This is a genomic window from Clostridioides sp. GD02377, from assembly GCF_045899875.1.
Lineage (GTDB): Bacteria > Bacillota > Clostridia > Peptostreptococcales > Peptostreptococcaceae > Clostridioides > Clostridioides difficile_A.
In genome coordinates this window covers 1-57,671 of the sequence record NZ_JBJODA010000009.1, presented here as the reverse complement: position 1 = coordinate 57,671, position 57,671 = coordinate 1, and the positions used below count along the sequence as shown (strand labels likewise).

Sequence of the window (57,671 nt, the reverse complement as noted above, 5' to 3'; positions counted from 1 at the left end):
AGGCACTTTTTCATCTTGGTCTTCCATAGAACTAAATACTACTGGTTCATTAAAAGTACAGACTGCTATAAATTGCTCTTTTATATATTCTGCATCTGTATGTGGTATGGCTACTCCATAGTCACCTAAATTTAAACCTGTTGGAAATACATTCTCTCTTCCTAATATTTTTTCTCCAAATTCTTCTTTTACAAAGCCTAGTTCAAAAACTTTATTATGTATTTCTTTAAAGAAATCTTCTTTTGTTTTACACTCCATTTTAAGGTTTATAACTTTATCACTTACAAAATTTATAAACTCCATATTTACACCTCCTAATTGCACTTGTCTTATATCTTGTTTTTCTTGCCTTTATATAAAGCATGCCGCGTGCCAAAAAGTGGCTTTTTTTGTGAAATAAAAGAAAATGTTTTCCCTAAAATGCTACTCTATTATAGGATTTTACCCAACTTTCATTGATAAATTTTTTTTAATTTTTATTTTAATTTTTACTTGTTAATCACTTAACTAACCATACTTTTTTATATTTTTTGTGGTTTTTTTTGTTACAGAAATGATTTTTTTGTTTTTTATTAATGGTTTTTTATGTTTAATAATCTTTTTATGTAATTATTTATTCTAAAAATAATTTATTTCTTCATCTATTCTATTTTTATATGAATGAATTTTCATATAATTGTCCAATAAAATTCATTTTTAGCATAAATAAATTCATATATTTTCTTTATTAATGTAATAAAATCAAGATGTCAACATGAAAACTTAATATGAAAAGGTGGTAAACTATGAAAAGAAAAAATTTATTTAAGATTGTATTTTTATGCAGTGTATTATTCGTTTTCGGAATTTTTGTAAATCGAGTCTTTGCAAATCAAAACAAATCAAAACCAACGCTAGATATCTCTATAAATGGTTATGATATAACACTTTCTAAAGAAGGTATTTTTAATAGTCAAAATGTAAAGCAGCTTAATTCTACTACCCAAAATAGCATAGCAGTAAAAAACAATGATAAAGCAAGCATTGTAAAAATAAACGACAAAGAAATCGATATATCTAAAAACTCTACTTTTGAATTGAAAGAAATAAGTAGTTCCTCAAAAATAAAAATATCTGTTATGTATAAAAATGAAAGTTCATACAGAAATTATTATATAAATTCTCTTTCAAAAAACTTTCCAAAGTATAATGTTACTGCAAATAGCCCTTATGATGGTGATTATTATCTTACTACGCACAACGAAGAACATAATTTTGTATTTAAATTAAACAATGATGGAAATATAATCTTTTATAAAGAGGTTGAATCAAATCCTTTTGACTTTAAAAAAATAACTACAGAGGATGGTAAAATTAGATATGGGTACTTACTACAAGATAAAGATTCAACAAAAAGAATAAATGCTGTTGGATATTCACCAACTTATCTTGTAATCTTAGATGAGAACTATAATGAAATAAATAAAATTACTATGGAAAAAAGTAAAAATATAGATGCTGGTACTGAATTAGAAAATCATGATTTTATATATATAAATGACAATCACTATATTGTTTCTAGTTATCAAAAAGTTAAAGCAACAAATATTCCATCAAGTTTAAGTAAAGGAAATTCACCTTATGTAGTAAATAGTGTATTACAAGAGATAAAAGATGGAAAGGTTGTATGGCAGTGGGAAAGTACTGACAATCAAAAACTATATTCAGAAAGCGTTGAAAACAATACTTTTAGCCAAAAAAGTGACTCAGCTTTAGATTATGTACATTTTAATTCTATGGCTATTGACCCAAATGATGGAAACTTAATTTGTTCATTTAGAAATCTAGATGAAGTTATAAAATTAGATAGAAAAACAGGAGAGATTCTTTGGACATTAGGAGGATTGGGAGATGAGTTTAACTTAACAGATAATCAAAAATTCTCAAGACAACATAATGCTAGAATTACAGAAGATGGATACATAACTCTATATGATAATGGCGTAAAAAATCAAGCTACAAGAGTTGTTAAAATAAAATTGGATGAAGAAAATAAAAAAGTTACCGAATATAATTCATATAGTATAGATGACTACTATAAATATATGGGGTCAGTTCAAGAAATAGATAGTGATAAAAATGTGTTTTTGATTGGTACTGGAGGAAAAGCTGGAGAAAGCCAGGATTTAGTAGCTATGGAAAAAGACTTTTCTAATGACAAAGTTTATTTTAAATTCTCCTTTAAAAGTGGTGAAAGTATGTATAGATGCTATAAAATTCAATAACAAATTTATCTAATATAAAAAGCAGGTGCCAACTCTTATGTTGTTGTAACACCTGCTTAAATATTAGAAAATCACTATAATACCATATTATTGGTATTTTCCTGTCTACAGTTTTTAATTTCTTATATTCACTAGATAATCCTATTTATTTGGTCTATACATAAACTATTATAATACATATTTTCTCTTTTAGTACTGTCCTTTATTAACCCATAATTATATGTATCTGTATAATTCTAAAATATTATAAATTAATATAAAAAAATTATTATTTGTCATATGTATTAAGTTAAGTTGTTAAGGATTTGCTATCACAAATCTTTGGTCTTCACTAGGAGAAACACCTTTTTGTTTTTCTATATATTCTGTTATTATATCCATAATTTTAATATTTGTCTTATCACACTTCTTAATATATTTGTCTGGAACGCTATAATCCATAACAGCAATTGAATATGATTTGTTTAAATCTATAGAATCTCCTTCTGCTGTTGTAATCTTTTTAATTCTTTTACCTGGTTTATCTGTTGGAGAATACTCCATTTTAAGCCCAGAAAAATAATAAAACCATCCACTATTGTTGTTATCCACAGTTATAGAATGTTCTAAAGTGTTAAGGAGGTCTTTACCAGTCATACTTATCTTCCATAGTGTTCCAGTCTCTCCATGCTTTAAATCAGGAAATATTCGTTGTATATCTGTTGTTGTAACATCACCTTTATAAAGCTTAGCACTAACTCCCTTACCATTATAGCGTCCATCTTTACCATTATCTAAAAACAATGCAATTTCACATCCACTTTTCGCACACATAGCATCTGTTATAAGGTTTCCTGTTTCAATCATAGAAAAATCTTTTTTAGCATTTCCAATTACTTTAGGACTTATAGCTTTTGAAGAAGATGTGTTCTGTTTATCAACCATTTTTATAACATCATTTTTATCTAATGTCCCATCTATCATTCCAGCAAGACCTTCACGCAATGAGTCTTGTGTATTTTTAAAAGTAGGAAAAACAGCATATCGTCCATGTTTTAAAGCTGGTAATAATGGTTCTATTTCAGGTTCACTTGGTAGTGGCATCCCTTTTAAACTTGAAAACATGCCACCAGCATCACTAGATAATGCTTCTTGCCCTTCAGGAGTACTAATATAATTCATCAACTGCATTACTAAGTCATATTTTTCTTTATTTTCTGATTCAGTTAAATGCTTATTAAGACCAATGTAACAAACCATATATAATCTAGCCCAATCTCCATCTTCACCAGGACTAAAAAACGGCATAAGTGCAAATTCATCAGTAGACCCAGTTTGTTCAAAAGCTGAACGTGCCAGTAAATTAGAGTCTTCTGTCATAGCACATTGACGAGTAAACAACATATTTTGACTATCTTGATAGTGTAGATTTAAGTCATTCTTCTTCAGTACCCCTTTTTGGATAAGTTCTTGAAAAACATCCAAAGAAGGTTTGAAATGATCACCAAAACTTCCACTTCCATTATTATAATTATCAAGCCATTTAGCATCTTCAGGTTTACTAAAGCTATTTGCATAGTTAAAACCAATAAATGGTGTATCTAAGACTTCTTTATTTCCAAGACTAAGTTGTAAGGAACGCATACCTGTCTTCTCAATTTTTTGACATAATTCAATGAATTCATTATAATTTTTAGGCACATCCCAACCATTTTCTTCAAATAACGTTTTATTATAGACAATAGCACGTATAGTTGCAGGTCCTGGTAAATAATAAAGCTTTCCATCTCTAGTAATAGGCTTAAGCATGGATGTATTATACTTACTGGTAAACGTCATACCAGATAAATCAATAAGTCGGTCATCCCAGTATTCCTCTCCTACATCTAGTGGCCAAGTCATAACTATATCAGTTAAATCATCATGCTCTAAACGTGCTTTATATTCCTCTGCTAAAGTAGTATTGGCTGTGTAGTTCCCAACTTGAACAATATCAATATTAGGAAATTTTTTTTCAACAACTTTTTCAAAGTTATTAATTGAAAAAGCATACTTAACCAAAATAGTAATAGGAGTTCGATTATCTTGGGTTACTTTTTGTGTTAGAATATCTTCTGTTTCATTTTTTGTACACCCACAAATTATAAAAGTTACAAAAATACTAAGTAAAATTAATACCAAAGATAGTTTGATTTTATAAAAGTGCCTTAAATATTTAAGCTTCAAACATCGTAACATATAGTATCACTCCTCATCATTTTTTGGTAACCCAAATAAAAGTTCTTCAAAATTTGAAATTGGCATTGGTTTTGCAAATACATATCCTTGAATATAGTCACAACCTATTTCTTTTAGCATTTTTACTTGATTATACTCTTCAACACCTTCTGCCACAGTAGTCATAGAAAGTGATTTTGCCATAACAATGATACTGCTTACTACAGACTTAGTACGACCATAGTTGTTTTTAGTATTTCTAAAAAATATCTTATCTAATTTTAATGTATCTACAGGTATATCCTGTATAAGATTTAGTGAAGAATATCCACTTCCAAAATCATCCATAGAACATCCAAATCCCATTGAATGAATTTCATCAATAATGGTAGATAAACGTTCAGTATCTTCATATACCATATTTTCTGTCAGCTCAATCTCAATATACTGTGAAGGCACACTATAACGTGAAAAAATTTCATAATACTTATCTAAAAACTTTTCATCTTTTAATTGAATCCTTGAACAGTTTACAGATATTTTTACTAAATCTTTACCTTCATTTAGCCATCTTTGCAAAGTCATACAAACATTTTCAAATACCCATAAATCTACATTTACAATAAATCCATTTTTCTCAAACAATGGGATAAATGCGTCTGGATAAATCATACCTTCTGATTTACTAATCCAACGAACTAATGCCTCTGCTCCCCCTATTTTCTCATTTTCAGTCATATATTTAGGTTGTAGATATACTTGGAATTCTCCTTCTTCTAAGGCACTTTCCATCATATCCTCTAACTGTTTTTCACGTACTAATTGTTGACGAACCTTTTCATTATAAATAGAATACTTTATCTTATTATTTTTAAAATCTTTTGTAGAATCACGCAATGCAAGTTTTGCGCGGTCAGCCATGTACGGAAATTCCATAGAAGTATCTGTAATTATAAAAACACCAAATTGTATGGAAAGAGAAGCCCACTCAAACCCATATTTTCCAGAATTTTTCATAATAGCATCATACCAATCTTCAAATCTTCTAGTAAGAGAAGAGTCCTCACTATATGATATGAGTATACAGAAGTTATCTGCAAACAATCTTCCCATACATTCATTAGGAGCTAAAAGAGAGGTTATACCATCATACACTCCTCGTAATATAGAATCTCCTGCTTTTCTTCCAAACTGGTCATTTAGCATTTTAAACTTTTCAATATTCATATATACAAGTGCATATTGTTCAGAAGATTGATTTAATAAGTCATCTGAGATATTATAAAATTTCTGTATTGTATTTCCTTTAGTCACAGTATCTACATAGGCAATCTGTTCTAAGTTCTTCTTATGTCGATAAAAAGATATTATCAAAGCTATTGTAAGAATTGCAAATGCTAATGTTATAAAACCACATAATAATAATGTAATCTTTAACAATAAGTTAGATTTTGCATTTACTACAGATACTGGCACAAAAGTTAACAAATACCAATTTTCCTGTCCAATAGGAATATATACCATATATTCGTGTGAACCATTTAATTTAAACCCGATTTGCCCACTAAGATTATTGTTTATATCATTTTTCATCTTGCTGAAGTCACTATTAGAATCTAACTGAGATTGGCTTATAGTGTTCAGTATATTATACCCTGTTTTTTCAGCAATAGGAGATGATGAACGAACTACCACTGTACCATCTTTATTGATAATATGTGAATATGCTTGATTGTTAAATGAAGTCATCGATAGCACTTTATCAAAGGCTTCAGGAGAATAACTTATCGCAAGTGCAACTATGTTTTTATTATCAATTGACACATTATCTAGTGGGACAGCAAAAACTATACATTCTTTATTATCTATCATTTGTGACACAGACATAGATTCTTTCTTATTTATGACAGCATCTTGAAGGTATGCATCACTGCTAAGAGAAACTGATTCGCCATCAGAATTATATGCAACTCCATTTTCATCAATCATCATAATATCTTGGCAATTCCAATATTTTTTTTGAGAATCCATTATAGGTTTCGCTTTCTGAAAAGAATCTATATTTGTATTTTTTATCATTAATGCTATTGTATCTAATATAGAGTAGCTGTCATCAATAATCTTACTCACATTACTACCTATTCTATTAGATATTTCTTGAAGATAGTTGCTACTTTCTTCTTGCACAGTGTTTCTCAATTTACAATAGTATTTAAAACATATTACACCCATAAAAAAACATACAACTATGAATACTATCGCTATTGTCCTAACCATTTGTGTGCTGTTTAACGTTTTTCTTTTTACACTCATATAATACCCCTTGAATAATAAATCTAAATATGTATTAATAATTAAAGACTTCCGAATTTAACTTAAACTTAGTAAGTAATTTATTGTATAATACAAGTTTAGATTAATAATTAAATACCTTCATTTATACAAAAATCGTTATCTTCTACTATACTACTTAAGAAAACAAGAATTTAATATATTCATTTCTAATCTCATAATAATCATTTTTTGAAAATAAAAGCTTAATAGTTATTTTTATTAATTTATAATTTATAAAAGATTGTTTAATATTCTATTAATGATTAAAAATAATTAGACATTAATTTCTTAATATAGTAATCTATCCTTATTATATCTTCTATATTTTAATTTTGGAATAGTTTAGATATTTTTTATATTTATATATAATAATATCTTGATTTTTTTAGAAATATATGTACCATATATTTCTAAACATACCCAAAAAACTTATAATTTACCTATATTTTATTAATATATTTATTTTTTAATAGATAATAACAATACCATAAAAATAAAATAACAACACTATTAATAAACATTATTTTATAAGAAGTTATCCATAAATAAAAAAAGGTTAATACTATAAAATCAAATAAATTGATTTTATAGTATTAACTTTAAGGTTGAACAATTAATTAAATAGAATAATCTCTTTTAAAACTCCTACTAAAATTAATTATTTTTATTTTGTATTTTTATATTAAGAACTAACTTAATATCTTTTTTATCTCATTTTTATCTTCAGTATTTAATAGAACTTCTAAAGTATGCTGGTCATTAATTTTTGAAAACAAGCTTCGTATCTCTTTTTTGTTATTTTCTTTAAGGGCTAATAATACTACTAAATCTACCATAAATTTATTATCCCATACAATAGGTTTATTTAACCGTGCTATGGCTATTGCAGGTTTTATAACGTTTTCTGGAAGTCCATGTGGTACAGCTACTTTTGAACCCATCACAACACTTCCCATAGCCTCTCTTTTATATACACTTAAGATATACTTTGAATCTACATAGCCACCTTCTTCAAGCTTTGAAACAAGTGTATCAATTATATACTCCTTTGAAATCCCTTCAAAATTGTATAAAATCAAATCTTCATGTATTAAGTTATTCAATTGATTGTCACTATTTAAAGCTGGCGGTTTATTATTTAAGTGTTCTAAGACTTTATTAATACCATTTTTACCAAGTACTTCATTATAAGAAATAAAAGGTACATTTTTGTAATCTATATCAATAGTTCCACAGATAGCAATGATATTGTATTCAGCTTCAATATCATTTAACTCTTCTTCTAAATTATTATTTAAAAAAGCAATTGGCTTTACTTCAATTGAAGTATCATATTCCTTAATTTGTTTTTCTATATGTTCCTTTAAGTTTAAAGCGGTACCCACACCACTCAAACACAATGTAATAATTACATTTTTCTTTCCATATTCATTTTTTCTATAACTAAACTTATTTGTATTTATCATGGCATAATTTTTATTTTTCTTTAAATCTGCTATTATACCATCTAAACTTTTCCCTTCAATAGTTGCAAGTTTTCCTGCCTCCATTGCCAATAATGTATCTACTCTATTTACAGTTTTACATCTAATTCCAAGTCTTTTTTCAACCTCATCACCAAGAATTACTAAAGAACCCATATCAATTAGAACTAGAATCCCTTTTCTAGCTTCTATCTTTTGAAGTTCTTCTAATACATGTTCTATACCTTCTGAGGGTGAATCTGTAAGTGCTATTTCTATACCTAATGTACACTCTATACCAAGAATATGATTTACGACATTAGACATTTCAATACCAACTTTACCATGTGTAACTATTACTACTTTTACTTTATCTTTTATACTTTCATCATTATAACAAAATTTATTTATATAATAAGCTAAATATCCAAGTTCATCTTCTGGAAATGTTACTTGTGTTAAGTCTTCTACTATACCCATTATATATCTAGATAACTCATATTCCATTGGCATTGATGCTTTTATTTTATCTAGACTTGGATTTATTATAGTTTTTCCATCTTTTATCCTTCCTATAGCATGTTCAATATGAATTGCTAGAGCTAAATATAGTCCCTGATTTACATGTTTAAACTGCTCTTTAATAAATATTATTACCTTATCCATTATCTCAAGTGTAGACTCTTTTAATTGTCCACCCCAGTCTATTCTGCTTCTTCTGTCAGACAAGTTTTTATTATTTTTAATAGCATTAAACTTTTTATCCAACTTTTCTATAAATGCATTTTTTAATTCTTCTTCAGAAAAACATTTACTCTCCAGAACCTTAAGTTCTTTTTCTGCATAATTGTATATCTCACTTATTTCATTATCTGATAAAATTCTATTTTTTCCACTAACCAATTCACTAATATCTATATATATATCTTCAACTGAGAACTCAGAATACTTTTCATTTTCACAATTACAATCATAATACCCACTTTTTATATAATCCCTTAAACTGTCTAAATCTATAATTACCTTATCACTAGAAAATATTGACTTACTAAAAGCCCTAGCACAGGTTACTTGTATATCACTCTTTAACTGACCTATATTTCCAGTACACTTATAATTCATTAGTGCACACATAACTTCTTTAGTTATTATAAAATTCTTATTTACTCTTTTTGCTTCTCTTTCAAAAAACTTTATTATTATCTCATATCTTTCAGACTTTGGTCTTTCACTCATATTAGGTAAATTTATTACCATTGGTATACGTCTTCTAAAAGTCTGAAGTAAATTAGAATTTGGATTTTCTGTTGTAGCACTTATTATGAGAACATTTGCCTTTCTAGTAGAACTACTTTCTCCTAATCTTCTAAATTCACCTCTATCTATTAATGAAAATAGTATCTCTTGCCCAGCAGCAGGCAATCTATGAATTTCATCTAAAAATAAAATTCCATTATCGGCCTTTTCTACAAGACCTTCTCTATTTGCATCTGCTCCTGTATATGCACCTTTTACTACTCCAAAAAGTTGAGCTATCAGTAAATTAGGATTTTCTGCATAATCTGCACAGTTAAATACTATAAATGGGCTATTTTCTTCTTTGATATTATTTTTCACAGCATATTTATACATACATGTGGCTAGTTCACTTTTTCCTACACCTGTTTCTCCATATATTATAGTGTGAAGACCATTAGGAGGATACATTATTGCTGACTTAGCTAAGTTTACCTTTTCTTTTAGGCTTCCCTTTATACCTATCAAGTCTTCAAATCCATCTTCTTCTACAACTTTACTTACCTTTACATACTTTCCTGATGATGCTAAGTCTTTGTCTTTAATACCACCCTTTGACTGATTTAAATTTTCTTCTTTTAATAATTTTGACACTGCACTTCTTGATATGTTATATCCATTATCTATTAATATCTCGGTTATTTTTCTTTCAGACATCTGAGGGTTTTCACTTACAATTTTTGATATATCTTTTATTAAGATTTTTTTTCTTCTTTCTCTTGAATCTAAAATATTATTTTTTTTTCTTACTGCTATAACTTCAGACCTAGCTACATCTAACATTTCAGCAAGTTCTTGGTCAGTATATGGATTTTTTTTGTCTTCTCTTTCTATTTCTCTTAATATTTTATCCATCTTTCGCCTCCTCACTTAAAAAATTAATCTATTTCAATATATTATACACCAAAATAAGACTAGGCAAAATAGCCTAGCCTTATTACTTAGAATTTCCATAATAACCTCTTTAATATACTTATAATCACACTTTGTAATTATAATTTTAAAGACGCACCTTCCCAATCCTTCATAAAGCTATCTATTCCTTTGTCTGTCAAAGGATGCTTAATCATTTGGTTTATAACTTTAAGAGGAACTGTTGCTATATCTGCTCCCATTCTCGCAGCTTGTAAAACATGTATTGGATTTCTAACACTAGCAACTATTATTTGAGCCTCAATACTATTTACACTAAATATATCAACGATTTCTTCAATTAAATCAAGACCATTTTGTGATATATCATCTAATCTTCCAACAAAAGGACTTACATATGTAGCACCAGCTCTAGCAGCTAAAAGAGCTTGTCCAGCAGAAAAAATAAGTGTAACATTAGTCTTTATACCTTTGCTTGATAGTACTTTTACTGCTTTTAAACCTTCTGCTGTCATAGGTATTTTTATAACTATATTTTTATGTATCTTAGATAACTTTTCTGCTTCTTCTATCATCCCTTTATGCTCTAAACTTATTACTTCTGCACTTATTGGTCCATCTACTATTTCGCTTATTTCTTTAACTACCTCTATAAAATCTCTACCTTCTTTAGCTATTAGTGATGGATTAGTAGTCACTCCACATATCACACCTAAATCATTTGCCTCTTTTATCTCTTCAATATTGGCTGTGTCTATAAAAAATCTCATTAAAAAATCCTCCATAATTACATAATTAAAATACGTGCTAAACACAAGTATATAATATCATAAATTACCTAAATTTTACAGTTCCATTATCTATAGATTCAACAACTGCCAAAGACTCCAGTCTTACATTATTAGCCTTTAAAAGCGACCCTCCAGCTTGGAAGCCTTTTTCAATAACTATTCCTACTCCAACTAGGCTTGCCTCTGCCTGCTCAATTAAATCTTTAAGTCCAAGAGCAGCTCTTCCATTTGCAAGGAAATCATCTACTATTAGTATCTTCTCACCTTTATTTATATACTTTTTAGAAACTTTAACTGAGTATTCCTTTGCCTTAGTAAATGAATATACATTAGTTTCATATACATCTTTATCCAAGTTTTTAGATTCTGATTTTTTTGCAAATACTACAGGTGCATTGTCAAAATACTGTGAAACAATTGATGCTATAGCTATTCCTGAAGCCTCTATTGTAAATATTTTATCTACCTTTTCTCCTTTAAATCTCTCTTTGAACTCTCTTCCTATTTCATTTAAAAAAGCTACATCAATTTGATGATTTAAAAAGCTATCAACCTTTAGTATATCATTTCCTGAAACACTGCCTTCTCTCAATATCTTCTCTTGTAAAGCCTTCATTGGACTCCCACCTAACCCTTTCTAAAATTAAAAATTATATTAACAAAAAATTATATTTGCTTTAATTTTGCTATGTATTATCAGTATCTTATATTAAAATACTAAAAAAGCTCCTGTCTATATCATAGACAGGAGCTTAAAATTCAAAGTAATTAACTTAATATATAATTTAAAATAAGTATAAACTATATCTTCTTCACTCCTGTAGTCAAGCTATTAATGGTAGCTTAGTAGAAACATTTGAACCATATTATCAAAAATATACAGGTAAATATATTAATTTATTCTTTTTAATTATATATTATAATTCTCTATTATTCAACAAATAATTCAAACTGTGTAGAATAATATCCTATAAATAATTTATAAGAATTCAATTTTTTCAAGCAAATTTACAAATTTTCCATAGATACATAGCTTTTTTCAATATTATCTAAAAGTTCATCATCATTTATATTAGCTATTTTAGCAATGGCTTTTTTTACTCCATCAGACTTTATCAATTCTTGTAATTCAACACTTTGAGCATCTTCACTATTATTATAATGAAGTGCTGCACCTATTCCAAGAATCAGATTGTCAACTGATAATCCATATGACTTTGCTGTCATTAAAGGTTTAATCAATCTATCTTTGTCACTTAATTTTCTAAGTGGCTCTCTTCCAACTCTAACTACATCATCATTAAGATATGGATTTTTGAATCTATTTAGAATCTTTTCAATATACTTATAGTGTGCTTTGGAATCAAAGTTATATTTTTTAATTAAACCTTCTCCACTTTCTACCATAGCGTTTTTAACTATATTACAAATGTATTCATCTTTTATACTTTCTTCTATAGTCTTATATCCTTTTAAATATCCTATATAAGCTGTTATAGCATGTCCTGTATTTAGTGTAAACAACTTACGTTCTATATAAGCCATAAGATTCTCAGCTAAATTCATTCCAACTATATTTGGTATATCTCCTTTAAATCCTTGTTTTTCAACATTCCATTCATAGAAATTCTCAACTGTTACATCAAGAGGATTTTTATTTTTGCCTGGAGGAACTATTCTATCAACTGAACAATTTGGAAAACCAACATACATTTCTAAATAGTCTACTTCTTCCTTATTTAAATACTTAAGAACTTCCTCTTTTAGTGAAGAACTTGCATATATTGCATTTTCACAAGCTATTATATTTAATTTACTTGTTAAGCCTTTTTCTTTTCTAGTTTTTATACCTTTTGCAATTGTAGAAGCTATTTTAGTTAAAACTAAAGGTCCGACTGCTGTAGTTATTATTTCAGCTTCTACAATTTCATCTATTATTTCTTCTTTTATAGATGAAACTGCACTTATATTATCAATTACTTCATCTATACATTCCACATCTCTTATGTGTATAGTATATTTTTTATCTTTATTTATCGAATTTAATATTTCTTCATTTACATCAGCAAATACTACATGATAACCTGATTTAACTAATAAACCTCCAATAAATCCTCTTCCAATATTTCCTGCTCCAAACTGAATTGCCTTTTTCATTTTAAGTTCCTCCTAAGATTAGTTGGCAAAAGCTTCCATAAAAGCTTGTTTGTCATTTGAATTTTTTAGTCTTTCTGTTAAATCATCATCCAAAACGATTGCTATATTAGATAATATCTCTAAATGTTCATCTCCAACACCAGCTATTCCTATTAATAAGTAAGCTTTTTCTCCATCAAAATCTATGCCATTAGGAAATTGTAATATAACTATTCCTGAAGATAAAATTTCTTTTTTAGCTTCATTTACACCATGTGGAATAGCAACACCCATTCCCATATATGTAGTCATTACTTTTTCTCTTTCTAACATAGCTGGTATATATTCTTCTTTTACATATCCATTTTCAACTAATTTTCTTCCTGCTAAAGTTATAGCTTCTTCCTTTGAAACACTATCTAATCCTAAAAATATATTATTCTCATTTAATACTTTACTCATAATATCAACCTTCCTTTTTTAATATTAATTTTATTTATCTATAAATGTTTTTAATCTGTTTGTATAAAAATTAAAAACTATATCTTTTACTTCTAATATCATTTCTTCTATAGAAAATTTATTTATTTTATTAGTAAAAACTATATTGTCGATTAGTGAACCACTTATTTCACTCATTATTTGTCTTTGATAGCTAGGTGAATTTTTAGGAAGCAACATAAAGACTACATTATCTATTTCTTCATTTGAATCTAGCATGATTTTGTTTTCTAACTTTATTATTGCTAACTTCATAATATCTATTCTTTCACTCATACAATGCAACAATAAAATTTTTGATTCTTCTATATATGGAATTGAGATTTTTAATCTTTCTTCTAATGCTTCTTTTATAGATATTATATCTTCACTAGACTTTGCAAATATCTTTGATGAATCTACAATAAGCTCACTTAAATCTTTACTTTTAAATTTTTCAAATTGAACTTCCTCTAAAAATTGAAGAATATCTTTTCCTATATTCATACTTTCTGCTATCTGCTCATAAACTTTATTCTTATTTTTAGTATTGGTTTTTACATTTAAATTAATTAGTTTATTTTGAGCTATAGATTTTATTTTTTCCTTGATTATCTGTTCATCCTCTAAACTCATAAATGGACCTACACATATATAATCTAAGTTTGTATTTAACTCAACTGTGGACACAATTAAGTCTACATCTTTTTCCCTTAAATACTCTTCATCTATGTTTATAGCTGAGATGGTTTCAAGTATGTTTAAGTTAGGAAACTTATTTTCAATCTTAGTTGATAAGAACCTTGAAGTACCTATTCCAGTTGGACATGCTACAACAATATTTATATTGGTATACATCATTAGGTTTTTTTCTATGGCTGATGCAAAATGCATTGCAATATATCCTATTTCAGATTCAGGTATTGAATTTACATTTAGCTTGTCTTTTATAATTTTAGAAATTTTTTCAACACCATTATAGGCATATGAATACTTAGTTTTTATTTCTTCTAAAAGAGGATTTCTTATTTCTAAGCCCATATTTAATCTATTTATAGAAGGACCTAAGTGATTAGCCAAGTCTTTAAACAATCTTTCATCATTTTTAAGACTTATTTTAAATTCATCTTCAGCTAAATCTATCATCTTGTTTGTAATATCCATTACTTCTATATCATCTAGGTTTAAAGCTTTATGATTTGAGGATGACCTTTGCTTTGCACCTCTGATATGCATAGTTATATATCCAACCTCATCTAATGGTATGTCCATATTAAAGTCTATTTCCATACCCTTTACAATTTCTTGAGCTAATCTAAATTCTTCTGTCATAGATAATTCTTTTAGAAACTCTTGGTCCATAGTTACATTTTCACCATTTTTTATTCTCTGTAAAGCCAATGAGATATGAACTACAAGACCTATATATGCACTATCAGCTAAATTTACATCTAAATCTGAAAGCTTCTTTGTTAATGCACTTTCAACTTTTCTTATTATGCACCTGTCCATTAAGTTTAAAAGTCTATTTTCACTTAAAATTTCTATTGCTTTATCCGTCTGTATGTTCTCACTTATATTTCTGACCATATCTAATATTTCTTTTTCATTGAATGAATCATATATAAGATTTACATATGCTTCTCTAAAGCTTTTTTCTTGACCTTTTAAGTACACACCAAGCCCTGGTTTTCTAACAAGCTCAATATCAAATCTTTCTAGCCATTTGCTTGCTGAAGCAAAATCATTATTAAGTACCCCTTCTGATACTTTTAATATTTTTGCAAAATAATAAGATTTTACTGGCTCGTTAGAAATCAGTAGCTTTGATAATATAATTAAATTTCTTTCTTCCTTACTATATTCTTTTTCTATTTTTTCTTCTTCTAATAACTCAATTATAAAGTTTTGATTTTCTATATTTTCTTCTAATATTAACCCAACTCCTGGTTTTTTTACAAAATTAAAATCATTTTCATCAAACCATTTTTCAATTCCAGACATATCTCTAAGCACAGTTCTTGAACTTAAATCTAACTCACCTGCAATCTCAGAGATAGTTATTGGAATATTTTTTTTTGAATTTTCTACTATCATTAGTATTATCTTTTTTTGTCTAGATGTAATCTTCTTTTTTTTCAAATTATCCACTCCTAATCAGTGGTACTTTTTATTTTTATTTAGACTCTAATCTTTTAAATAATGCATCTAAATTTGGGTCATTTAAAAAGTTGTTTATTGAAACTATCTCAACACTTGAATTATTCTTAGCCACTCTTTCAACTAGTGTATTATGAGTTACTACTATCTGTGTATCATCTGGAAGGTTATCAACAGATGAGTTTGTAATTTCTATACTTAAATCTAAGTTTTTTATTCTATTTTTAAATCTAGAAGCTCCCATTGCACTAGAACCCATTCCTGCATCACATGCAAATACAATCTTCTTAATTTCATTCACTTCAAGTTGTTTTTCATCAATGTTTTTATCAGAATTTTTACTTGCTGATTTCATGTCACTCATTTTTGCTTTAGCTTCTTCTAAAGTACCCTCTTCTTCACTTTGATTTGCTGAAGCTTTCTTAACAAATGGTGCTGCTACTAAGAATGATACAGCTGTTGCCACTGCAACCCCTGCTAATACTGGAAGTAATCCTCCCTTTGGTGCTAGTGCCATAAGTGCAAATATACTTCCTGGTGATGGTGCTGCTACAAGCCCAGCTCCTAATATTGAGAAAGTTAATATTCCTGCTGCTCCACCTGCCATTGTAGCTAATATTAGAACTGGATTCATTAATATATATGGGAAGTAGATTTCATGTATACCACCAAAGAAATGTATTATTACAGCTCCTGGCGCTGACTGTTTTACACTTCCTCTACTAAACATCCAGTATGCTAATAGAACTCCTAGACCTGGCCCAGGATTACTTTCTAATAAGAACATTATAGATTTACCTGCTTCTTTTGCTTCAGCTATACCTATAGGTCCTAATATACCATGATTTATTGCATTGTTTAAGAACAATACTTTTCCAGGTTCTATAAATGCTGAAACTAAAGGTAATAAACTTTTGCTAACTATAAATTGAACTCCAGATTCTATAAGAGCTGTACCTGCTACTATTGCTGGCCCTATTGCATAGAATCCTAATATTGCAAGAAGCATACCTATTATACCTATTGAAAAGTTATTTACTAACATTTCAAATCCTGTTGGGATTTTACCATCTACAAATTTATCGAATTTCTTGATTATCCATCCTGCAAATGGCCCCATTATCATAGCTCCGATAAACATTGGTATATCAGCTCCAACGATTACACCCATCGCTGCTGCTGCACCTATTACTCCACCTCTTTGTCCAGCGATTGCCTTACCACCAGTATAAGCTATCAATAATGGTAAAAGGTATTTTATCATTGGGTCACCTAGAGTACTTAACTTCTCATTAGGCATCCATCCTGTTGGTATAAATAATGCTGTTATAAGACCCCATGCTATAAAAGCTCCTATATTTGGCATTACCATACCACTTAAAAATTTTCCTATTCTCTGTATAGATGTCTTTATTGTCGATTGATTAGAACTGCTCATAATTTTACCTCCATTTGAATTATATTCTATATCGATATGATTCCCTTTTGTTATACTTTTATTATAGAGTTTATATTTTCTAGTAACAACTTTAAGAAATCGTTTCTATGTCACTTAAGATAATGACATTTGTCATTTTAGTTTTTGTTTAACTTTATTTATGTAGTATTTTAGAGTATCTAGTGTTGCAAATAATACTATTTTTATAAAATATTTAAATTTAATATAAAAACCAATAATAATTCAATTAAATAATTTTATTAGAGGTACTTTTGGATATACTAATATAGACTTATTTGACCTGTGCTTTTGAAATTTGTACGCTCTATATAAATATTCTCAACATAAAGTGTATAAGTACAATGTATAGCTAATTAGATATTAATTTCTAATTAGCTACTATACAACATTAAACATTATTTAATATACAATTTTACCCTATAAAGCAATATATATTAAACAAATTCAATTAAAATAGTTTAAATTTTTCAAAAATCTCAATATTTGACAAAATACTTTAATAAAATTAAAGAATAAGTTATAATTAATACTATCAATTATAAAAAGTATAAAAATATAAGGAGTGATTAAAAAATGGCGTTTTATTTTGATACACCATCACATACTTTCAGTGAATACCTTCTTGTTCCAGGTTTCTCTTCTACTGATTGTATACCTGCTAATGTAAGTTTAAAAACACCTGTTACTAAATTTAAAAAAGGCGAGGAAGCAGATATTTATATGAATATCCCTTTGACTTCTGCTATTATGCAATCTGTTTCTGATGACAAGATGGCTATTGCACTTGCTAAAGAAGGTGGTATTTCATTTATATACGGTTCTCAAAGTATTGAAAGTGAAGCTGCTATGGTAGCACGTGTTAAGTCTCACAAAGCTGGTTTTGTTGTAAGTGATTCAAATATTAAACCTGAGAATACACTAAAAGACATACTTGAATTAAAAGAAAAAACTGGACATTCTACAGTTGCTGTTACTGAAGACGGAACTTCAACTGGTAAATTATTAGGTATTGTCGCAAGTCGTGATTATCGTATAAGTCGTATGAATTTAGATACTAAAGTTAGTGAATTTATGACTCCTATGTCATCCATTGTTTATGCTAACAAAGATGTTACTTTAAAAGAAGCAAACAACATTATATGGGACCACAAACTTAATTCTCTTCCTGTACTTGATGACAATGGCAATCTTGTTTATATGGTATTCCGTAAAGATTACTCTTCTCATAAAGAAAACCCACTTGAACTTTTAGATTCTTCTAAAAGATATGTAGTTGGGGCTGGTATCAATACTAGAGACTTTGCTGAACGTGTTCCTGCTTTAGTTGAAGCTGGTGTTGATGTTTTATGTATAGATTCTTCAGAAGGTTTTTCTGAATGGCAGAAAATAACTCTTGATTTTATTCGTGAAAAATATGGTGATACAGTTAAGGTTGGAGCTGGAAATGTAGTTGATCGTGAAGGATTCCTTTACTTAGCTGAAGCTGGTGCTGACTTTGTTAAAGTTGGTATTGGTGGTGGTTCTATATGTATTACTCGTGAGCAAAAAGGTATAGGACGTGGACAAGCCACTTCTATAATTGAAGTTGCACAAGCTAGAGATGAGTACTTTGAAAAAACAGGTATTTATATTCCAATTTGCTCTGATGGTGGTATCGTTTATGACCATCATATAACTTTAGCTTTAGCTATGGGTGCAGATTTCATAATGCTTGGTAGATACTTCTCTCGTTTTGATGAGAGTCCAACTAACAAAGTTAACATAAATGGTAGTTACATGAAAGAATACTGGGGAGAAGGTTCTGCACGTGCTAGAAACTGGCAAAGATATGACCTTGGTGGAGATAAGAAACTTTCTTTTGAAGAAGGTGTTGACTCTTATGTACCTTATGCTGGTTCTTTAAAGGACAATGTAACTCTTTCTTTAAGTAAAGTTCGTTCTACTATGTGTAACTGTGGAGCTCTTAGCATACCTGAGCTTCAAAAGAATGCTAAACTTACACTTGTATCTTCTACTAGTATAGTTGAAGGTGGAGCTCATGATGTTATGTTAAAAGATAATAGAAATTTATAATATAAACAAAAGTGTAGTTGATTATAAAATCAGCTACACTTTTTTATTTTAATATAAGCTTTTATTTAACTGTAAATTCAAGAAGCTTACTTTTAAGTTCATTTTCTATTTTTGATAGTTCAACTTCTGCTTCTTGTCTCTTTATTCTACCATCATGTTGTATCTTAACTACTTCATCAATAGTTGATATTAAAGATTGATTAGTTTTCTTAATTGTATCTATATCTACAATTCCTCTTTCTGATTCTTTTGCTGTTTCTATTGTACCCATCTTTAGAGTTTCTGCATTTTTTAATAAAAGCTCATTTGTCATATTGCTAACTTCACGTTGAGCTTTCATGGCTTGATTTAAGTGAGAAATCCCAAGGGCAAGTACTATTTGATTTTTCCATAATGGAATTGTATTTACTATAGTTGATTGAATCTTCTCTGCCATTAAATTATTACTATTTTGAACTAGTCTTATCTGTGGAGCCATTTGAAGAGATACCATTCTAGTTAATTCTAAGTCGTGAATCTTCTTTTCAAATCTGTCACAAAGCGAAACCATATCATTCACAGATTGAGCATCTTCTGTTGAACCAGATAAACTAGCCTTTTCTCTTAATTTTGGCATTTCATATTCTTTCATATCTTTTAGCTTTTGTTTTCCTGCTATAATATACATAGTAAGTTCTTTTGAATAAGCTAAGTTCAGCTCATACATCTTATCAAGCATAGCTATATCTTTTAAGATTTTAACCTGATGTTTTTGAAGTTCTTTACTTACTTTGTCTACATTTACCTCTGCACTATCATACTTAGTTTTTAGATTTGAGATTTTATTATTTGCCTTTTTAAAGATTCCTAAAAAACCACCTTGTTCTTTTTCGTCTGCTGAAAATGCTTTTAAATCAGTAACTAGATTTGTAAGCATATCTCCAACTTCCCCTAAATCTCTAGTCTTAACACTCTTTAGAGCTGTTTCAGAAAACCCTGCTACCTTTTTTTGAGCACCAGCTCCATATTGTAAAATCATATTTGTATTTGTAATATCTATTTTTTCTGCAAATTCCTTCACCATCTTACGTTCAGATTCAGATAGCTTTTCTTCTTCTGGGTCTTTTTCATCCTTTTTCATTAATAGGTCAGAATTATTTATATCATTTGTATTTGATTCCTCTGCAAATGGGTCAAGTGTTAAAGTTGGCATAACTGGTATATCATCTAAATTATTCATTATATCTTTCTCTCCTCTTCCTTTATAAAGTACTTATTAACTTATATACTGCATATTCCATACTCTATAACTACTTAATTGTTCAAAAATAACAGAATATTTTTTATATTGAAGTTAAAATTTACCACTTGTTAATCCTTCTTGAACTAACATGTTTTCTAAAACAGTAATATCTGTAGATATATCGATTGCTTCATCTTCAAATAGATAATCTAATTGATTTTCAAAAGCTATTACAATTGTACTCATTGTATTTTCAATACTTTCCATAGTTGTTGTTATATTTTCTCTATCTATACCTTGTTCTTCCAATGTATGATATGAATTCAATAACTTCAAAGTAGTTGGAAGATAATAGTCCATAAATTTTTGTATTTGAGTAAGTTTTGATGGGTCATGTTTTACAACATCAAATATTTTACTTGTAACATCTTCTACTTGTACAATTTTATTGCACATTGATTCCGATTTAATATTTTTATTAGCTTCTTTTATTTGTGTTAAATAATTCATTCCAGTATTTATAATTTTATCAACTTCATTAACTTCATCGGTTTTTTCTTCTTCTTTAACTTCATATGCTACATCTTCATATTTTGGCGGAGTAAAATCTTCATTTGTCAACACAATTTGATTACTTCTTTTATCAATATAAGTATTTATAAAGTAGTTTTTGTCTATCATCTTTTGTACATCTTTTATTATAAAATTTAATGACTTAGATGTACTTTCTGCAATAAGTTCTACTGGAATAATATTCCTATTACTTATGATTGTACAATATTTTTTATAACGAGAAATTTGGTCTCCTAATCTCTTTCCTTTAAAAATACAAACACCACCTATAATTAAAAACACTGCACATACTTGAATAGGAAGTATTACAGCCCATCCAATTATAATAGAAATAGTTGAAAGTACTAAGGCAGATAATGTAAATAAACCTACTAAACCCCATCCAACTATTTTTAAAAATTTACTTAAAAATGAATTTATCAACACAGATTTTTTGGAAAAATTTTCTGATTTATACATAGTTTATATCCTTTCATTTTCATTAATATTATTAATATATTGCAGTTTGATTATACAATTACTTACTTATTACTGTCAAGGAATTTGAATTTCTACAAATTATTTCAAATAAAGTAATAGACTTAAATATAGGTATATTTTAAATTAAAAATATACTTATATTTAACTCCATATAAAAATAAGAGAACTTAACTTTAATTAAATTTAAGTTCCCTCATTTTTATTTTTATATAAATATAATTAGCATTGTTTATCTTTGCTATACATATTGATGAAAATTTATATTAATAAAGATTTACAAATATCTCTCTTATTTCTTCTCTGCTAAGCTCTACATAGTTATTAGCAAGTAATCTTTGTTGATTAGCTATTGTACTATCTGTAAATTCATCTATTTGACTTTCTACCATTCCATATTCTCTTAAGGCTTTTTTAGCTATTAATTTATTTAAAAACTTTTCTAATTCTCCATAAACATCACAATTAGGGTCACATTCAAGAGCATCTGCTAAAATTTTTGTACATTTCGTAATTTTTCCATCAGGATTTTTTCTAGAATACATCTTAAATACTTCAGTAAAGAACTGATAATTTGCTTCACCATGAGCAACATGGAAAGCTGCTCCAATTGAATAAGATAGAGCATGAACTGCTGCACAACCAGCATTTCCAAAAGCGATTCCTGCATAATTTGATGCAAGAACAAAATCCTTAAGATGATTAAATCTCTCCTCATCACCTTTTTCAACTATTTGTTTATACCCATCCATAATCATTTTTATTGCTTGTAAAGAATACATTTCTGTAAATGGACTTGCTTTTGGAGAAAGATAAGACTCAATTGCATGTATAAGAGCATCTACTGAACTTGTAACAAAGAATTTATAAGGTAATCCCTTTACTGTCTCTGGAATTAAGACTGCATAGTCTGCATAAGTTTCTTCTACTGCAAGCCCTTTTTTAGTATGCTTGGATTTTAATTCTGCAATGGCTACATTTGTTACTTCACTACCTGTACCACATGTTGTAGGAACTACTACTAACTCTTTTATTTTTTTAGGTGCTACGTCTCCTTCAAATAAATCAATAGACTTTTCTGGAACATCAAGTGCTAATATCTTGCATATATCAACTATTGTTCCTCCTCCAAAAGCGATAATTCTATCAAAATTATACTTTTTCATTTCTTTTGTCATAGAATCTATCATTTCATCAGATGGTTCACCTGTTCCAAACTTTTCTTGGAAAATTAGATTTGTATCTATTCCAAGAGGCTTCATATATGGCTCATATATAAATTCATTAGTAATTACTAAATCATTTTTTCCTATTTTAAATTCTTCGTTGAATTCTTTAAATGTATCAAAATAAAATATTTTTGGAACTACTCTAAGTGCTTCCATTATTAACACCCCTCTATTATTAATATTTCTCATTAAATCTTTTTTCAAATTCTAACGCCAGACTTTCTCTTACACTTGGATGAGCTATATTAATTAAATTTCTTGCTCTTTCTCTAAGAGATTTTCCTTTTAGCTCTGCTATACCATATTCTGTTACAATGTAATCAACATCATTTCTTGATGTTGTTATAGGTGCACCTTCATCCACAATAGAGACGATTTTTGAAATCACTGTACCATCCTTTTTTGTAGTTATTGAAGGCATAGCTATAATTGCTTTTCCATCTTCTCCCATAGAGACTCCACGTATAAAATCAACTTGACCTCCAACACCACTAAATTGTCTAAGTCCCATTGCTTCTGCAACCACTTGTCCCATCAGGTCAACTTGTATAGCAGAGTTTATAGAAACCATTTTATGCTGTTTCATTATAACTGCTGGATGATTGACATAGTCTACAGGTTTAACTTCAACTGCTGGATTATTATGTGCAAAGTCATATAATTTTTTAGTACCCATTAAGAATGTAACTGTCATTTTCTCTTTATCAAAATTTTTATATTTGCCATTTATAACACCTTTTTCATAAAGAGCTAAAGTTCCGTCTGAAATCATTTCTGAATGAATACCTAAATCTTTTTTATCCGTTAAAAATAGCATAACTGCATCTGGGATTCCACCAATTCCAAGTTGTAAAGTAGAACCATCTTCAATTAATGAAGCACAATTTTTACCTATTGCTTCTTCTACTTCTCCAATCTTTGCGGGTTGTAATTCATATAAAGGTTGTGATTTTTCCACTATATAATCAAACTCTGATACATGAACTACTTCACCATAAGTTCTAGGAAACTGGTCATTCACTTGAACAATTACTGTTCTAGCAGTTTTAATAGCTTCATAAGTATAATCAACTGATGTACCTAAACTACAATATCCATGTTCATCTGGTGGAGTTACCTGTGCTAACACAACATCACATTTTAATCTTTTTTCCCTAATTAACTTTGGTACTTCATGGAAGAATGCAGGTGTAAAGTCGCCATCTCCGTTCTCAATTGCTTTTCTTACATTTCCACTTACAAACATTGGATTTACTCTAAAATGAGCTTCCATCCCCTTAGAAGTATATCCACCACTACCTAAGCTTACCATGTGTTTAATCTCAACATCTTTATATTGCTCAGCATTTTCAATCATAGCTTCTACCAGTGCAGGAGGCTCACCTACACAATGTGCAAATACTACAGTATCCCCATTTTTAATCTGCTTTACGGCCTCTGTAGCACTACATAATTTACTTTGATACAATTCTTGCCAATTCAATGAAATCCCCCCATTTAGCTCTTTTTTAAGTTTCACAAATTGCTGATTCAATTATATTTATAGCTCTTTCTATATGGCTAAAATCCCATATCTTAATACACTCATTTTTTACTTTATATTGTTGATAGGATGCGCATAAAGTTGCGCATCCTCCAATTATAAGTAACAAATCATATTCCACATTTTCTTGTGCTATACTAAAATCTACTCTACCATCGAAGTGCTCTTTGATTATTGTAAGAGCCTTCCCTCTTTCGTATCTAGGGTTACAGCCCCCACAAAATCTAACTCCACAGGTCATCGTGTAAATTCTCCTTCTAAAAATATCTTTATCTAACAATCCACTACTATTTTATAATTATTTCTTATCCCATATATTTTTTCATTAATTAAAATCGATATACTTTTCCCTTTTATATATCAACTTGTAAATTTCCTATAAATTTAGAGCTTTCTCTTTTTTTATCCCTGCAATTGTCTTAGCTAACTCTTTTTTCTGACCTATATTTCCTTGTCTTGAAATCATTATTCTTTGGGCTTGTGGTGAACCTGCTCCATGCATTGATTCAGTTCTATAACCAACAGCAGATGAACCAAGACATATATTTTCTAAGAATCTTAATATTCTCATTCTTTCTTCTGTTGAAGCTACTGAAGAAGCTTTAAAGTACTTATTACATACTTCGCCAATAGTCATTCCACTTGTTCCAACTTTAAGGTCTGATTTAAAGTCTTTTTCTGAAGGCATAGTAACCATAAGACCACCAGCTATATCTTCTGCAAGTCTTACTATTTCATAAGGGAATCTAGTTACATTCTGTTTACATACATTTGCAAGAAGTAAATCTATTTGATAGTTTCCAGCTTCTGTCTTATGCCCTTCTGATGAACATGCTATACCACAACAATATAAGCTTTCATTAAGATGAGTCATTTCTATTAATTTATCTTTTATATGTGAAGCTTTATTTGCTCCATTATAATCAGCTGCTAAAGCTGCTGCTCCTATTATTACATCACCTACACCTACTTTACAACCACCATAACTTTGTCTGTGGTATCCAGCAAATCTCTCAACTAACATACCAGAGAAATCCCACTCTCCACATAAGAAAATTCTATCATTTGGAACAAATACATTATCAAATACTACTAAAGCTTCCTGACCACCGAATTCTTTATTTCCTAAATCAACATCTGCGCCTTCTTCTAATTTTCTAGTATCACAAGATTGTCTTCCATAAATCATGAACACACCCTCAGCATCTGAAGGAACTGCAAATGATACAGCATAGTCTTTATCTGCTTCTGTCATACTTATAGTAGGCATTATAAGATGCTCATGTGAATTTATTGAACCAGTTTGGTGTGCCTTTGCTCCTCTTACAACTATACCATCTTCTCTTCTTTCTACTATATGAAGAAACATATCTGGGTCAGGTTGAGCACTAGGTGACAATCCTCTATCTCCTTTAGGGTCAGTCATAGCACCATCAACTACTAAATCGTTTTCTTGTATATAAGTTAAGTATTTTACAAAATTATCATGATATTTAGTTCCATGAGCTTTATCACACTCGAATGTTGTTGAATATACTGCATTAAATGCGTCCATACCAACACATCTTTGGAAACAAGAAGCTGTTTTTTGACCACATAGTCTTTGCATTTTCACTTTTTTCACTAAATCATCAGTACTTTGATGAAGATGCCCAAATCTATTTATTTTTTCGCCTGTAATATTTGAAGTAACTGTCATTAAGTCTGCATATTCTGGGTCATGAGCTAAATCATAAGTTGCTGCTACACAATTTATAGATGGTCTAATCATAGGATGGTCAACCCAATTTTTAACCTCTTCACCAAACATATAAACCTTAGTGTTTAATTTTCTCAAACTTTCAATATATTGAGCTCCTGTCATTAATGCCATAATAAAACCACTCCTTTTTTTATAAAATTTTTTATTTATGTTAATTATAATACTTCCTTCTTATGTCTGTTTCTTAATATTTTTTTCTAAATCCTATCCCCAAAGTTCTTCATCTGTAGGAACTTCATTTTCTGGCATATAATAAGCAATTCTAGAAATATTAATTAAATGCTTATAATCAAGATTTTCAGAAATACTGTTATTTCCCCAAGAGCCACAACCTAGAGTATTAGTAGGTGCAAGACCATTAAAGAAACTTCCTCCAGCACTAGTAGCACAACATTGATTAATAACGAATCTTGATACCTCTATATTTTCTCCTGCATATTCTATATTTTTAACTGTATTTGAATGGATAGATACACTATGCCCTTTTCCCTCTACATTTAGATTTGCTTTTGCAATAGCTACACCTTCTTCAAAGTCTTTATACTTATATGCAGATATAACTGGACACATTTTTTCTTTTGCAAGTATATCCTCTTCTCCTGGACCATCAGCTTCTATTACTATTATTTTTGTATCTTCTGGAATTTCAACACCTGCAATTTTTGCAATTGCATGAACAGATTGACCTACTGCATCTTTATTCATAGCTTTATTTATAAACATAGCATTTCTAAAAGCTTCTTTCTGTGCATTATCTCTAACTATAAAACCTTTATTATTTTTAAATTCATCCATTACTTTATCAAACATTTCTTCTGCTACTATCACTGATTGCTCTCCTGAACAAATTATACCATTGTCAAATATTCTTCCTGCTATAATTTTAGGTACTGCTTCTTTAATATCTACATCTCTATCTATAATACATTGAACATTTCCTGCACCTACTCCAAGTGCTGGTTTTCCACTTGAGTATGCGGCTTTCACCATTCCCATTCCACCAGTAGCAATTACTACATCTGCTGATGAAATTAAATTTCTTGTATTTTCTCTTGATTGTTGGTCAAGTATTTGTATTAGATTTGCTGGTGCTCCTATTTTTTCTAATTCTTCATTAATCATATCTACAGTTTTAGTACTACATCCAATTGCTTTATGGTGTGGTGTGATAATGATTGCATTTCTTCCTTTAAGGGCAAACATTGCATTACTCATAGGTGTAACGATTGGATTTGTACAAGGAGTTATTGCCGCTACTACTCCAATTGGTTTAGCTACCTTTGTTATTCCAGTTTCTCTATCTATATCAATTATACCAACTGATTTTTTATCTTTTAGATTGTTATATATAACCTTTGCTTTACTTTTATTTTTAGCTACCTTATCTTCATATACTCCCATTCCAGTTTCTTCTACAGCAAGTTTAGCTAAGTATTCAGCATTATAATACACTACTTTCCCAACTATCTTTACTATTTTATCTACTTGTTCTTGAGTATAACATTCAAACTCTCTTTGAGCTTTTCTAGCTCTCTCAATATAACCATTAATGTATTCTTTACTTAAATCTTCAAAGTTTTCTATTGCTTTTTCCATTTTAAATCTGCCTCCCATTTATTAAATATTTTTATAATGCACTTTTAAAAGTTTCAGACTTTTTCATTGTACCTGTATTCATAAATTTACTATGCCATGATAAAGCTTCATCCAATATGTGAGGAGTTTGTTTTGCTCCATTTTGACAGGCTCTATTTAAATAATCTCTAAGTTGTTCTTTATAATCTGGATGAGCACAATTTTCTATTATTTTTATAGCTCTTTCTCTAGGCGCAAGACCTCTTAAATCAGCATATCCCTGTTCTGTTACAATTACCATTACATCATGTTCAGTGTGGTCTACATGAGATACCATAGGTACTATTGATGATATATCACCATTTTTTGCAATTGACTCAGTACTAAATATAGTTATTGCTCCATTTCTAGCAAAATCACCAGAACCACCAATTCCATTCATCATTTTTGAACCCATAATATGAGTAGAATTTACATTTCCATAAATATCAACTTCAATTGCAGTGTTCATTGCAATTACTCCAATTCTTCTAGCTATTTCTGGATTATTACTAATCTCTTGAGGTCTCAATATAATCTTATCCTTAAATAAATCAATATCTTCTTCAAATTTTATTAACCCTTCTGGTGATGGACTTACAGACGTAGTAGACGCCATTGTGACCTTACCCATTCTTATTAAATCCAACATAGAATCCTGCACAACTTCTGTATAGCAAGTTAAATTTTCAAATTCAGATTCACATAATCCATATAAAACAGCATTGGCTACACTTCCTACACCAGATTGAAGTGGAAGTAGATTTTTTGACAATCTACCTGACTTTACTTCTTCTTTCAGAAAAGCGATAATATTATTTGATATTTTCTTTGAAGCTTCATCTACAATACCTAATGGACGTGTCTTATCTTGCATATTAGTGATTACGATTCCTGCAATTTTATCTAAGCCACAAGGTATATATGTTGTTCCAATTCTATCTTTAGGATGATTTATTTCTATTGGCTTTCTATGTGGAGGATTTTCTGTAATATATATGTCTGCCATTCCTTCCATTTCCATTGGTTTTGAAAGATTTATTTCAACTATTACTTTATCTGCACTTTTTATAAAAGAAGGTGAATTACCAATACCACTGGTAGGTATAATATCTCCATTTTCGGTTATTGCAAGTGCTTCTACTATAGCTACATCTACTTTAGGTATAGTTCCATAGTTTAAAAATTGAGTAGAATGACTTAGATGCATATCTATATAATTAACAACACCTTTATTAATGTTATTTCTAAGTGTAGAATTAGTCTGATAAGGAAGCCTTCTTTCAATTATACCTGCTTCTGACCATGCCCCATCTACCTCTGGGCCTAAAGATGCACCTGAATACACAGTTAACTTTATCTTTTCTCCTCTTTTAGCCCTTTCTGCAACTGCTAATGGCACTGCTTTTGGATAACCTGAAGGTGTAAATCCACTAAGTCCAACAACCATTCCATCATTTACAATTTTAGCAGCTTCATCTGCATTCATAATTAAATCACATAACTTTTCATTTCTTAATCTTTCTCTTAATTCTTCAAATACGCCTTCATTATTCATAAATATCCCCCCATATAAAGTCTTATTTACATTGGAAGTTTGTGTAAAACTATAACCAATATAACTTTAGTTAACAATGCAAATGGATACGTGGCTCCATAACCTGCTGCTGGGTCATCACTGTCAAGAGCATCAACAGCTGCTCCAAGACCTGGAGTTGATGTCATACCACCACAGACAGCTCCAGATAGTAAAATCCAGTTTAATTTAAATATATATTTACCAACTAAGAATCCTATCATCATAGCTGTAACACCCACTACTATTGCTACAAAAGCCAGATGCATACCAGATGTCATAATTGAATCAACTACTTTACCACCATATCTTAATCCAACTATTGCTAAGAAAAACACTAGACCTATCTGCTTTAAAATGTTTAAAACCTTTTCTTCCATTCTAAAATTTACTGCCCCTATCTTACCTACATATCCAAGTACTAGAGATACAATTAGTGAGCCACCTGTAGCTCCTAATGTGAAGTATCCTAATGGTCCCATAAATACATGTATTCCTCCTACTAAATATCCAGCCAAACATGTTAAGAAAAATGTTATTATATTAAATGGAACTTCTGGTATTGTTTTACCTGCAACGCTATCTCTTGCTTCTTTCATTTCTTTTTCATATTTTCTTCTTTCTTCTTTAAGGTCCATCCTAAATATTTTTGGAAGGAAATTTACACCTAATATTACTATTAAAACTCCAAAAGGATATGCAACTGCATGCCCTATACCAACACCTGCTTCAGCATACGCAATATATTTATCTATTTGCTCTTGAGTTAGTGATGTAGTTGTATTTACATCTAATTTTCCTTCTGGGTCAACAACTTTTAAAATTTCTTTCTTATCTTCTATTGAAGCTTTTTCAAACTCCTTTGATACATCTTCTGCATGTTTACCAGCTGTTTCTAGAGCAGCAGCTAATCCAGGTGAACTTGTTAATGCCCCTGTATAAACACCAGAAACTTCATAAGCACTGCTTCCTTTGTTACTTGATAGTAAAGTCATTGCATAAGTCATAGAACCTCCTATAAAAGTTATAAGAACTCCTAAAACTACAAATCGTGCTCCATACTTCTTTAATACAGCTTTCATATCTTTTGCAGCTAATAAACCAACTGCTGCAACAAATATTATCAAAAAGAAATCAAAGAAGTCAGGAGAAATAATTCCATTTCCCATCATGACAGTTGCTGCCTTATACCCTGCTGCCGTTTCTCCTTTTGCTATTACTGAATTCCCCAAGCTATATGCAAGCCACCCAATAAATAATCCTGTAAATAATGCTCCTGATACCCCAAAATTAAACTTCCCAAATTTAATCTTTCCAAATAAAATTCCTGTAATTACAGCAGCAAACATAAGGACAAAAGGATTCATTAAAAAATCCATTAACTCAAACTTCACTAAATCACTCCCTTTCATCGTTATTAAATTAACAATTATTACTAAAAAATATATTTCTCCTTTCTCCCTAAAACTTTATTTTGTTATTAAATTAACATTACTAATTAAAAAAATTTTCTCTTATTAATATCAATCTTTTTCTTTAGGATTTAATTAACAATCTAGTCTCGAAAATAATTGTTTATTTTTAAATAGTTAAATTTTTAATATTCGTTGCTATGACTCGATTATAAATTGATTATCATCAAAATATATCAGCTATTTTCTTTTGTTAATTTAATAATAGCACTATTCTTAATAGATTGAAAATATCAAAAACTTATGATATGATAGTTTAAAACTATTCTATTTTTTTACAACAATATACAAAACTTATATTGTCGTTAATTATATACTTGTCACTAATACATAAATGAAAGGAATTAATATCCAATGAATATAAATTATTTATATTATTTTCAAACAGTTTGTAAATATAAAAACATGACCAAAGCTGCTGAAAGTATTCATATTTCCCAGCCATCCATAACATTAGCTATTAAAGAATTGGAAAAAGAACTTGGTTTTGAGCTTTTTTACAGAATAGGAAACAAAATAGAATTAACTCCTGAAGGAAATATTTTTTTAGACAAATCAAAAAACTTTACAAGACAATTTGAAGATTTTCAAAGTGATGCACTAGACTTAGGAAAAAAGAGAAAGGCCTCTCTTAAAATAGGCATTCCTACAGTCTTAGGTACTTTTTTACTTTCAAAAATACTTCCTAGATTTAATGTAATTTATCCAGATATAGAACTTAAAATCTTTGAAGTTCCAACATTTGTTGGAGCTAAAATGATTGAAGAATCTTCACTCGATTTTTGTATTGGCATAATTGATAGTGATATTTATGATGATATAGATTCAAAAACAATCTACAAAACAGAATTGTATTTAGTTACAAATCCAAAAAATGAATTGGCAAAGCAACCTATTATTTCAAATTATATGTTAAAAAATGTACCTTTTGTCATATTATCTGAAGGTTCTTATCATTATAAAATTATAACAAAAAGACTTGAAAAAGCTAAACCAAATATAATTTTGCATTCAAATCAACTTTCTACTATACGTTATTTATTAGAAAATAACTTAGCTTCAACAATATTGTATAAAGAAATATTTCAAAATACAGAAAATCTCTGTTCAATTCCATTAGAACGTGCAATTACTGCAAATATTGGTGTTCTTTGGAGAAGAAATCAGTACATATCTCATAGTATGAGACTTTTTATTGAATATATGGCATCTATTCATATAAATTAGTTTCATTTATGTTATATAAGTACAATATTTAATTTAAATAATACACCATAAATATTGTAGAGTATCAGCATAAAAATAAAATATATAATCTCAGAAAATTATAATTGTATACATTTACATCTAAATATTATTATACTGATACTTCTAACAATATTTTTTAATTGTTAATCATGTCTTTAATCAGGTCTACTTGGACAACCTAACAAAAAACCCACGCATCCTGATACAAAATCTCTCATCTGTGAAATAGTACCTAAAGAAGCTGGAGCTATAGTTGTAAAATTCCTCACGATAAAAAGTACTATTAATGCTACAACACAAATTACAGTAGCTATAATAATTTGTAATTCACTGGTTTCTCCTTCTTCAATACCTTCAATTTTATTAACAGATACTTTATTTTCATAATTATCTGTCTCTGAAGTAAATCCAATGGTATTTTTGACATTCATCACATTATTTTGATTTGATTCTTGACCTTTATTAGCTGAATTATCATCTATAAAAAGATTTGAAGATACATCAGTATTTATATACTTTCTTGAAGGTCTCTTTATAAAATTAGCACTTAAAAAGTATCCAAATATAGCTGCTGAAGTTGTTCTTACTACTACATCAATGGTTGTAGTATCTTGTGAATTTACTTCGTTGACAAATAAAGTGTATATAGATTGAAACATGAGTATTGCCATTACAATTATTAGACATCTGTCAATTAGTTTGATTTTATACCAGGCTTTTTTTATATTTTTTATAAGTTTATGTTTTTTATACACAGATATTATCACCTCTCACAATAAAATTAAGCCCTCTTTACTATAATATGTAACGAGAGCTTAATGGTGAGATTATGTTATATTTTATGTGAAAAAGTATATAAAAAACAAATTATTTGTCTAAAATCATCAAATCTTTAGGGAATTTAGTAAGTCTTTCTGGTCCGTTTTTGGTAATCAGAACAGTATCTTCTATTCTAACTCCACCCCATCCTGGTAAATAAATACCTGGTTCCATTGTTATTATACATCCTTCTTCTATAGTTTTATCGCCATAATTACCAATGAAAGGCTCTTCATGAACATCTCTACCAACTCCATGCCCTATACCTTGATAATAATAATCTTCATATTTTTTAACAACTTTTCTTATTTCAGCATCTGGAATTGTAGCATGTACACCAACTTTCATGTTTTCAACACCTACATTTTGTGCTTCCTTAACCAAATTATATACCTCTAATTGCTTTTCGGAAGCTTCTCCAACTATAAAAGTTCTAGTTGTATCAGATATATAACCATTATACATCGCACCATAGTCTATAAGTACAAAATCTCCTTTTTCTATGACCTTATCACTAGGTTTACCATGAAGTAATGAAGTCTTTGCACCTGATATCAATATAGTCTCAAAGCCTATATTTTGTGCTCCATTCATCTTCATAAAATACTCCAATTTTGTAGCCAATTCAATTTCACTAACTCCAGCTTTTATATGGGGAATCAATTCTTCCAATGCCTTATCTGCTATCTCACATGCTTTTCTTGTATTCTTGATTTCCTCTTCATCTTTTACATATCTTAATGTCTCTACAATATTTTCTGTAGGTATTAATTCTCCATTATCTTTCTCAATCAGATTTTTAAGTTCCTCGTATTTATCAAACACTATATTAGTTCTTTCAAATCCAAGTTTCTTTATACCTACTTTAGCACACACGCTTTTTACTGCTTTTGCCACACTTCTATCAAAGTTATGCCAATTTATAATTTCAAAACCTTCGCAAACATTTTCTGCAAGTTCCATATATCTACTATCAGTAACTAAGAAATTACCATCTTTACAAATCACTGCATATGCTTCCTCATCAGGAAAACCACTTATATAATTTACATTGGTCTTCTTTGTTAAATATAGTGCATCAAGACCTTTGGATTCCAATAATTCAACTACTTTTTTTACTTTGCTCATGATTTTGCCTCCAAATAATAAATTTTACCTCAGTTATATTATATCATTAATTAGTGTTCTTTTTTATCTAATAGATACTTTATTTCTAAAATTTTTTCATATCTTTCTAACTTTATTTTAAGATTTCATTAGTTTTATCTAAGATATATTCATAAGTTCTGTCAATATTTATGAGGAATTTTTTTCATTATATATGTGGATTAACCAAAATTTAGTACTTACAAAAAACCTCGTTCCTTATGACTATATTGAAAATGAATGTTTTTTGGTTATGAAATCGCTCATAAATAGAGTGTTTATGTTGATAATTCAAATTTTTATATGAAAATTTTAAGTAAAATAGTTACAAATATAATCATAAGAAAGATAAGTAATTATTACAATATTTACGTTTTTCAATTAATATTTGAAGTAGATTTTATATATTAATATCCTTTGATATTTTAAATCCAATGTTATAAGCTTTTTTTAATACTTTAGGATTATTTTCAATTGAATTTTTTTCAAATGCTTTAGTAGCAATTATGGTTTTATAATGATTTAAACCCATTCCTTTAAGATGCTTACTTGTATATCTAAAATATCTTTTAAAAAATATTGATAAAGGTGCTGCTTGAGTATAAACCATGATTATTTTTTTATTTCCAAATCTAGGTATATGTTTACCTTTATCTATTGTTGTAAGTGGATAAAGTCTATCTAATAATAACTTGGTTTGAGCTGATACCTGACATATATAAACTGGCGAACCTATAATTACATACTCAGCTTTCTTTATATCTTCATATACTTGAATCATATCATCTTTAAGTGAACATGAATAATTTTTTCTACAATATAAACATCCTTGGCAACCTTTTATATTCATATCATTTAAGTAATACTTTTTTACATCAACATTATTTTTGTTTGCTCCTTTAATTATTTCATTAATTATTGTATCTACATTACCATTTTTCCTTGGGCTTCCTACAAATGCTACTATTTTAGACATTTTCAACTCTCCTATTTAATATATATTTGCTATATTAAGAAATATTTACTCCAAATATTTTTCTTTTTCTTCATATCTTCAATTTGAAAATTATTATAAAATATCGTATCTATTTTATTTATTGTATTTTCAGGTATTTTAATAACATTATCTAATTTTTTAGTGTTTGATACGAATCTAGTTCAATATTATATTACTAATTTACTGCTTATAAGCAAGATTAATAATTGTATAAAAAAGAGAAGTTGATATTTTAATTAGTACTATTCATTTTGATTCTTTTGGAAAGTAACAATATTTTATCTAATATTTCATTTATCACAAAGATAAATTCTTCATCACTTTTCCCTGTGGGGTCATTTATTCCCCAATCTTCTCTATATATACATGGAAGATATGGACATTCTACATTACACCCCATTGTAATAACAATATCAACTTTGGGTATGTCTTTTAATAACTTTGAATATTGCTCTTTTTCCATATCTATATTATAAATTTTTTTCATTAAACGTACAGCATCTTGATTTATTTGTGATTTCACCTCAGTACCTGCTGAATAGCTTTCAAAAACATCTAAACCTAGTTTCTTTCCTAATGCTTCTGCTATTTGGCTTCGACAAGAGTTATGAACACAGATAAAAGCTACTTTGGGTTTATAGGCTACCATGTTTTTCCCTTTCTATAATTGATTTCACTTCATCAATTGTCAATACCTTACCATATGATACAACCTTGCCATTCATAACAAGTGCAGGAGTGCTCATTACTCCATAGCTAGCAATTTGAGTAAAATCAGTTATGTGCTCAATATTTAAATCTAAATTCATTTCTGAAATTGCTGTACGTGTTGCATTTTCTAAAGCGATACATTTTGCACAACCAGAGCCTAGAATCTTGATTCCATCTTCTTTCTTTGTCATTTCTGCATGTTCCATAGTTTCTGATGTACAATCTCCACTACAGCAACATGATTTTTTTTCTTCTTTTTTACCAAATAATTTCATCTTAATTTCCTCCTAGTTTTTATAATATTAAAAATGTATGCAAAACATTGAACAAATAACCAACCACGATAATACCAATTGTACAGATAGCTATAAATAAAGCCAGTAATTTTGGTTTTACAGCTTTTTTGAGCATAATCATAGATGGTAAACTTAATGTTGTTACAGCCATCATAAATGCAAGTACAGTTCCTAATTGTGCACCCTTAATTAACAATGCTTCTGCAACAGGTATTGTTCCAAAAATATCTGCATACATAGGAACACCAACCAATGTTGCTAAAATAACACCAAACGGATTGTCACTACCTAGAATTGTTTCTATCCAAGTTTCTGGAATCCAGTTGTGAATTATAGCACCAATTCCTACACCTACTAAAATATAAGGGAATACTTTTTTAAATGTTTCACTAACTTGTTCTTTTGCATATTGAACTCTATCTTTTCGTGTCAAAGATGGTGAATCAATATCTACATGACTTGCATTTTGTATAAAATCTTCAACATATTTTTCCATGTGTAATTTTTCGATAATAGTACCACCAATAACTGCAATTAATAGTCCAACTATCACATAGGCAATTGCAACTTTTGCACCAAATATACTCATAAGAAGTACAAGACTACCTAAATCTACCATAGGGGATGAAATCAAGAAAGAAAAAGTAACTCCTAAAGGAAGACCTGCACTTGTAAAACCTATAAAAAGTGGTATAGAAGAACATGAACAAAATGGAGTTACTGTCCCTAATAGAGCAGAAACAATATTTGCTCCAATACCATGAAAGCGACCCAAAATCTTCTTACTTCTTTCTGGTGGAAAATAACTTTGTATATAAGATATAATAAAAATCAAAATACATAAAAGTATAGTGATTTTTATAACATCATAAAAAAAGAATTGAACACTACCACCTAGTCGTGTAGTATTATCTAATCCTAAAAATGATAATGTGTTGCCAATAAGACTATTTAGCCATTTCATGCCAAGAATTTGGTCTTGAAAAAACAGTATGGCTATTTGTAATATTTCCAAAACAATTCCTCCATTCTATTTTTCATATCAATTTTATTTGATATGTTTTTTTTAATAAAAGCCATCTGTAGATGACTTTTATTTGCAAGATTCTGTATCTGTATTAGGTGTTGTGATTTCTAATAAACGCTTACTAGCATATTCACTGCCCTTTTTACTAAGGCTATAATGTGTCCATTTTCCATCTTGTCTTGGTGATACTATTCCTGATTCACACAATATTTTCATGTGATAAGATAGTGCAGATTGACCAATATTCATTTTATCAATTAAAACACAAGCACATTTTTCTCCACTCCTTAAAAGTTCGAGAATTAAAAGTCTTTTTTCATCACAAAGGGCTTTAAATATTTTTGCATCATCTTTATAGTTAATCATCATTTTTCACCTCTCATATCAAAATATTTTGATGTGTCTATCGTACTATATTAATATTACTTTGTCAACATTCACATCAATTTTATTTGATATGATTTATTGATTCTTTTTTGACTAAATGCTCTATACTTAAATAATTTTTCTTTATACATAAAACTTAATTAATATCCTCCACAACAAGATATCTTTTTATAGTCTAACTTCTAATTACTTTTTATAGAACTATTTAAATTAAACAATTTATCAGAAAAGGACATCTTAGGGCTTTGTAAAAATAATTTAAGAATAGATATATATTTCTTAGAAAAAATACAAAAATAAGGTTATGATTTTTAAAACCATAACCTTATAAATACTTAATTATCACTTAAAAAATAAATTTATATTCAAAGAGTACACATAAACATTTCCCAACTTATCAATTAGAAAATCACATTTTTTAATATACTCCTACCTATTTTGCAGTATATCCAGCTTTAGTTAAAGTTTCAACTGCTAAATCACCTTTAGCTTCATTTACTAAAACTATTGGACCTGTACAACCCATACCACTTTCAGCATAGATTCCATTTTTCCATAACTCAGATACTGCATCTTCTAAATCCATTATATCAACACCAGCTATTTGACGAGTAACAACCTCTTTATCTGGCATTTTAACTTCTACTTTTTCAGCTTTAACTTCTTTTTTAGTAAGAGAAGCTATAATATCATCAAATTTTGCTTTTTTAACTTTTTCAAATTCACTTCTTGCAACATTACTTATATCGCCCTTTACAACATCATAGGCGTATTTTAGTGCATTTGCTACTACTGGAGAACCTGATGCTCTTGATACTATAAGAACTCTTCTATCATAGTCTTCTCCAACCCCTGGACCATATCCAAAGCCTTGAGCCTCATAATCTCCACCTGTAGTATATGAAGAAAATACTTTCATAAATATATTTCCAGATAATGTATCAGTAACCATAACATCAGGTGCACCTACAAGTAAATCATTACCTCTCATTACACAGCCACCATCTGCTCTAATTGAATCAGCAAACTCCATGTCATACCCATTATCTTTTAATTCTTTTAAACATTTCTCAACTTGTCTTGCCCCATCTACATTAAGTATTCCAACCTTTGGGCATTTATTCCCAATTGATTTAGCTGTAGCAATACCATAAATGGCATTTCTCACCATTGCTTCTATTCTATTAGTAGCACTTGTTCCTGTTGTAGTTGCAAGTATCATTTCTTTTCCTTTGGCTGGAGTTATCACTCTACCTACTGTAGATACACCTATTGGAAAATTATAGTGCATAGTAACACAAGCATCAATGTATCCTGAATCTAATAATTCTTCCATTTTTGAATGCATTTCTTTTTCATCATTAACTTCAACTACTTCAAGGTCAGTTTCTACTTTTGGTCCAATAAGTACTATATCAAATAAATTAGATTTTGCTAATTGTGCACCATTAACCATGTTCCCTACACCATGTTCACTTCCAAGTGTAGTCACACCAATTTTTACTTTTTTGCCAAATTCGCCGCTTTCTATTGCATTAGCTACTTCTAAGAATACATCTGCGATTACTTTTTTTGACATATCCTCACCCCTATTCTTCTAACATGTCTAGTGCTAGTTTTTTCATAGATTCAGCTATTATCTTCTTAATTTCATCCTTAGATATTCCTGAAGTCTCTTCAGTAATACCTGTATTTCTTTCAGCTATAAAAGATACTCCATCAAATAAGTTAGTCATTCTTCCTAAGAATAAACTACCTTTTCCAACTATCATAGCTCTATTTCTCTCACCTGTAGTTAAATCATCTATTAAAAATCCTATATAAGGAGCTCCTGATGGTATATGTCCTTGAGTTGGTGCCCATCCTGGTAATCCTTTATTAGAAACAAAGTCTTTTAACTCTTTCTTTTCTAAGTCTCCACGCTTAACAGCAAGTGCTCCTATCATTTTATAGTTTGCTTCTGGAACATCTCCTGCTCCTGCTGGCTTAGTTATATCTGGGTTTTGCATTTCAACAGAGTATACATCGACATCTGTTATTTTTAAATTAGCTCTATCAAGACCTGAAGTTATAAGTGCTGTCATAACTGCTTGAGGTGAAGAACCAGTTCCAACAGTATGCTTGCCTGTTAAATCAGTTCTTATAACTGGATTTATTCCATCATTTTCAGATACAAGTACTGCAAATCCTCCAACAACATCTTCAAGTACAGGAAGTCCTTTTTTAACATGGTCTTTAGCATTCATTCCAAGTTTAGCACTTGCTCCACCTGCTACTACCATTACATTCTTGTGTATTCCAGCTTTTACTAGGGCTGCAGCTTGAATTAATGCATGTGTTGGTGCTGCACAGAATCCTCTTGTGTCAGAACCAGTTGCATTTTGAAGTCCTGCTATCTCAGCTATTGATTTAGCAAAGTTTCCTCCACCCCTTTGGTTTATATCTCCACAAGCTTCTTCTGAACACTCAATAACATAATCTATTTCAGCAGGGTGTATTTTGCTATGTCTTAGCATTTGAATAGCAGATAAAACTCCAGATGCTTTTACTACTAAATTTTCAAACATTGTATGAGCATTTAGGTTAACATCTACATCATGTGCTCTTTTTACATAACCAATGAATTTTCCATTATGGTATAATCCTTCTGCTATGTGTGTTGCTACTAATTCTTTACCTTCTTCTATATCATCACCCTTTAATTTACCTACAAATGGAGCAATTTCAGGGTAGTTGTTTTCGATTTTTGGTTTTACTTCATCAATAAATTCTTGTGATAATTTTACTAAATCAAATGCATCACTTATTTGCATTAAAGCTATGAACTCATCTTGAGGCATTATTTCTCCAAATTTACCATTTCTATTTCCCTCAATCTTTTGTTCACACCATGGCATTGGTAAATCTCTTAATTCCTCTGGTCTTCTATTTCCTATATAAACTTGATTTGGCATGTAGTTAACTACATCTTCGTAACTTCTTATATGATTGCTTACTTCCTTTAAAAATTCTGAATCTGGATTTGTTGCTCTTTCAACTGTACAAGTACTTCCATTTTGCACTATCATATCTGGAGTATGAATAAGTACATAGCCTGCCCCTTTTAAAACTGGATAAGTCATTTTGTGCACCTCCATAAATTTTATGAACACTTATTTTTTAATTCAATTAAAGACTCTAATTGTTGTTATTTTTATTTTGTTGTATATTTGATTCTATTATTGTTTATGTATTTTGGCATTTTTTAAGATTTCATGAATGAATAACTCCAATTTACCCATTCATGAAATCTATATTATTTTTTTGTGTATAGTTATTTTTTATTTTTAGTGTGTGTTTATATTTTTATCTATATAATATATGTGTGTGTTATTTTTATTTTTCAAATACTGTTTGACCATCTACTTCTGTAGTTAAAGCGTTTAATGCTTTTTCTACAAGGCCTCTTCTTAAGGCTTTTTCTTCTGTAGGGTCAAGCGCTGGATTTCCAAGTGGATGAGGTATTGCTATAGTTGGAACTATTCTATTAGCCCCTACTGTTAATGAAATAGGTACTACTGTACACATATGAACTACTGGAAGTCCAGTTTTTTCTATTTCTTTTACCATCGTTGCACCGCAACGAGTACAAGTACCTCATGTAGAAGTTAATATTACTGCATCTACACCATCAGCCACTAATGCTGCTCCAATTTCAGAAGCATATTTTTTAGAGTTTGCAACAGATGTACCATTACCTACAGTTGTGTAAAAAGTTTCATGTAATTTTCCAATCACACCTTCTTTTTCTAAATCTCTAAGAACATCAACAGGTAATACTCTATCTGCATCTAAATTTGCATACACTGGGTCATATCCACCATGTGCAGTTTCATAAGTCTCTTCTGTTAAATCCATAACTCCTGCTATAGAATAAGTTCCATATTTAGAAGCTGAAGAAGACTCTATTCTATCAGGGTTTCCTTTTGGAACTATACCACCTGAAGTAACTAAAGCTATTTTGCATTTTGATAAATCTTTTACAGCGTTACTTGGGTCAACTCTATCAAAGTTTGGCATTGGGTATTCAGTTTCAAATGGTTCACCTTTTATTTTCTTAACTAACATGTCAACAGCTCTCTTAGAACCTCTGTCTTCATGGAAGTAGTTAACTCTTATTCCTCTAGCTATGTATCCTTCATCTTTAGGAGTTCCAATTTCTTCTCCATTAGCAAGTTTTACTGCAAGCTTTGCTATTTTAGGAAGTGCTTTTCTCATACCTGCTGCAGAATCAGAAGTTTCTACTACATAAACTTCTTTTTTGAACATATCTGCACCTGGATTTTCAATATACATACCTGTTAGGGCTGGTATATTTAAAGCATCTTTTACAACTTTAGTTATTGTTCCAGCAGCAACTCCATATCTACCAGCATTAAATGCAGGACCAGCTATGAAAAGTTGTGGTTCAAAACCTTTTATCATTCCTAAAACTTCTTCACTTGCACTGTCTATATTTTCATTGAAGTAGCTATCTCCACATACTACTGTTCCAACTATTTCAATATCTTCACCTAATAATTTATCAAGTTGTAAACTTATTGGAGGTAAAGTTTCTGCCACATGTGGCTTAGTATCAGCTTTTTCTTCTCCACCTATACCAGCAAAGAACTGATTAATATAATGTACCGCTTTTAGTTTTCCCATCTCTTAGTTTCACCCCTTTTGCTTTTAGGCATTAAAATTTACAAAATTCTTCTCTTATACCAGACATTTCTTCTTCTATTTCTTCAACTTCTAAAACCATTTCCATCATACTTATTTGATCTTCATATACAGTTTCATCAAATAAAACTTTCATTGGTTCTTCTACAACATGGTAAACACTTAATCCTAAAGCAACTCCAGCAAGTGGTCCAGCGAAAGTTGGATCCCCAGCAGTTACTGTTTCGGCTGCAAGACCTGCAGCTTCGGCTTCAGCAGCACCTAGTAAAATCACAACATTTTCAGCTCCGAATTTATCAGCAGCTTCTTTAACTCTGTTTTGATTTTCTAAGTCCATAGCCCCAGCAGCAGTTCAGACAAAGCATTCTGTAGATGAGAAAACAACCTCTGCTCCTTCTACTGTTTTTACACATTCTTCTATCGCAGGTCCTGGTATACCATCACGGTCACCTATTATAAGAACCTTTTTATTACTAAGTAAACTCATAATAATCCTCCTTATTATATTTCTAATATATTTTTTTATATCTATAACATTTATTATAATTTATCTATAATATGTTTAATTAACATTACTCAATCGTTTAATAAAATACTTCTTAATATCCTTTAGCAGTTAAATGACCAAATCCTGTTTCATTAGTTGCACCTGTTATAGCTTGTATTTCAACTTCAATAGTTCCATCAGCCTTTAAGCTTCCATCAGAACCACCGGCTATTACATCTACTACTTCTAAATGACCAATTACTTTATCTAATTTAGGAAGTACTACAACTTGGTTAGCATTTCCACCTGTTACAACAGCATCAGCTCTTACATCTGCATCTGCAAGTGATTGAGAACCTCCATCACGTCCAGCATATTCATCTGTAACTATAACAGTTTTTACACCTTGCATTTCTATCTTCTTACAGTTCATTATAAGGTCAGTATCTGGATTTCCAAAACCTTCTTGTGAAACTATAACTGCATCTAATCCTAAGTATTTACATAATTTAGAAGTCCAGTTTGAAGATCTTTCTTTGTCTGCTAGGTAAACATTTTCATTAGTTATAATTACACCTACAAAGTTTATATCTTTACCATGTCTTGCATATAAGTCTTCAACAACTCCATTGTTTATATGAACATAACTTGGGTTTTTGTCACACGCAGAAACACAGTTACCACTTACAATTGCTCCGTCCATTAATTCTGTTGGATATAATAAAGTTGGTACTATTTGTTTTGCATCCACTCCATATACATAAGTATCATGTAATAATCCTTGAGTTTGAAGCATGTAAACATATCCTACTTTTGGAAGTTCTGGATATTCTTTTATTGACTCAAGAAGAGGCTTAGTTTCATATACTGAAACTTCATCTGGAGTAAGATTTCTTGCTGCTTCGCCTAAATACATTGCTGCTTTAAATCCTATCATTCTAACAGCTTTTTCATGAGCATATTGTTTTAAACCATCAATAGGTTCAGCTATTACTACAACATTATTTAATTTAGAAAATGGAGTGTATTTAGCTCCTTCTCCAGTCATGTCTACTATACCTTCTTGGAAACCTACTATTTTTCCAGTAGTTACAACAGCTACACCTTTTAAAGCATGAGTTTTTCCTTCTCCTACAGTGTCAACTTTAGACATTATACCTGGGAATATTCCCCCATTACCTTCAACTTTTACTCTTGGCTCGATAACATCTTTTACAGGTGTTATTCTTACGCTTTCACCTGGACGAGCTAATTCTATATCTATAGATTTTATATGCTCATCTCCACCAATCTCTTGTAGCATCTCTTGCTTATTGATGAATAATACTCCATCTTTTACTTCTGTTACATCACCAAATTGAATATCTTTTATAAAGATTTTCCCTAATTCAAGACGCATACTTGCACCTCCTGTTATTTAATTTGTGTATATGCATTTGAGTTTTTCTCAAAATTATATCATTTTATAACTTTTATTAAAGATAATTTTATAATATAGTATTTTTATGTCTTAAATATTTGTTATATTATTAAAAAATATTTACTGTAAAAAAATTATTTTATTTAAAATTATTTTTTTAACAAACTTGAATATAAAAACCTCTTTTATCTTATTATCTTCAGACTAAAACATATTTTTACTTTATTGTTAATATTTCGCCAATATCTTAAAGATATTTTTTAATCATGTCTTCTATATTAGGAACTGTAGCATCATCTTTAGTAACTTCGTCTACTTTTTCCCCATCTTTGTATATAGCCATAGTTGGAAGGCCTAATACTTTTTGTTTTATAGCTAATCTTCTAGCTTTTGTTGTATCCATCTTACAGAATTTTATTTTGTCCCCATAAGTCTCAGCTAATTTATGAACATCTGGCATTAAAGCTTTACAAGGCTCACAACCTTCACTCCAGAAATCAACAAATACAAAACCTTCTGCGTTTAAAACTTCTTCTTCAAATGTAGCCTTATCTAAATCTAACATTTTATTTTTCCCCCTTGAAATTTTTATTTTATTTTAAATATTATTTATTAAATTGAATTTACAGACTTTTAGTTTCCAAACTTTTCATCAATGTATTTCTCAGCTACTATAGATGCAATTGCTCCATCATTAGTTGCAGTTACAACCTGTCTTAGAGTTTTAGATCTACAATCTCCTGCTGCAAATACACCTGGTATGTTAGTTTTCATGTCTTCATCAGTTATTATATAACCTTTTTCGTCCATATCAACTTTACCTTTGAATAAATCAGTTTGAGCATCTAATCCAACGAAAACAAATACTCCCATTGTTCCATCTTCTTCATCTGCAAAATATTCATGAGTTTCTCCAGTAATCTTGTTTTTAAATACTACTGACTCTAATATTCCATCACCTTTGATTTCTTCTATTACTGTATCTAATAAGAATTCTATCTTTGGATTAGCTTTTGCTTTTTCTTCAACACTCTTAGCACATCTAAATCCTTGTCTTCTATGTACAATTGTTACTTTTCTAGCAAATTTAGTTAAATACATTGCTTCTTCTAATGCACTATCTCCTCCACCTACAACAAACACTTCAAAATCTTCAAAGAAATCTGCATCGCAAGTTGCACAATATGAAACACCTTTACCAGTAAGTTCTTTTTCCCCTGGGCAACCAATTTTTCTTGGAGTTGCTCCTGTTCCTATTATTACTGCTTTAGCTCTATACTCTGCTTTTTGGCCTTTTAAAACTTTTATATCTCCATCTAGCTCAGTATCTACAATGTTATCTCTTAGAATTTCTGCTCCAAACTCTTTGCATTGTTCAACCATTCTAGCTATTAAACTTGGTCCTGTTGCATTTGGAACTGACCCTGGATAATTTGCAATTTCATGTGTTATTACAATTTGCCCACCAGTTTTGTCTTTTTCTAGGATTAGAGTATTCAACTTTGCTCTTGCCCCATAAAGCCCTGCTGCAAGCCCTGCTGGTCCTGAACCAATTATTACTAAGTCATATACATTTTCCATTTTGACTTATCCTCCCCAATTAGATTTCTCATTTTATTTAATATTAAATTAGATTTAATATTTAGGCTGCTTTAATAACTTTTTAACAAATTTTTTTATTCATACTGCATTCTTTGTATTGTATTATAAAATATATCATAATCAATTACTCTAAAGTCGTCTTGAACACTTTCTGTCCATTTTGGAGTCTTTTTATTATTCTGAAATTTACTTGCAGTGATGATTGCTTCTTCAATTAAGGTTAAAGAGTTTATATCCAAACGATTTCCTCTCTTTAGTATAATAGTTCTATAAGGTGTTTCATTTGGTTTTACACTCCCATAGAGTGGATGAGATAAAAGTTCATACCCTTCATGTATCAAATCTCTACTTGCTTCTAAGATACCAATATAAGTTGTGTATTTAAACAAAACTTCTCTTTCTTGAACTTCTTCTCTTACTTTTGGATTATTTGTAATTATTATCATTTTTTTACTCTCTTTCAATCTTTTATTTATTACTTGATAAATAAAAAACAGGAAAAACAAATCTCCCAATTTGTCTTCCCTGTTAAAATCATTTTCAGAGCCCCGTCCAAGTACAGTCATTTTTACCTGAGAATTTCATCTAATCTTTTGGGTAAATAGGATTAAATTTGTCCCTTCGGTCGCTTTTTATAAAGCAGTCTCCCATACTCTTCATCCGGATTATTAAGTTATCAGAAAATTGAAAATTAAGCAATTTATCCTTTGTTTTCTATAAATAGCTTTTTTCTATCTCTGTTGACTTAAGTATATAAACATTCTATAAAATTTGCAATAGTTTTTTTATATGTATTTTGTATACATTTTTACTTTTTTTTCCAAGTGTTGATATTGCATATTTCCTGTATTTTCTTTTTTTTTTAAGTGCAAACCTTTTTTGGTTTACTTTCTCAAACTGATTAAAAATATAACTATTTGTGTATCATCCCTTTGATTTTTACATATTCTTTAATTTTTCTTTTTTATATGGTAAAATTCTCATAATTTTTTATAATTTGCTATCATTTACTTCATCAAACCAAGATTTAACCTCCCCTATGATAGACTTAACACAGTCATTATCAAATGGTGAATGTAGATTTCCCACACTTACAATATCTAAAAATGATTTTGTTCCTCCAACTCTACAAATATTTATATAATCTTGCCATCCTGCATCTCTATCTTGAATCATTTTTTTCCAAAATTGTAATGCACAAAGTTGAGCTAGTACATAGTCTATATAATAAAATGGATTTTTAAATATATGACCTTGCTTAAACCACCAACACCCTCTATCTAAAAAAGAATTATTGTCATAGTTCCTATGAGGTAAGTATTTTTTCTCTAAATATCTCCATTTTTCTTTTCTTTTTGCTTTATCCTCATTAGGATTTTTATAAACATAATGCTGAAATTCATCAACAATTATTCCATAAGGTATAAATTTGATGGCTGTCGACAAGTGAGTAAATTTATATTTATCTGTATCTTCTTTAAAAAACAGATTCATCCATGGCCATGTTATAAATTCCATACTCATTGAATGAATTTCACAGCTGTCAAGTGTTGGAAAATTAATCTCTGGCATATCAATCCATCTAGACATGTATAACTGGAACGCATGTCCTGCTTCATGTGTTAATACATCTATGTCATCATAAGTTTGGTTGAAGTTAGAAAAAATGAATGGTGACTTGTAGTCTGGTATGTATGTACAATAACCTCCTGCTCCTTTTCCTTTCTTTGTTTCTAAATCCATAAGTTCATTTTCTAGCATAAAATTAAAAAATTCCTCTGTTTCTTTTGAAAGTTCACTATACATCCTTTGCCCATTCTGAATTATGTATTTTGAATCACCTTTTAATCTTGCATTTCCTGTTAAAAATTCCACGTCTTCATCTATGTAACTTAAGTTTTCTAGACCAAGTCTTTTAGCTTGTTTTTTATAAAGCTCATTGGCCATTGGAACAACATATTTTAATACTTGCTTTCTAATATTTTCTACCATATCTTCTCTATAGTCACTTCTCATCATTCTGATATATCCAAGCTCTACAAAATCTTCAAAGCCTAATTTTTTAGATATCTTATCTCTAAGTTTAACTAATTTATCAAATATGTCATCAAATTTTGATTCATTTTCTTCAAAAAAATTATAATATGCTTTGTTGGCCAATTCTCTTGTCTTCCTACAATTAGAGTACATAAACTTTCCCATGCTAGATAAATTTCTTTCTTCTCCATCGAACATTATTTGTGCTGATGCTAAAAGTTTAGTATACTCTGAACACAATTTATTTTCTTCTTGCAATTCACTTATTATATCTTTAGAAAAACTTTTCAGAGAATAGTCTATTATTGTGAAAAATTGTTTTCCAAATTTTTTTATTAAATCACATTTAAACTTTGAATTTATTACAACATCATAAAAATAAGAATTTAACTCTTCATACAAAGGCAAATATTCATCCCAGTAATTTTTTTCCTCTTGATAGAATTTATTAAGTGTATCTATACTGTATCTTATTGATGCTATATTTGACAACGTTTCTATTTTATTTCTCAATAAATTAATCTTATGTATATTTTCTTGTTGTTCTTCATAGGTACAGGATTTTTTTATATCTTCTACACACTCCAAAAATTCTTTTTTTATACTATCATAATTGGGTCTTTCATACTTAAATTGTGAAAACTTCATTTAAAACGCTCCTTTGCAACTTTATTTTATATCTTTATATCATACTTTTATATCTTCGATATACATAGTTTTATATACTGCCTAAGTCTAATTTATAAATTATTATATATATTAAATATTCTTTACATTGTAATCATGTTGAATAATAACATATGATTGATATAATTACAATATTTTGTGATATAAAATCAACTACCATGTATATTATTGGAAAAACATTCATATAAAAACCGTAGCTTTTATAACAAATACTTCTATTTATATAATAATGCAAACGATAGCATTTTTATAATTGATACTTACAAAACAATTAAAAATCTACTTTTTAAATATACATATTATATAGATAATATTTTTATCAAAAAATTAATATTATTAAACTTTCTAAATTGCTTATCTCTTGGTATAATAGTATACAAAACTAATCATATTTTCCACTGAAATTTTGTTCAACGCTAGTTGTGTCAACGTTTTCACAGGAAAATTGAGTATATAATTTACTGGAGGTTGATATGTACAAATTAATCGCATTAGATATTGATGGAACAATATTAAACACACAAAAAAGGATTACTCCTGAGGTCTTTGATTCTATTCAAGAAGCAAAAAAGGCTGGTGCCAAAGTTGTTATAACAACAGGCAGACCTCTTCCTGGTGTAAAAGCACTTCTAAACCAATTAAACTTAACAGATGAAGGTGATTATGTTATATGTTTTAATGGAGCCATTATTCAAGAAGTCAAGAGTGAAGAAATTATACATGATGTGGAAATGACTTTAGATGACTTTGATTTTATATATAATAACGTTTGTAAAAAATATAATACCAAAATACACATAAATACAATGACCAATTTAATTACACCAAACGAAATTCCTGGTAAGTATACTCTTCATGAAGCTAAATTAAATGATATAGATGTTAAATATATACAAAAAGATAAAATTGATGAATCTATTAAAATCTGTAAAATTATGATAGTTGATGAACCAGAAAGATTAGAAGAAATTATACAACAGCTACCTAAAAATTTATTCAATAAATATACTATAGTAAGGTCTGCTCCTTTTTATCTAGAGTTTTTAGGTAAAACTACTAATAAAGGAACTGCCCTTAAGACATTGTGTACTAATTTAGATATTCCTATAGAAGAAGCTATTGCTGTTGGTGATGAAGAAAATGACCAACATATGATAAAGTATGCAGGTCTTGGTGTAGCTATGGGAAATGCACGTGATAGTATAAAAGAAATTGCTGATTATGTTACAGATACCAATAACGAAAATGGAGTTGCAAAGGTTATAAATAAATATATACTTAATAGAGCTATTTAAACATATAAAAAACTAAAAATACATCTTTAGCTTTAAATTCTATTTAATCTATATACTTGATAATAAAAGTATATAGATTAAATATTATCTAATATTTTTAGCTAAAGGTTGTTTTAGTTTTTCATATATGTATATCTAGAATAATACTTTTTGTTTCAATTTAAATATTTTATATGATTCTACTATTGCTTCATTAATATCTAAACAATATACATCATCGTCATCTGATAAACCAGATTCTTTTATCCAAGCATCAAAATCATTCTTCGTCCAGAAGAAATTCATTATATTTCAGCAACTTGCTGCCCAGTTTGAATATTTATCAAGATTTATATGAAGCACTCTTAAATGTGGGTTATTGACGTATTCAATTTTTTCGTTTTTTATAAATATTTCTATTTCTTTCCCTGTAACACTACACATAGAATTTATTCTTACATCTTGATTAAATGTGCAAGAAGTTCCTATAGCATCTATAGCACACATTGCACTAAAACTTCGCCCATCGCTCAAAGTTACTTTATGATTAGTTGGTAATGCTGATACAGGATATATAAAATTTATACTATCTTCATCAACAACCATTATATTTTTATCAATAAAATATTGTAATGTATTTTCTATATATTCCTTTTCTAACTTCAAGTTTTCACTTATATATTCAGTCACTTCTTGAAGTGTAACACTAGAACCTTTTTCTATTATTACATCCATAATAGATAGTCTTATTTTTTGTTGTACGTCATCCAAACTATTGTATTTTTCTATCTGACTCATATCTACTCCTCTTTAAACTTCATAACACTTCGATAAAGTATCAGTTAATCTATTCTTATATTCTTCATATTTTTTACTTCCTCTAACTCTAGGTCTTGGAATATCTATGTTTATATCGTCAATAACTCTTCCTTTATCTCTTGACATTACAATAACTCTATCACTCATATATACAGCTTCGTCAACATCATGAGTTACCATTAATGCAGTTATTTTCTTTTTTGTCCATATTCTTTCTAGCTCTTCTTGTAAGTTTTGTCTCATTTGAAAGTCAACTGCTCCCAATGGTTCATCCATTAATAATACTTCTGGATTGCATGCTAAGGCTCTTATCATAGCAACCCTTTGTTTCATCCCTCCAGATAATTGATGAGGAAACAACTTTTCTTTCCCTTTTAAATCTGACATAACTAAAAGTTCTTCTAACATTTCTTCTCTTTTTTCCTTTGGTATTTTCTGTTGTTTCATAGGAAATAGAACATTTCCTCTTATAGTTTTCCAAGGAAATAAAGCATAATTTTGAAATATGAAAGCTCTATCTATACCTGGTTTTTTAACTTTTTTATCATTTATAAAAACATCTCCACTTTCTGATTTTTGAAATCCACCTATTATAGTAAGTAGCGTCGTTTTTCCACACCCTGATGGCCCTAAAAGACAAACAAATTGACCATTTTCTATATCCATACTTATATCTTCTAAAACCTTTGTATGTACTTTATTATTTACAAATGTTTTATTTATATCTCTTACACTTAACTTCATTAATCTGCAAACCTCCATCTACAAAGGATTTTATTTATAAACTTTAATACTCTATCTATTATAAATCCTATTAAAGCTGCAAATATCATAAGCCCAATTAATACATCTGTATGCATTAATGTTTGAGCTTGTACCATTGAGTAACCGAGACCGGCACTCGTAGCTATAAACTCCGCTCAGATAACAGACATCCATCCTGTACTTATAGCTATTCTTGAACCAGTTAGTATATCAGGAAGAGACGCTGGCACTATTACATTTGTAAATATTACAAATGGCGATGCCCCCATACTTCTAGCTGCATTATAATAATCTTTTGATATTGCTCTTACACCTTGAATAGTATTTAAGATTATAGGAAAAACTCCTGAAAAAGCTATTAAAAATATTGTTGGACCATCTCCTATACCAAACCATACTATAGTAAGAGGCACCCATGCCATTATAGGAACCTGTCTTACAGAATCTACGACTGGAGATAAAACTTTTTCAAAAGTTTTAGAAAATCCCATGATAAACCCTATTGGAAGCCCAAATAATAGCGCATACATAAAACCTTTGAGTACTCTCTGTAATGTTATAAAAAGATTAGTAACTGTCTCTACATCTGTTACACAATAAAAGAAACCTTTTATTACATCTACTGGCATTGGAAGTAATAAAGAGCTTCCTATATCTTTTGCCGCAAAATGCCAAACTGAAAATATAATGACTAAGAGTATTATCTTGTATAGAATATCCATACTACTATCAGATTTTTTCTTAGTTAATCTATCTCTTTTATCTTTAGAAACTTTAATTTCCAATTTCTTATTTCCTCCATATCTATATTTCTTATATTCTTGTACTCTTTCAGTGTATTCTTAAATGTAGATTCATTATTTAAAGCATCAACACTTTTATTGTAAAGTTTTATAAAATCACTATATGCTTTACTTTTTTTAAATTTTTTGCTTACAACTAAAACATAAGTATCATAATCTCCCAATTCAGTTGTAGATTTTCTTGTACCTTCTAATCCGATTGATTTTATACAGTCTATTACAACACCATCTACTAGATTGCTTTCTAATCCATATGCTAATGCAGTCCCTAATAAAGGAGATATTTCTACATTTTCATAATATTTCTTCACTAATTCTGACTGATAATTTCTGTTTTGAATGATTCCAATTTTTTTAGGATTGCTATTACTTAATAAGAATACATCTGAATTTTGAACTACTGTGCCAACAATTTCAAATCCACTAGTTGCATTTACATACTGTTTTGCGGCATCTTTACATATAATTGCTATATCTATTTCCTCTGAACTCAGAGCCCATTGCATTGTACTTGCTCAGCAATCATTAATTGTAAAAGTATCCATTACATCACTTACTTTTATATTTTCAAAGTAGTCTCTATTTACCATATAATTTATTACAAAACCAGAGGTATCATCAGATACCCCTATTCTTAGTTTTCCTTCTATTTCTTCTTTATCTTCAAAATTAAAAAATATTATAAATATACTTCCCAAAACAATAATAAAAAGTATTATTATATTTTTTATATTCTCCATTTATTTATAATACCTTTGCTTTCCAATCTTCATAACTCAAACCTTCAGGGAACTCTGGATTAACTTTTTCTTTTATAAATTTATCAAAATCATCTGCTCCACAAGAATCCAATAAACTTGTATCAATTGTATCTTCATATTTAGGTATATCATCTAGTGCTTTTAAATCTTTATACATTTGTAAATTGTTTTTATATTCTTCTCCTGTAACTTTCCAAGTAAGTGTTCTACCTTCTCCAACTGTCTTTTTATAAATAGTTCTAAGTGCAACTTCTTCTTCTACATTATAATATTTTGCAAATATCTTAGCAGCTTCAGCTGGATTTGTATATATGTATTCTATTGCTTTTGTATGGGCTAGAACCAATTTTTTTGCTAAATCTGGATGTTCTTTTATAAAGTTTTTGTTTAATGAGAATGAGCAACAGTTATATTCTTTACCATTAGCTTTTTCTTTATATTGAGTAGATGCTATTATTTTTCCTGCACCATCATTTTCAGCTACAGAACCCCAAGGGTCACAAGATGTAAATGCTTGTATTTTTCCAGTCTTAAGAGCTAAGTATTTATCTTTATCTGAATCCATATTTACAATTTCATATTTTGACGGGTCAGTTGGTAGACCTGTTTCTGGTCCATAATCACTTGTCCATAAGAAATCACTCATATCTGTTGCAATTTTTTTACCTAGTAAATCTTTAGGTTCTTTTATATCTTTTGAAACTATTAAATATTCAGAACCACCTGTATGATTATTAGCTGCTATTGTTATTGGTGAACCTTTAGGTATAGCCCCCACAAGACCTTTTGTTCCTATATAACCGGCATCCATTTTCCCTGCTGCCATAGCTTCAGGAACTTTACCATTTCCAACAGTTTTTACATTAAGACCTAAATCTTTATATATTCCAGCTGCTTCTGCTACTGGTCCAGCAGTCATATGGTCACAGTTATAATACCCTACTGTTATTGTATAATCATCCTTCCCAGCTTTTGCTTCTTCTTTCTCTTTTGGTTTACTACTACAGCCTGTTAGTATAGATGCCCCCATTACACTAACTAAGATTAATGCTTGAATCTTCTTAGATACTCTCATCTAAATTTCCCACCTTTGTGTATTATTTTTATTTTTAGCAACATTTGTCCATATCTTCTCCAAATAAATCAACAAACTTGTTGCCTTCTACCCTATAAATTGCATACCCTACATTACCATTCTTAGAACCTGACACAATTACTTCTATTGGTGGTTCATCATCAATATTTTTAAAATTTATAGTTTGATTCTCTATAGGTGCTGGTATTGGTTTTGTTATGTAATGACTGTTTTTGTCAGAAACTACCACTACCATTTCATTTGAATTATTACCTTTTTTATATATAACTACTAAATCTTTTTTCCCATCATTATTTAAATCTTCTTCAGCACAAGTTATTATATTTTCTTTATGATTTTTTCTAAAATATTCCAATGTTTCTTTATTCACATTTGGAATAGAGGCATCTTCTTCAAGGTTATCATCCACTATCTTTGATAAAACTATTAATGCTACTACTATACAGGATATTATAACTATCTTTTTAAGCATGATTTCCTATGACCTCTTTCATTTTTGGTATTATTGATTTAAATGCAAATAAAATAATTACAATCGTACACACATATTCAAAACTATCTGGTATATTTAACATTAGTTTATTTGCCAACTGTATTGAAGAATTTGTTGTATCTAAATTTACTGAATTGTCATTTACTAAAAGTAAATTTGTTATGTATCCAATTATTATTGAGGATAGTGTCAAAGTTACTGAATATATAATAACAGTTCTTTTCCCAATAAGTTTAAACATACTTATAAGTTCTGGTAAGTTTGTAGCTGCTCCAGCTATTAAAAACGTTATCGCTATCCCAGGAGAAGCTCCACTTGCAACAAGGGCAGCTATAAATGGAATATGTCCTACTGCACACACATACATGACACATGCAAGTATTGCTATACTTCCAAGAGATATCAATCCTGGATTACCTAGATATTTTTGAATTATGCTATTTGGAAAAATTGTTGTTATAAAACCTGCAAAAAGCATTCCCATTACTACATATTTACTAATAGTAAGAGCTAACTCTCCAAAAGACCATTTAAGACCATCAATCAGATTTTCTATAAAACTTCTCTTTTCTTCTTCTAATTCTATTACATCTTCATCTGAATCATTATGCAAAGATAATTCTTCTTTTCCAAAACAATTCCCTAAAAATCCTACTAAAAATGGCACTAAAAAACCAGCTATTAGATAAATAATTGTAACTTTAGGCCCCAAAAGACCTAGACAAAGAACTACAGCTATTGGATTTATTATTGGAGTTGATGTCATAAAAGCAAGCACTGGTCCTAGGTATGCTCCAGAATAATACATACTTATACCAAGTGGGATTACTCCACAGCTACATATTGGTAAAAACATTCCTGAGATAGTGCTTTTAATCAAAGAAGAAAACTTCTTATTTCCAAGTTGTTTTTGAAACCTTTTTGGAGTTAAAACATTGTGAAGTACACCTGCTAATATAAAACTTATCATAAGCCATCCTGATGCTCCATTCAATGTAACTATAGAAGCTACTATAGTCTCTTTAATTCCATTTAAAACAATTTCTAATATATTCATTTTTGATACTCCTAATTTTAAACTTTTAACTATTATTTATAGCTTCTACTATCGCCTTTTCAATTGTATCTTTATTTAATCTGTCATATTTTTTTTTCTGATTTATTATTAAAGTTCCTTTTGTTATAATTCCATATTTTTTTACATATGAAAAATCTTTACCTGCCTGATACAGTTTCACTTCCAATTTATCAGTATACTTTTCTGACATTTTTTTTATAAACACTCCATGCTCATCACAAGATGGTCAAGTATTTATAAATTCAACTAAAACTTTAGACATTTGTTCATCCCCTACTCAAACAATTTATCCTTGACTTAAAATAATCCACAGAAAATAAGTTTTCCCATGGATTGTATACCAAACTGTTTTATAATGTTATGACTTGGTCTATACCTGCACTACCTAAACAAGCATATAAGTTTGGAAAACATCCAATCGTAGCCCCATCAACCAAGTTATTCTCTATCCCTCTCTCTATAGCACATTGGTCACAAGCCATTATTATCATATCCGTTTTTTTATGTAATTCACTTAGTTTTTCTCCTATTGGATTCCCTTTAGATAAGAATAATGTATTATCCATAAAGAAAAACATCCCTAGAACATCTACTCCATGAGTTCCTTGTTCTAATTGTGGTATTATCATTTTGTCTAAAATTTTATGTACATTAGTACTATTGAAGATATATGCTACTTTCATTTTTATTCCTCCATCCAATTTTTCCCTAAATTTTATACAAATTTTTACATATACAATTACATTATAAGTTCTTTTGTATTTATCTGTAAAATAGTTAATAACTATATCATCAAAAGTGTATATAGTATTTTTCTATATAAATTAAATTATTAATTAAATTTTTCTATATTTTTATTAATTTTAATAAATAAAAGATAGACTCCATAAATTTACATAGTAAATTTATGGAGTCTATCTTAATTAAATTTATATCAATATCAAATTTATATATTTCTCAGATTTTTCATACTTATATCGAGAGCTTTGACAGAGTGTGTAAGTGCTCCTACAGAAACAACATCCACTCCAATTTTTCCTATAGATTCTATAGTATCTAAATTCACATTTCCAGAAAATTCTACAATTGCTCTTCCATTTATAATATCTATAGCTTGTTTTGCCATTTCTAAGCTCATATTATCCAACATTATTATATCTGCTTTTGCTTCTAAAGCTTCTTTTACCATATCTAAGGTTTCCACTTCTACTTCTATTTTTCTAACAAAAGAAGTGTTTTTTCTAGCTAGTTCAACTGCATTTTTGACACCACCAGCGGCTCCAATGTGATTGTCTTTAAGCAAAATTCCATCAGATAAATTAAATCTATGATTACATCCTCCACCTACTTTTACAGAATATTTATCTAATATTCTAAGATTAGGTATTGTTTTTCTACTATCTAACAATTTTGTATTTGTACCTTCAAGCTTTTCAACATATTTACTAGTAGTAGTGGCTATACCACTCATTCTTTGTAAATAATTTAATGCTACACGTTCTCCTACAAGTAAATTTCTAGTATTCCCAGTTAATACAGCTATCTTTTCACGATTTTCTACTTTATCACCATCATTTTTATATAACTCTACATCTACATTTCCAAGTATCTCAAAAACCCTCTTAAATACACCTAATCCAGCTATTATACCATCTTGCTTACAAATTAAATCTACAGTAGACTTAGAATTTTCATCCACAATAGAATTAGTTGTTATATCTTCACTTGGAACATCTTCTATTAAAGCATCCTGTATCATTCTATCAATACTGAACCTCCCATGACTAGAGTCACAGGGTTCCTGTTTCACAGAATTTCGCATACTAAAATATGTCTTACCAATTCTCCACAGGCTATCCCCGTAGTTCCTACGGTTCTTACATAAGTTATTTATTTTAAACTGTTATTAGTCTTAGTCCTTCTTTTAGTATATTTATACTCGCATTTGTGTCTCTATCGTGAGTTACATTACAACAAGGACAAATCCATTCTCTTATATTTAAATTCTTAACTTCCTCATT

50 protein-coding genes and 2 riboswitches (1 of these 52 running past the window's edge) are annotated in these 57,671 nt (G+C 29.3%); of the genes, 4 read left to right on the top strand and 46 right to left on the bottom strand.

What is annotated here, in order from left to right:
* A protein-coding gene (locus Q3304_RS09565) for a PTS sugar transporter subunit IIA (protein ID WP_021385161.1) crosses the window boundary here: on the bottom strand, window positions 1-303 show its 5' portion. Its footprint begins 156 nt before the window's first position; only the first 303 of its 459 coding nucleotides appear in the window; the start codon lies at window positions 301-303; its stop codon lies off the left edge, out of view.
* A gap of 482 nt (window positions 304-785) precedes the next feature.
* On the opposite strand from Q3304_RS09565, the gene Q3304_RS09560 reads away from it, so the two are divergent.
* On the top strand, window positions 786-2,264 hold the full coding sequence (locus tag Q3304_RS09560; RefSeq protein WP_407814940.1) for an arylsulfotransferase family protein: 1,479 nt from the start codon (window positions 786-788) through the stop codon (window positions 2,262-2,264).
* Between the two features lie 297 nt (window positions 2,265-2,561).
* On the opposite strand, the gene Q3304_RS09555 is transcribed toward Q3304_RS09560, so the two are convergent.
* The 9 genes from Q3304_RS09555 to Q3304_RS09515 all read right to left on the bottom strand — a co-directional run bounded on the left by Q3304_RS09555 (window position 2,562) and on the right by Q3304_RS09515 (window position 17,431).
* Window positions 2,562-4,481 (bottom strand): extracellular solute-binding protein, encoded by a 1,920-nt coding sequence (locus tag Q3304_RS09555; protein WP_407814939.1) that lies wholly within the window; start codon window positions 4,479-4,481, stop codon window positions 2,562-2,564.
* A gap of 6 nt (window positions 4,482-4,487) precedes the next feature.
* Window positions 4,488-6,773 (bottom strand): EAL domain-containing protein, encoded by a 2,286-nt coding sequence (locus Q3304_RS09550; protein ID WP_407814938.1) that lies wholly within the window; start codon window positions 6,771-6,773, stop codon window positions 4,488-4,490.
* 710 nt (window positions 6,774-7,483) lie between these two features.
* Entirely contained in the window at window positions 7,484-10,408 is a 2,925-nt protein-coding gene (locus tag Q3304_RS09545) for a sigma 54-interacting transcriptional regulator (protein WP_054270931.1), read from the bottom strand.
* A gap of 137 nt (window positions 10,409-10,545) precedes the next feature.
* Window positions 10,546-11,196 (bottom strand): fructose-6-phosphate aldolase, encoded by a 651-nt coding sequence (fsa, locus tag Q3304_RS09540; protein ID WP_003423115.1) that lies wholly within the window; start codon window positions 11,194-11,196, stop codon window positions 10,546-10,548.
* Window positions 11,197-11,260: 64 nt separating this feature from the next.
* Complete coding sequence (locus tag Q3304_RS09535; protein ID WP_407814703.1) at window positions 11,261-11,833, bottom strand: xanthine phosphoribosyltransferase; 573 nt, start codon at window positions 11,831-11,833, stop codon at window positions 11,261-11,263.
* A gap of 185 nt (window positions 11,834-12,018) precedes the next feature.
* A riboswitch (purine riboswitch) is annotated at window positions 12,019-12,120 on the bottom strand.
* A gap of 105 nt (window positions 12,121-12,225) precedes the next feature.
* Window positions 12,226-13,374, bottom strand: coding sequence for a mannitol-1-phosphate 5-dehydrogenase (locus Q3304_RS09530; RefSeq protein WP_407814704.1), 1,149 nt, complete (start codon window positions 13,372-13,374; stop codon window positions 12,226-12,228).
* Window positions 13,375-13,392: 18 nt separating this feature from the next.
* Complete coding sequence (locus Q3304_RS09525) at window positions 13,393-13,815, bottom strand: PTS sugar transporter subunit IIA (protein ID WP_021385085.1); 423 nt, start codon at window positions 13,813-13,815, stop codon at window positions 13,393-13,395.
* Window positions 13,816-13,845: 30 nt separating this feature from the next.
* Window positions 13,846-15,984, bottom strand: coding sequence for a BglG family transcription antiterminator (locus Q3304_RS09520; protein ID WP_407814705.1), 2,139 nt, complete (start codon window positions 15,982-15,984; stop codon window positions 13,846-13,848).
* A 25-nt stretch (window positions 15,985-16,009) separates the two neighbouring features.
* Window positions 16,010-17,431: a PTS mannitol transporter subunit IICB gene (locus Q3304_RS09515; RefSeq protein WP_054270935.1), complete on the bottom strand. Its 1,422-nt coding sequence runs from the start codon at window positions 17,429-17,431 to the stop codon at window positions 16,010-16,012.
* 594 nt (window positions 17,432-18,025) lie between these two features.
* Between Q3304_RS09515 and Q3304_RS09510 the strand changes: the two genes are divergently transcribed.
* Window positions 18,026-19,525, top strand: coding sequence for an IMP dehydrogenase (locus Q3304_RS09510; RefSeq protein WP_407814706.1), 1,500 nt, complete (start codon window positions 18,026-18,028; stop codon window positions 19,523-19,525).
* A gap of 61 nt (window positions 19,526-19,586) precedes the next feature.
* On the opposite strand, the gene Q3304_RS09505 is transcribed toward Q3304_RS09510, so the two are convergent.
* The 9 genes from Q3304_RS09505 to Q3304_RS09465 all read right to left on the bottom strand — a co-directional run bounded on the left by Q3304_RS09505 (window position 19,587) and on the right by Q3304_RS09465 (window position 30,933).
* A complete protein-coding gene (locus Q3304_RS09505) occupies window positions 19,587-20,744 on the bottom strand; it encodes a toxic anion resistance protein (RefSeq protein WP_407814707.1) in 1,158 nt (385 codons plus the stop codon).
* A gap of 114 nt (window positions 20,745-20,858) precedes the next feature.
* Window positions 20,859-21,779: a 5-bromo-4-chloroindolyl phosphate hydrolysis family protein gene (locus tag Q3304_RS09500; RefSeq protein WP_074178387.1), complete on the bottom strand. Its 921-nt coding sequence runs from the start codon at window positions 21,777-21,779 to the stop codon at window positions 20,859-20,861.
* Between the two features lie 284 nt (window positions 21,780-22,063).
* A complete protein-coding gene (locus Q3304_RS09495; protein ID WP_054277135.1) occupies window positions 22,064-23,182 on the bottom strand; it encodes a 4-hydroxybutyrate dehydrogenase in 1,119 nt (372 codons plus the stop codon).
* 19 nt (window positions 23,183-23,201) lie between these two features.
* The gene (locus tag Q3304_RS09490; RefSeq protein WP_054270939.1) at window positions 23,202-24,509 is read right to left on the bottom strand and encodes an acetyl-CoA hydrolase/transferase family protein; all 1,308 of its coding nucleotides are present in this window, start codon (window positions 24,507-24,509) and stop codon (window positions 23,202-23,204) included.
* A gap of 25 nt (window positions 24,510-24,534) precedes the next feature.
* Window positions 24,535-24,810 carry a hypothetical protein gene (locus Q3304_RS09485; protein WP_054277114.1) on the bottom strand — a complete coding sequence of 92 codons (276 nt, stop codon included), beginning with the start codon at window positions 24,808-24,810 and terminating at the stop codon, window positions 24,535-24,537.
* Window positions 24,811-24,945: 135 nt separating this feature from the next.
* Window positions 24,946-26,442: a 4-hydroxybutyryl-CoA dehydratase/vinylacetyl-CoA-Delta-isomerase gene (gene abfD, locus Q3304_RS09480; RefSeq protein WP_054270941.1), complete on the bottom strand. Its 1,497-nt coding sequence runs from the start codon at window positions 26,440-26,442 to the stop codon at window positions 24,946-24,948.
* 93 nt (window positions 26,443-26,535) lie between these two features.
* Window positions 26,536-27,927 (bottom strand): aldehyde dehydrogenase family protein, encoded by a 1,392-nt coding sequence (locus tag Q3304_RS09475; RefSeq protein WP_054277115.1) that lies wholly within the window; start codon window positions 27,925-27,927, stop codon window positions 26,536-26,538.
* A gap of 31 nt (window positions 27,928-27,958) precedes the next feature.
* On the bottom strand, window positions 27,959-29,503 hold the full coding sequence (locus Q3304_RS09470; RefSeq protein ID WP_054270943.1) for an acetyl-CoA hydrolase/transferase family protein: 1,545 nt from the start codon (window positions 29,501-29,503) through the stop codon (window positions 27,959-27,961).
* A gap of 26 nt (window positions 29,504-29,529) precedes the next feature.
* A complete protein-coding gene (locus Q3304_RS09465) occupies window positions 29,530-30,933 on the bottom strand; it encodes a hypothetical protein (RefSeq protein ID WP_161803378.1) in 1,404 nt (467 codons plus the stop codon).
* Window positions 30,934-31,347: 414 nt separating this feature from the next.
* On the opposite strand from Q3304_RS09465, the gene Q3304_RS09460 reads away from it, so the two are divergent.
* On the top strand, window positions 31,348-32,220 hold the full coding sequence (locus Q3304_RS09460) for a LysR family transcriptional regulator (RefSeq protein ID WP_054270945.1): 873 nt from the start codon (window positions 31,348-31,350) through the stop codon (window positions 32,218-32,220).
* A 176-nt stretch (window positions 32,221-32,396) separates the two neighbouring features.
* Here Q3304_RS09460 and Q3304_RS09455 read toward each other — a convergent pair whose 3' ends face one another.
* The 16 genes from Q3304_RS09455 to Q3304_RS09380 form a co-directional block, all read right to left on the bottom strand.
* On the bottom strand, window positions 32,397-32,996 hold the full coding sequence (locus Q3304_RS09455; protein ID WP_407814708.1) for a hypothetical protein: 600 nt from the start codon (window positions 32,994-32,996) through the stop codon (window positions 32,397-32,399).
* A gap of 112 nt (window positions 32,997-33,108) precedes the next feature.
* Window positions 33,109-34,188, bottom strand: coding sequence for a M24 family metallopeptidase (locus Q3304_RS09450; protein WP_407814709.1), 1,080 nt, complete (start codon window positions 34,186-34,188; stop codon window positions 33,109-33,111).
* A gap of 418 nt (window positions 34,189-34,606) precedes the next feature.
* Window positions 34,607-35,182, bottom strand: a complete 576-nt coding sequence (locus Q3304_RS09445) for a flavodoxin family protein (protein ID WP_054270948.1) — start codon at window positions 35,180-35,182, stop codon at window positions 34,607-34,609.
* A gap of 253 nt (window positions 35,183-35,435) precedes the next feature.
* Window positions 35,436-35,852 carry an arsenate reductase ArsC gene (locus Q3304_RS09440; protein ID WP_407814710.1) on the bottom strand — a complete coding sequence of 139 codons (417 nt, stop codon included), beginning with the start codon at window positions 35,850-35,852 and terminating at the stop codon, window positions 35,436-35,438.
* Window positions 35,839-36,189 carry a thioredoxin family protein gene (locus tag Q3304_RS09435; RefSeq protein ID WP_054270950.1) on the bottom strand — a complete coding sequence of 117 codons (351 nt, stop codon included), beginning with the start codon at window positions 36,187-36,189 and terminating at the stop codon, window positions 35,839-35,841. The genes Q3304_RS09440 and Q3304_RS09435 overlap by 14 nt, the downstream gene beginning before the upstream one ends.
* Window positions 36,190-36,208: 19 nt before the next feature.
* Complete coding sequence (locus Q3304_RS09430; protein WP_074178389.1) at window positions 36,209-37,225, bottom strand: permease; 1,017 nt, start codon at window positions 37,223-37,225, stop codon at window positions 36,209-36,211.
* Window positions 37,226-37,303: 78 nt separating this feature from the next.
* Window positions 37,304-37,606 (bottom strand): ArsR/SmtB family transcription factor, encoded by a 303-nt coding sequence (locus tag Q3304_RS09425; RefSeq protein ID WP_407811546.1) that lies wholly within the window; start codon window positions 37,604-37,606, stop codon window positions 37,304-37,306.
* Between the two features lie 451 nt (window positions 37,607-38,057).
* Window positions 38,058-39,203 carry a glycine/sarcosine/betaine reductase complex component C subunit alpha gene (grdD, locus tag Q3304_RS09420; RefSeq protein WP_407814711.1) on the bottom strand — a complete coding sequence of 382 codons (1,146 nt, stop codon included), beginning with the start codon at window positions 39,201-39,203 and terminating at the stop codon, window positions 38,058-38,060.
* 10 nt (window positions 39,204-39,213) lie between these two features.
* Window positions 39,214-40,746, bottom strand: coding sequence for a glycine/sarcosine/betaine reductase complex component C subunit beta (grdC, locus tag Q3304_RS09415; protein WP_407814712.1), 1,533 nt, complete (start codon window positions 40,744-40,746; stop codon window positions 39,214-39,216).
* 253 nt (window positions 40,747-40,999) lie between these two features.
* Window positions 41,000-42,310 (bottom strand): glycine reductase complex selenoprotein B, encoded by a 1,311-nt coding sequence (gene grdB / locus Q3304_RS09410; protein WP_079739758.1) that lies wholly within the window; start codon window positions 42,308-42,310, stop codon window positions 41,000-41,002.
* A 31-nt stretch (window positions 42,311-42,341) separates the two neighbouring features.
* Window positions 42,342-42,815: a glycine/sarcosine/betaine reductase complex selenoprotein A gene (gene grdA / locus Q3304_RS09405; RefSeq protein ID WP_407814713.1), complete on the bottom strand. Its 474-nt coding sequence runs from the start codon at window positions 42,813-42,815 to the stop codon at window positions 42,342-42,344.
* Between the two features lie 112 nt (window positions 42,816-42,927).
* Complete coding sequence (locus Q3304_RS09400; RefSeq protein WP_054270955.1) at window positions 42,928-44,214, bottom strand: glycine/sarcosine/betaine reductase component B subunit; 1,287 nt, start codon at window positions 44,212-44,214, stop codon at window positions 42,928-42,930.
* Window positions 44,215-44,482: 268 nt separating this feature from the next.
* Entirely contained in the window at window positions 44,483-44,800 is a 318-nt protein-coding gene (gene trxA, locus Q3304_RS09395) for a thioredoxin TrxA (RefSeq protein ID WP_021385220.1), read from the bottom strand.
* Between the two features lie 68 nt (window positions 44,801-44,868).
* Window positions 44,869-45,816 carry a thioredoxin-disulfide reductase gene (gene trxB, locus Q3304_RS09390; protein WP_021385149.1) on the bottom strand — a complete coding sequence of 316 codons (948 nt, stop codon included), beginning with the start codon at window positions 45,814-45,816 and terminating at the stop codon, window positions 44,869-44,871.
* Between the two features lie 95 nt (window positions 45,817-45,911).
* Window positions 45,912-46,283 (bottom strand): GrdX family protein, encoded by a 372-nt coding sequence (locus Q3304_RS09385; protein WP_407814714.1) that lies wholly within the window; start codon window positions 46,281-46,283, stop codon window positions 45,912-45,914.
* A gap of 103 nt (window positions 46,284-46,386) precedes the next feature.
* Window positions 46,387-46,497: riboswitch (glycine riboswitch) on the bottom strand.
* A 330-nt stretch (window positions 46,498-46,827) separates the two neighbouring features.
* Entirely contained in the window at window positions 46,828-48,522 is a 1,695-nt protein-coding gene (locus Q3304_RS09380) for a M3 family oligoendopeptidase (protein ID WP_407814715.1), read from the bottom strand.
* 512 nt (window positions 48,523-49,034) lie between these two features.
* Here Q3304_RS09380 and yidA point away from each other — a divergent pair.
* On the top strand, window positions 49,035-49,856 hold the full coding sequence (gene yidA, locus Q3304_RS09375) for a sugar-phosphatase (RefSeq protein WP_243192664.1): 822 nt from the start codon (window positions 49,035-49,037) through the stop codon (window positions 49,854-49,856).
* A 135-nt stretch (window positions 49,857-49,991) separates the two neighbouring features.
* Here yidA and saoL read toward each other — a convergent pair whose 3' ends face one another.
* From saoL to Q3304_RS09320, 11 genes are all read right to left on the bottom strand, one after another.
* Window positions 49,992-50,633, bottom strand: a complete 642-nt coding sequence (gene saoL, locus Q3304_RS09370; protein ID WP_407814716.1) for a MerB-like organometallic lyase SaoL — start codon at window positions 50,631-50,633, stop codon at window positions 49,992-49,994.
* 12 nt (window positions 50,634-50,645) lie between these two features.
* The gene (gene saoA / locus Q3304_RS09365; RefSeq protein ID WP_054270961.1) at window positions 50,646-51,398 is read right to left on the bottom strand and encodes an ABC transporter ATP-binding protein SaoA; all 753 of its coding nucleotides are present in this window, start codon (window positions 51,396-51,398) and stop codon (window positions 50,646-50,648) included.
* Window positions 51,398-52,204: an ABC transporter permease subunit SaoP gene (saoP, locus tag Q3304_RS09360; RefSeq protein WP_243192666.1), complete on the bottom strand. Its 807-nt coding sequence runs from the start codon at window positions 52,202-52,204 to the stop codon at window positions 51,398-51,400. Before saoP ends, saoA begins: the two co-directional genes overlap by 1 nt.
* A complete protein-coding gene (gene saoB / locus Q3304_RS09355) occupies window positions 52,165-52,953 on the bottom strand; it encodes an ABC transporter substrate-binding (seleno)protein SaoB (protein ID WP_243192749.1) in 789 nt (262 codons plus the stop codon). The genes saoP and saoB overlap by 40 nt, the downstream gene beginning before the upstream one ends.
* Before the next feature lie 13 nt (window positions 52,954-52,966).
* Entirely contained in the window at window positions 52,967-54,058 is a 1,092-nt protein-coding gene (gene saoX, locus Q3304_RS09350; protein ID WP_407814717.1) for an ABC transporter substrate-binding subunit SaoX, read from the bottom strand.
* 34 nt (window positions 54,059-54,092) lie between these two features.
* Window positions 54,093-54,551, bottom strand: coding sequence for a Cys-Cys-COOH (seleno)protein SaoC (saoC, locus tag Q3304_RS09345; RefSeq protein ID WP_054270966.1), 459 nt, complete (start codon window positions 54,549-54,551; stop codon window positions 54,093-54,095).
* Entirely contained in the window at window positions 54,544-55,629 is a 1,086-nt protein-coding gene (gene saoE, locus Q3304_RS09340; protein ID WP_054270967.1) for an efflux transporter SaoE, read from the bottom strand. The genes saoC and saoE overlap by 8 nt, the downstream gene beginning before the upstream one ends.
* Window positions 55,630-55,654: 25 nt before the next feature.
* Window positions 55,655-55,912 (bottom strand): thioredoxin-like (seleno)protein SaoT, encoded by a 258-nt coding sequence (gene saoT, locus Q3304_RS09335; protein ID WP_243192668.1) that lies wholly within the window; start codon window positions 55,910-55,912, stop codon window positions 55,655-55,657.
* Window positions 55,913-56,000: 88 nt separating this feature from the next.
* On the bottom strand, window positions 56,001-56,333 hold the full coding sequence (saoD, locus tag Q3304_RS09330) for a DsrE-related protein SaoD (protein WP_054270968.1): 333 nt from the start codon (window positions 56,331-56,333) through the stop codon (window positions 56,001-56,003).
* A 263-nt stretch (window positions 56,334-56,596) separates the two neighbouring features.
* A complete protein-coding gene (gene nadC / locus Q3304_RS09325; RefSeq protein ID WP_074178553.1) occupies window positions 56,597-57,409 on the bottom strand; it encodes a carboxylating nicotinate-nucleotide diphosphorylase in 813 nt (270 codons plus the stop codon).
* A 136-nt stretch (window positions 57,410-57,545) separates the two neighbouring features.
* The coding region (locus Q3304_RS09320; RefSeq protein ID WP_407815427.1) for a zinc ribbon domain-containing protein at window positions 57,546-57,671 on the bottom strand (126 nt) is incomplete at its 5' end.

Excerpts from the sequence above, each read along its gene's own strand:
- saoD (WP_054270968.1), bottom strand. The coding sequence starts at position 56,333 with ATGAAAGTAGCATATATCTTCAATAGTACTAATGTACATAAAATTTTA.
- Q3304_RS09445 (WP_054270948.1), bottom strand. The coding sequence starts at position 35,182 with ATGTCTAAAATAGTAGCATTTGTAGGAAGCCCAAGGAAAAATGGTAAT.
- Q3304_RS09530 (WP_407814704.1), bottom strand. The coding sequence starts at position 13,374 with ATGAAAAAGGCAATTCAGTTTGGAGCAGGAAATATTGGAAGAGGATTT.
- Q3304_RS09460 (WP_054270945.1), top strand. The coding sequence starts at position 31,348 with ATGAATATAAATTATTTATATTATTTTCAAACAGTTTGTAAATATAAA.
- abfD (WP_054270941.1), bottom strand. The coding sequence starts at position 26,442 with ATGGCATTAATGACAGGAGCTCAATATATTGAAAGTTTGAGAAAATTA.
- Q3304_RS09485 (WP_054277114.1), bottom strand. The coding sequence starts at position 24,810 with ATGACCTGTGGAGTTAGATTTTGTGGGGGCTGTAACCCTAGATACGAA.
- Q3304_RS09555 (WP_407814939.1), bottom strand. The coding sequence starts at position 4,481 with ATGTTACGATGTTTGAAGCTTAAATATTTAAGGCACTTTTATAAAATC.
- Q3304_RS09545 (WP_054270931.1), bottom strand. The coding sequence starts at position 10,408 with ATGGATAAAATATTAAGAGAAATAGAAAGAGAAGACAAAAAAAATCCA.
- Q3304_RS09475 (WP_054277115.1), bottom strand. The coding sequence starts at position 27,927 with ATGGAAAAAGCAATAGAAAACTTTGAAGATTTAAGTAAAGAATACATT.
- Q3304_RS09470 (WP_054270943.1), bottom strand. The coding sequence starts at position 29,503 with ATGAATAATGAAGGCGTATTTGAAGAATTAAGAGAAAGATTAAGAAAT.
- Q3304_RS09550 (WP_407814938.1), bottom strand. The coding sequence starts at position 6,773 with ATGAGTGTAAAAAGAAAAACGTTAAACAGCACACAAATGGTTAGGACA.
- grdC (WP_407814712.1), bottom strand. The coding sequence starts at position 40,746 with ATGACTTATCCAGTTTTAAAAGGGGCAGGCTATGTACTTATTCATACT.
- Q3304_RS09560 (WP_407814940.1), top strand. The coding sequence starts at position 786 with ATGAAAAGAAAAAATTTATTTAAGATTGTATTTTTATGCAGTGTATTA.
- Q3304_RS09465 (WP_161803378.1), bottom strand. The coding sequence starts at position 30,933 with ATGAAAGGGAGTGATTTAGTGAAGTTTGAGTTAATGGATTTTTTAATG.
- yidA (WP_243192664.1), top strand. The coding sequence starts at position 49,035 with ATGTACAAATTAATCGCATTAGATATTGATGGAACAATATTAAACACA.
- Q3304_RS09400 (WP_054270955.1), bottom strand. The coding sequence starts at position 44,214 with ATGCGTCTTGAATTAGGGAAAATCTTTATAAAAGATATTCAATTTGGT.
- Q3304_RS09525 (WP_021385085.1), bottom strand. The coding sequence starts at position 13,815 with ATGAGTAAAGTATTAAATGAGAATAATATATTTTTAGGATTAGATAGT.
- Q3304_RS09450 (WP_407814709.1), bottom strand. The coding sequence starts at position 34,188 with ATGAGCAAAGTAAAAAAAGTAGTTGAATTATTGGAATCCAAAGGTCTT.
- Q3304_RS09425 (WP_407811546.1), bottom strand. The coding sequence starts at position 37,606 with ATGATGATTAACTATAAAGATGATGCAAAAATATTTAAAGCCCTTTGT.
- trxB (WP_021385149.1), bottom strand. The coding sequence starts at position 45,816 with ATGGAAAATGTATATGACTTAGTAATAATTGGTTCAGGACCAGCAGGG.
- saoC (WP_054270966.1), bottom strand. The coding sequence starts at position 54,551 with ATGCTTAAAAAGATAGTTATAATATCCTGTATAGTAGTAGCATTAATA.
- trxA (WP_021385220.1), bottom strand. The coding sequence starts at position 44,800 with ATGTTAGATTTAGATAAGGCTACATTTGAAGAAGAAGTTTTAAACGCA.
- Q3304_RS09380 (WP_407814715.1), bottom strand. The coding sequence starts at position 48,522 with ATGAAGTTTTCACAATTTAAGTATGAAAGACCCAATTATGATAGTATA.
- saoA (WP_054270961.1), bottom strand. The coding sequence starts at position 51,398 with ATGAAGTTAAGTGTAAGAGATATAAATAAAACATTTGTAAATAATAAA.
- Q3304_RS09385 (WP_407814714.1), bottom strand. The coding sequence starts at position 46,283 with ATGATAATAATTACAAATAATCCAAAAGTAAGAGAAGAAGTTCAAGAA.
- nadC (WP_074178553.1), bottom strand. The coding sequence starts at position 57,409 with ATGATACAGGATGCTTTAATAGAAGATGTTCCAAGTGAAGATATAACA.
- saoX (WP_407814717.1), bottom strand. The coding sequence starts at position 54,058 with ATGAGAGTATCTAAGAAGATTCAAGCATTAATCTTAGTTAGTGTAATG.
- saoE (WP_054270967.1), bottom strand. The coding sequence starts at position 55,629 with ATGAATATATTAGAAATTGTTTTAAATGGAATTAAAGAGACTATAGTA.
- Q3304_RS09440 (WP_407814710.1), bottom strand. The coding sequence starts at position 35,852 with ATGGTAGCCTATAAACCCAAAGTAGCTTTTATCTGTGTTCATAACTCT.
- Q3304_RS09535 (WP_407814703.1), bottom strand. The coding sequence starts at position 11,833 with ATGAAGGCTTTACAAGAGAAGATATTGAGAGAAGGCAGTGTTTCAGGA.
- grdD (WP_407814711.1), bottom strand. The coding sequence starts at position 39,203 with ATGTCAAAAAAAGTAATCGCAGATGTATTCTTAGAAGTAGCTAATGCA.
- Q3304_RS09510 (WP_407814706.1), top strand. The coding sequence starts at position 18,026 with ATGGCGTTTTATTTTGATACACCATCACATACTTTCAGTGAATACCTT.
- Q3304_RS09500 (WP_074178387.1), bottom strand. The coding sequence starts at position 21,779 with ATGTATAAATCAGAAAATTTTTCCAAAAAATCTGTGTTGATAAATTCA.
- Q3304_RS09515 (WP_054270935.1), bottom strand. The coding sequence starts at position 17,431 with ATGAGCAGTTCTAATCAATCGACAATAAAGACATCTATACAGAGAATA.
- Q3304_RS09505 (WP_407814707.1), bottom strand. The coding sequence starts at position 20,744 with ATGAATAATTTAGATGATATACCAGTTATGCCAACTTTAACACTTGAC.
- fsa (WP_003423115.1), bottom strand. The coding sequence starts at position 11,196 with ATGAGATTTTTTATAGACACAGCCAATATTGAAGAGATAAAAGAGGCA.
- Q3304_RS09495 (WP_054277135.1), bottom strand. The coding sequence starts at position 23,182 with ATGGAAGCACTTAGAGTAGTTCCAAAAATATTTTATTTTGATACATTT.
- Q3304_RS09435 (WP_054270950.1), bottom strand. The coding sequence starts at position 36,189 with ATGAAATTATTTGGTAAAAAAGAAGAAAAAAAATCATGTTGCTGTAGT.